The following is a 56,087-nucleotide window of genomic DNA, read 5'->3' on the forward strand; positions in this document are numbered from 1 at the left end:
TGACGCGGGCAACCATCGCCTACACCAACCACACCCTGCTGCCCGAGGCGCTGGAGGCGTGGCCGGTCGGGCTGGTGGAGCGCGTGCTGCCCCGGCACATGCAGATCATCTATGAGATCAACGCCCGCTTCCTGACCGAAGCCCGGAAGAAGCCGATCACCGACAATCCCCGCCTCGCGACGCTGTCGCTGATCGACGAGGATGGCGACCGCCGGGTCCGCATGGGCAATCTGGCGTTCCTGGGCAGCCACAAGGTCAACGGCGTCTCCGCGCTCCATACCGACCTGATGAAGCAGACGGTCTTCAAGGAGATGAACCGGGAGTTCCCCGACCGCATCGTCAACAAGACCAACGGCATCACGCCGCGCCGCTGGCTGCACCAGTGCAACCGGCCGCTGGCGGCGCTGGTGACGGAGGCGATCGGCGATGGCTGGATGGACGATCTGGAGCGGATCTCCGACCTCGCCCCCCATGCGGAGGATAGCGGCTTCCGGGAGGCCTTCTTCCAGGCCAAGCGGCGGAACAAGGAGGCGCTCGCCGGCCTGATCGCCGACCGGCTGGATGTCGCGGTCGATCCCGACGCCCTGTTCGACGTCCAGATCAAGCGCATCCACGAATATAAGCGCCAGTTCCTGAACCTTATCCAGACGGTCGCGCTCTACAACCAGATCCGCGATAACCCGACCGTCGACTGGGTGCCTAGGGTCAAGATCTTCGGCGGCAAGGCGGCGTCCAGCTACGATATCGCGAAGCTCATCATCAAGCTGGGCAACGACATCGCCCATGTCGTCAACCAGGACCCCGCCGTGCGCGGGCTGCTGAAGGTGGTCTTCCTGCCGAACTACAACGTCACCCTGGCTGAGAAGATCATCCCCGCCGCCGATCTGTCGGAGCAGATCTCAACCGCCGGCAAGGAGGCATCGGGCACCGGCAACATGAAGTTCGCGCTGAACGGCGCGCTCACCATCGGCACGCTGGACGGCGCGAATGTGGAGATCATGGAAAGGGTGGGGGCCGACAACATCTTCATCTTCGGACTGAAGGCCGATGAGGTGGAGGCGCTTCGCGCCGGCGGCGAGTTCGATCCCGGCGCCGTGATCGACGGCCACCCCGCGCTCCGCCGCGCGCTCGACATGATCGCCTCGGGCGTCTTCTCGCCGGACGATCCGTACCGCTTCCGCCCGCTGACCGACGGCCTCCGCCACCATGACAGCTATTTCGTCACCGCCGATTTCGCCGCCTATCAGGACGCGCAGAAAGAGGTCGGGCGAAACTATGTCCACCGCGAGGACTGGCTGCGCAAGGCGGTGCTGAACACCGCCAATGTCGGCTGGTTCTCCTCCGACCGCACCATCCGCGACTACGCCCGCGAAATCTGGCAGGCCATGCCGCCGATGGCGGAGGCTGCGGAGTAGGGAAACCAACGCCCCCTCACCCTCCCGCTTCGCGGGTCCCTCCCTCTCCCCGGAGGGGCGAGAGTAAGTTGGTAGCCCTCGCCCCTCCGGGGAGAGGGTTGGGTGAGGGGCGTTGGTTTACTGCCCCGACGCACTCTCCGTCGCCAGCGTGCCCAGATAGAACAGCACGCCGCCGCCGCTGGCGATGACGGCGGGGAGGTCCTTGGCCCTGACGTTCAGGAAGGGGCGGGGCGCGTCGTAGCTGCCGCGCATCGCGTAGCGCCAATCGTAGAAATCCGAAAGCGTCCGGGCGTAGGCGATCTGGGTCGCGTTGGCGTCGGGCGCAGCCTCGGCCTCGTTGGCCCAGATCTTCAGCGCGCGGTTGACCTCCCGCTGCACATAGAACTGGTCGCTGGGATAGAGGTCGATCCGGCCGATCATGAACTCTGCGGCCGCGGCATCTTCCGCCATCCCCTGTTCGCCTGAAAGATCGCGCAAGCCCACCCAGGCGTCGCGGTTGTCCGGCCAGGAAAGCGCCGCCTGGCGGTAGAGGTCGACGGCCGCGTCGGACCGCCCGGCCTCCTGGGCCGCCCGCGCCTCCGCCAGAAGCGCCTCGGACCGCGCCTCGTCGAAATCGCCTTCGACCGCCACTCCGGCGGAGGTCGGGCGCGTCTTATCGGGCGCGGCGCAGGCCGCCAGGGCGATGAGCGGAAGGGCGCAAAGGAAGGCGGCGAGGCGGCGCTTGGAGATCATGGAGGTCAATCTATCAGAGGGATGGCGGATTCGATACGGAAGCCGCGGCCTTACCGTCTGCCGGATCGGCCAGCCCGCAGCCGCGCAGCACCAGCGCCGTCACCTGCCGCGTCGCATGGTCGTGGTCGGCGTCGGTCAGCCGCTCGCGGCCCAGCACCGCCCGGACCTGGACGTCGAAATCGGCGTAGGTCTGGGTCAACGCCCACAGGCCGAAGAACAGATGGGCGGGGTCGATCGGGGCCATCCGGCCGCTGGCGATCCAGCCTTCGATGACCACACTCTTGTCCTTCACCGTCTGCCGCAGCTTGCCCGACAGATAGGGCTCGATCTGCTGCGCGCCATGGACGATCTCGTTGGCGAAGACCTTGGAGGCGAGCGGCCGGGTGCGCGACCAGTGCATCTTGTCGCTTATGTAGGCGCTCAACGCGTCGGCAGGGTCGCGGGCAGGGACGATATGGTCGAAGGCATCCACCCACATGTCCAGGATGCGCGCCAGCAGCGCCCGGTAGAGCCCCTCCTTGGTGCCGAAATAATAGTGCAGGTTGGCCTTGGGGAGCCCCGCCCGCTCCGCGATCGCCTGCATCGACGCGCCGGTGAATCCGGCTTCCGCGAACACCGCCTCCGCCGCCTCCAGGATGCGCGCCTCGTTGGCGCGGCGCGTCCGACCACCGCCCCGGCGGGACGCGCCCTCGTCAAAGGCGGTGGGGCCTCCTCGGGCCTGGATGGCTGAAAATTTCGTCATGGGGCGTCGGTTCGGTTGCGCTGTTTCTTTTGAGAGTCGTTCTTAATAAATAAATTTTGACCAATTGGTCAGGTTTTCGCTAGCCTTCCTTTCAATGGCCTCCTGCGGCAGGGCGAAAAGCCCCTGCCCGTGAAGATACCGGAAAACGGATGTGGGCCAAGGTTTGGGAAGGAAATACGTTCATGACCGCACATTCGGATATCGCGGCCGGGCGTCTCGATCCGGTCGACCTCGCGGCGAATTTCGGCGACGCCCATCCGCCGCTCGACAAGCGTCAGGCGGTGATCGAATCCAGCCGCTGCTATTTCTGCTATGACGCGCCCTGCGTCGAGGCGTGTCCGACGGACATCGACATCCCCTCCTTCATCCGGTCGATCAACACCGGCAATCTGAAGGGCGCGGCGACCACGATCCTCGAATCCAACATCATGGGCGGCATGTGCGCCCGGGTCTGCCCGGTGGAGGAACTGTGCGAGGAAGCCTGCGTGCGCAACCTCCAGGAGGAGAAGCCGGTCAATATCGGCGCCCTCCAGCGTCACGCGACCGACGCGCTGTTTGCTGCGGGCGTCCAACCCTTCACCCGCGCCGCGCCCTCCGGCAAGAGGGTGGCCGTGGTCGGGGCAGGGCCGGCGGGCATGGCCTGCGCCCATCGCGCCGCCATGCTGGGCCACGACGTCACCGTGTTCGAGGCGCGCGGGAAGGGCGGCGGGCTCAACGAATATGGCATCGCCGCCTATAAGGTCCCGAACGACTTCGCGCAGCGGGAGCTCGACTTCATCCTCTCCATCGGCGGGATCGAGATGCGCTACGGCCAGGCGCTGGGCCGCGACGTAACGCTAGCCGGGTTGCGCCGGGACTATGACGCAATCTTCCTCGGCATCGGCCACGCCGCCGTTCGCGCGCTGGGCGCGGAGGGGGAGGAGATGACGGGCGTGATGAACGCCGTCGACTATATCGCCGAACTGCGCCAGGCCGCTGACAAGGCGTCGCTGCCGGTCGGTCGCCGGGTCGTCGTCATCGGCGGCGGCAACACCGCCATCGACATCGCCACCCAGGCGAAGCGCCTGGGCGCGGAGGACGTGACGCTCGTCTACCGCAGGGGGCGGGAGAACATGTCCGCCACCTGGAAGGAACAGGAATGGGCGCAGACCAACGGCGTCCGGATCAAATACTGGGCGCAGCCCCGGCGCATCCTCGGCTGGCCCGCCAACGGCGCCGGCCCGGCCGTCAAGGAGGTGGAGTTCGAATATACCCAGCTCGACGCGAACGGCCGGCTGATGGGCACGGGCGACGGCTTCACGATCCTGGCCGACCAGGTCTTCAAGGCGATCGGCCAGTATTTCGTGCCCTCCGCCCTGGAGGACGGGCTGTCGGCCGAGCCGCTGGAGATCGCGTCGGACCGCATCATCGTCAACGCCGACCGCGAGACCTCGCTGAAAGGCGTCTTCGCTGGCGGCGACTGCGTTCCCGGGACGGATCTGACCGTCGCAGCCGTTGAGGACGGCAAGATCGCCGCCGAAGCGATCGACCGCCTGTTGCGGGGATAACAACCGCCCCTCACCCAACCCTCTCCCCGGAGGGGCGAGGGCTACCAACTTACCCTCGCCCCTCCGGGGAGAGGGAGGGACCCGCGAAGCGGGAGGGTGAGGGGTTCAAGCGTGGGAGCAAATCCATGGCCGACCTGACCAATGATTTCCTGGGCATCCGCTCCACCAATCCGTTCTGGCTGGCCTCCGCTCCGCCGACCGACAAGAAGTACAATGTCGAACGGGCGTTCCGCGCCGGATGGGGCGGTGTGGTGTGGAAGACGCTGGGCGAGGACCCGCCGATCGTCAACGTGTCCTCCCGCTACGGCGCGGTCGCCTATAACGGGACCCGCGTCGCCGGCTTCAACAATATCGAGCTGATCACCGATCGGCCGCTCGAGATCAACCTTCGGGAGATCAAGGAGGTCAAGAAGGCCTGGCCCGACCGCGCGGTCATCGTCAGCCTGATGGTCCCGTGCGAGGAGGAAAGCTGGAAGGCGATCCTGAAGCGCGTGGAGGAGACCGAGGCCGACGGGATCGAACTGAATTTCGGCTGCCCCCACGGCATGTCCGAACGCGGCATGGGCTCGGCCGTCGGCCAGGTGCCGGAATATGTCGAGATGGTCGCCCGCTGGTGCAAGCAGCACAGCCGGATGCCGGTGATCGTGAAGCTGACGCCGAACATCACCAACATCCTCGGGCCCGCCCGCGCGGCGAAGCGCGGCGGGGCGGACGCCGTCAGCCTGATCAACACCATCCAGTCCATCGTCTCGGTCGATCTGGATTTGATGGCCCCCGAACCCACCGTCGACGGCAAGGGCACCCATGGCGGCTATTGCGGCCCCGCGGTGAAGCCGATCGCGTTGCGCATGGTGGCGGAGATCGCGCGCGATCCGGAATGCCGGGGCATGGCGATCTCCGGCATCGGCGGCGTCTCCACCTGGCGGGAGGCGGCGGAGTTCATCTCGATGGGCGCCGGCAACGTCCAGGTTTGCACCGCCGCCATGACCCACGGTTTCAAGATCGTGGAGGATATGGAGAACGGGCTTTCCAACTGGATGGACCAGAAGGATTACCGGACGACGGCCGATTTCCACGGCAGGGCGGTGCCCAACTTCGTCGAATGGCAGCATCTGAACATCAACTTCAAGACCATCGCCGATATCGACCAGGACCTCTGCATTCAGTGCGGCAAGTGCCACATCGCCTGCGAGGATACCTCCCACCAGTCGATCGCGGCCCTTAGGGCCGACGGCAAGCGGCGGTATGAGGTGATCGAGGAGGAGTGCGTGGGCTGCAATCTCTGCATGCATGTCTGCCCGGTCGACAATTGCATCACCATGGTCCCGGTGGAGACGGGACTGCCCTACGCCAACTGGACGACCCACCCCAACAACCCGATGCGGGTGAAGGCGGCGGAGTAGGGGGCCGGACAGGAGACGGAGCAGGGGGCTTGCGCGGCGGCCGGAATCGCGGAACGCTTCGCTGAACGAAGAAATCACGAACGGGCCGGGCGCGACGACCACGGCTCCGGAACAGGACTGGGAGTTCCATGCACAATCTTCGCATCAACGAACAGCGCCTCTGGGACACGCTGATGGAGACGGCGGAGTTCGGGAAGACCGCCAAGGGCGGCATCAAGCGCCTGACCGTGAGCGACCTGGACCGGAAGGTGCGGGACTGGTTCGTCGCAAGGTGCGAGGAGGCGGGCTGCACCGTCACCGTCGACGATATGGGCAACATCTATGCGGTGCGGCCGGGCAAGGACAATTCCCTGCCACCGATCGCTTGCGGATCGCACCTGGACACCCAGCCGACCGGCGGGAAGTACGACGGCGTCCTAGGCGTGCTGTCTGGGCTGGAACTGGTGCGCACGCTGAACGAGGCGGGCGTGGAGACGCAAGCGCCGATCATGGTCGTCAACTGGACCAACGAGGAAGGCTCCCGCTTCGCCCCGGCGATGCTGGCGTCGGGCGTCTATGCCGGCGCGATCGACAAGCAGGAGGCCTATGCGCTGACCGACAAGGACGGGCTGAAGTTCGGGGAGGAGTTGGAGCGCATCGGCTACAAGGGCGACGAACCCTGCGGCGAGCGCCAGTTCGGGGCTTTCTTCGAGGTCCACATCGAACAGGGGCCGATCCTGGAGGCGGAGGACAAGGTGATCGGCGTCGTCGCCCACGCCCAGGGCCAGCGCTGGTACGATTGCACCATCGTCGGGCGGGAGAGCCACGCCGGCTCAACGCCCATGAAGCTGCGGAGGGACGCGCTGGCTGCCGCCGCACGGATCATCCTGGCGGTGCAGGAGATCGCGCTGTCCAAGGCTCCTTACGGCGTCGGCACGGTCGGCGTCCTGACCATCGGGGAGCCGTCGCGCAACGTCATCCCCGGCACGGTCACCTTCACCGCCGAATTCCGCCACCCCGACGATTCGACGCTGGAAGAGATGGACAAGGCGCTGAGGGAGGCGGTCGCCGAAGCGGCGAAGGCGCAGGATGTGGAGGTCGATCTCAAGGACATCTGGCACTATCCTGCCGTCCGGTTCGACAAGAGCTGCATCGATGCCGTGCAATCCGCGACCGACCATCTGGGCTATTCCAATCGGGAGATGGTGTCCGGCGCCGGGCACGACGCCTGCTACGTCAACCGCAAGGCCCCGACCTCCATGATCTTCATCCCGTGCAAGGACGGGATCAGCCATAACGAGATCGAAAGCGCGGAGTTCGACCATTGCGCCGCGGGGGCCAACGTGCTGCTGCACGCTGTGCTGGCGAAGGCGGGCGTCTGAATGGTGGCGATGATGGATCATGCCCCGGCACGGCCCGCCACGCAGGACGCGTCCTCCGCGCCGGTGGTCGAGGCCAGCGGGCTGTCGCTGGTCTTCCAGACGGCCGACACGCCGGTCAACGCCTTGTCGGAGATCGACCTGAACATCGCGCGGGGGGAGTTCGTGTCGCTGATCGGCCCGTCGGGCTGCGGCAAGACCACCCTGATGCGCGTCATCGCGGATCTTGAGCAGCCGACCGGCGGCTCCGTCCGGGTCAATGGCGGCACGCCGGAGGAAGCCCGGCGCGACCGGTCCTACGGCTATGTCTTCCAGGCCCCGGCGCTCTACCCCTGGCGGAACGTCGAGCGCAACGTCCAGCTTCCGCTGGAGATCATGGGCGCGTCGAAGGCCGAACGCGCCGCCCGCGCCGACAAGGCGCTGGAGACGGTGGGGCTGGAAGGCTTCAAGAAGAAGTTCCCCTGGCAGCTTTCCGGCGGCATGCAGCAGCGCGTGTCGATCGCCCGCGCGCTCAGCTTCGAGCCGCACCTGCTCTTGATGGACGAACCGTTCGGTGCGCTGGACGAGATCACGCGCGACAATCTCAACGTCCACCTGCTGGACCTCTGGAACCGGACCAATCTCACGGTCGTCTTCGTCACCCATTCGATCCCGGAGGCGGCGTTCCTGTCCTCCCGCATCGTGGTGATGTCGCCGCGCCCCGGCCGGATCGTGGAGGTGATCGACAGCGATTTGCCGAAGGACCGCGACCTGGATGTGCGGGAGACGCCGGAGTTCCTGTCGATCGCCCACCGCGTCCGCGAGGCGCTGCGCGAAGGCCACAGCTATGAGTAGCCGCCGCCGGAAAGATAAACGGTGACGGCGGAGGCGCTGCACGCCCCGGTCGCGGTCTCCTCCCGCTGGCGGAGGGTCCGCGACGGGCGGACGCTGCCGGTCGCGATCGTCCTGCTGGCCCTGTTCGCGGTCTGGTTCGCCGGCGCGGCCTGGCTGAACGCCCCCCGGACGATCGAGCAGTTCGAGAGGGACGAAATCACCGATTACGGGATGGTGGAGCTTCTGTCCGCCACCTGGTCGATGGAGCGGCCGGTGCTGCCCGCGCCGACCCAGGTCGCGGCCGACCTTTGGGAGAACGTGTTTCGCCAGGCCATCACCTCCAAGCGCAGCCTCGTCTACCATTCCTGGGTGACGATGAGTTCCACGCTCGCCGGTTTCGCGCTCGGTTCGGCGCTGGGCATCCTGATCGCGATCGGCATCGTCCATGTCCGCACGCTCGACCGGTCGCTGATGCCCTGGGTCATCGCCTCCCAGACCATACCGATCCTGGCCATCGCGCCGATGATCGTGGTCGTGCTCGGCAATATGGGCTTCACCGGACTCGTGCCGAAATCAATCATCTCCGCCTATCTCAGCTTCTTTCCGGTGACCATCGGCATGGTCAAGGGGCTGCGCTCGCCCGATCCGCTGCAGCTCGACCTCATGCGGACCTACAGCGCGTCCAAGGCGCAGATCTTCGCCAAGCTGCGCTGGCCGGCCTCGGTCTCCTTCCTCTTCCCCAGCCTCAAGGTCGGCATCGCGCTGGCGCTGGTCGGCGCCATCGTCGGGGAACTGCCCACCGGCGCGCAGGCCGGGATCGGCGCGCGGCTCTTGATCGGCAGCTATTACGGCCAGACGACCGCGATGTGGTCGGCGCTCATCTGCTCCGGGCTGCTGGCGATGCTGTGCATCTTCCTCGTCACGGTCGCCGAACGGGTGACGGAGAATGCGCGCGGAGGCCGGCCATGAAGCGCGCAGCTTTGGCCCTGCCGCTGCTGGGCGTGCTGCTCGGCGTCCTCTTCCTGCCGGCCGGCGAGATCGACGGGGGGACCGCGCCGATACTGATCGGCGGGGCAAGCTATCTGGTTGCCGCGCTGGCCGTGGCGGCGCTGGCCGGCGCCATGGCCTTGCCGGGGAAATCCCGCACAGCCGGCCTGCTCTTCTGCGCCGGATCGGTGCTTCTGGGCGTCGTCCTCCTGATGGCGATCCGCCAGGGCATGACCTTCGACGGTCCGGCCGGCGCGTCGTGGCTGCTGCTGATCGCCGTGGTCGCCTATCTGTGGCGCGGTCTCTCCACCCTCGCGGCTTTCGGGGACAGGCTGAGCGCGATCCTCGTGCCGGTCCTGTTCGGCGGCCTGCTGCTCTATTTCTGGGAGGTGCTGACGCTGGGGTTCGAGGTGCCGAAAATCCTGTTGCCCGCCCCCAGCGCGGTGGCGGAAATATTCTCTGCCAGCCTCTACACCCTCTGGATCGATTTCGAGCAGACCTTCATCCGGTCGGTCATCCCCGGCTATATCGCTGGTTGCTCGATCGGCTTCCTGACCGCAATCGCCATCGATCGGTCGCCCTTCCTCCAGCGCGGGCTGCTGCCGATCGGCAGCATGGTCAGCGCCATGCCCATCGTCGGCATCGCGCCGATCATGGTCATGTGGTTCGGTTTCGGCTGGGAATCCAAGGCGGCGGTGATCGTCGTCATGACCTTCTTCCCGATGATGGTGAACACGCTGGCCGGCCTCCAGGCGACCGGGCGGACGGAACGGGACCTGATGCGCTCCTACGCCGCCTCCTATCCGCAGACGTTGTGGAAGGTGCGGCTGCCGGCCGCCATGCCGTTCGTGTTCAATGCCCTAAAGCTCAACTCCACCCTCGCGCTGATCGGCGCCATCGTCGCCGAATTCTTCGGCACGCCGATCTTCGGCATGGGGTTCCGCATCTCCAGCGAAGTGGCGCGGCTGAATGTCGGCATGGTCTGGGCGACCATCGCGGTCGCGGCCGCCGCCGGCTCGCTCACCTATGGCGCACTGGTGCTGGTGGAGCGGGCGACGACCTTCTGGCATCCCTCCTACCGGAAGCAGGAGGGATAAAAGCGGAGGACGCGAACCGCCCTGAAGGCGGCGCGGAAACAGAACAGGAGAGGCGACGATCATGAAGAACAGCTTGGCGGCGTTCGCGGTTTCGGCCGCGCTGATCGGGACGGGCGGCGCGGCCCAGTCCCAGGACGAATTCACCCTTCAGCTCAAATGGCTGACCCAGGCCCAGTTCGCCGGCTATTTCGTGGCGCAGGAGAAGGGCTTCTATGAGGATGTCGGGCTGGACGTGACGATCCGGCCGGGCGGGCCGGACATCGCGCCGCCGCAGGTGCTGGCGGCCGGCGGGGCCGACGTCATGGTCGACTGGATGCCCTCGGCATTGGCCGCGCGGGAACGCGGCGTGCCGCTGGTCAACGTCGCCCAGGTCTTCGACCGGTCGGGCATGATGCTGACCTGCGACAAGGACAGCGGCATAACCTCGCCTGAGGATTTTCCCGGCCACACGCTGGGTGTCTGGTTCGCCGGCAACGAATATCCCTTCCTCTCCTGGATGGACAAGCTGGGCTATTCGACCTCCGGCCCCGACGCCGACGTGACGGTGCTGCGCCAGGGCTTCAACGTCGATCCGCTGCTTCAGGGTCAGGCGGACTGCATTTCCACCATGATCTACAATGAATATTGGCAGCTCATCGACGCCGGCATGACGGAGGATGAGCTGATCACCTTCTTCTATGAGGATCAGGGGGTGGCGACGCTGGAAGACGGGCTCTACGTGCTGGAGGAGAATCTGGAGGATCCGGAATTCGTCGACAAGCTGTCCCGCTTCATCGCGGCCTCGATGAAGGGCTGGCAGTACGCCATCGACAATGTCGAGGAATCCGCCCAGATCGTGGTCGATAACGATCCCTCCGGCGCGGCGACGCTGGAGGTCCAGGCGCGCCAGCTTGAGAACATCGCGACCCTCATCACCGACCCGACGGGCAAGGGGCTGGGCTATCTCGACCCGGAAGCCTACCGGCGCACCGTTGACGTGTTGATGACCGGCGAGAGCGACCCCGTCATTACCGAGGATCCGGGCGAGGCCGCCTGGACCCACGGGCCCTGGGAAGCGGCGATGGAGATGTGATCTCCCGGTAATCCCGGAGGCATGAAAGAGGCGGGGCCGTCGAGCCCCGCCTTTTTTCCGCCCGGTTGCTGCTGTTGGAAGGAAGCCCGTCCAGCGTCTTCCCCCCCGAACCTCGACAGGAAGCTCTTATGACCCGAGTCCTCGTCGCCGGCGGCGCCGGCTATATCGGCAGCCACGCCTGCAAGGCCCTGGCGCGCGCCGGCTTCATGCCGGTGACGCTCGACTCCCTGATCAACGGCCATGAGCAGGCGGTGCGCTGGGGGCCGCTGGTCAAGGGCGACCTTGGCGACCGCGCGCTACTCGGCCGGCTGCTGACGGAGGAGAAGATCGAGGCGGTAATGCATTTCGCCGCCTACCTCTATGTCGGCGAATCGGTGGAGCAGCCGGCCAAGTACTACGCCAACAACGTGACCAACACGCTGGGGCTGCTGGACGCGATGCGGGACGCGGGGATCTCCTCAATCGTCTTCTCCTCCTCCGCCGCCACCTATGGCACGCCGGAGCGGAACCCGATCCCGGAGGACCATCCGCAGCTTCCGATCAATCCCTACGGGGAAACCAAGCTGGCGGTGGAGCGGGCGCTGAAATGGTATGGCGGGGCCTACGGAATACGCTGGGCGGCGCTGCGCTATTTCAACGCCGCCGGAGCCGATCCGGACGGCGAAACGGGGGAAGCGCACGACCCCGAAACTCATCTCGTCCCGCTGGTGCTGGAAGCCGGCATGGGAAAGCGCCCGCCGGTCAAGCTCTTCGGGACCGATTACCCGACGCCGGATGGCACGGCCGTCCGGGACTATGTCCATGTCTCCGACCTCGCCGACGCCCATGTGCTGGCGCTGAAGCGGCTCATGGCCGGTGGGGAAAGCCTGGCCGCCAACCTGGGCACCGGCGACGGCTACTCCGTCCGCCAGATCCTGGACGAGGCCGGCCGCGCGCTGGGCTCCCCCATCCCCCACGAAAACGCCCCCCGCCGCGCCGGCGACCCGGCGGAACTGGTCGCCGACCCGTCCCTCGCCATGCGCGAACTCGGCTGGAAACCCACCCGCTCCGACCTCCCCACGATCCTGAAAACGGCCCTCGCCTGGCACCGGCGGTAGAGGACGGACGCCACGCCATTGTTTCTGTTGGTCATTCCGGACCTGATCCGGAATCCATTGGCCATAGCCGCTTCGCCATCGGCGAAGAACGGACGCGATCCGTGCCGGCTTCGATGTCCTATGGACCCCGGATCAAGTCCGGGGTGACTTCGAATTTTTCCCTTGCCCCGAGCCCGTAAGGATGTGGCGCACATAGTTTCGCACGCCATTGTTTTTGTTGGTCATTCCCGACCTGATCGGGAATCCGTAGGCCCTCGCCGCTTCACCGTTGGCGAAGAACGAAGCGCCGCTTCCTTCGGAAGGTGAGGCGCCAACATGGTTCGACAGGCTCACCATGAGGAAGAGGCGAAAATCTCCCCTTTCACCTCAATCTTGAGCTTGTCGAAGGATGCATGCCCGGAGACCGCAGCCCTCAGGCCGCCGTCATCTCCTGGAGTTCGTCCGACTGGACGGCCGGGAGGGTGATCGTGACCGCCGTGCCCTTGCCGGCGTTGCTTTCGATCTGCAATCCGCCGCCATGCAGCTCTGCCAGAGACTTGGTGACGGCGAGGCCCAGCCCCGTCCCTTCGAGCTGCTGGACCGTCTTCTGGCTGCCGCGGGCGAAGGGCCGAGTGATGTTCTCAAGGTCGGCCGGAAGGATGCCGATGCCGGAATCCACCACGCTGATCTCCAGCTTGCCGCCGCGCTGATGGGCGGTCACGCGGATGGCGCCGCCTTCCGGCGTGAACTTGACCGCGTTCGACAGGAGGTTCGTCAGCATCTGGCGCACTGCCCGGCGGTCGGCTTGGACGATGACGGCCGCGTTGATTGCGCCGAACTCGATCTTCAGCTTCTTGCTGTTGGCCCTGACCTCGATCATCCGGATGCAGTACCGGATCTCCTCATTGATATCGACCTCGGCCAGGCGAAGCTCGGTATTGCCCGACTCCACCTTGGAGAGTTCCAGAACGTCGGTGATCAGCTCATGCAGATGGGTGGCGCTGGTGTGGATGTCCTGGACGTAGGACTGGTACTTGTCGCTGCCCAGTGGGCCGAACATGTTGCCCGCCATCACTTCGGCGAAGCCGATGATGGCATTGAGCGGCGTGCGCAGCTCATGGCTCACATTGGCCAGGAACTCCGTCTGCGTCCGGTTCGCGGCCTGCGCGGCCTCCAGCGCCAGCAGAAGCTCAACGCTCCGCTCGCTCAGCTTGCGCACCGTCCCGTCTAGCTGGTCGCGTGAGGTGCGCAGCGCCCGTTCCGTCGCATATTGCTCCGTGATGTCGGTGCCGGTGCCCCGGAAGCCGGCAAAGCCGCCATGGTCGTCGAAGACCGGCATGCCGTTCAGCCGCTGCTGCCGCTTGGCGCCGGCGCGCTCCGTGATCTCGAATATCCAGTCCCGAAAAGGGCGTCGGTTCCTGAATTCCTGGGTGGCGGTGAAATCCGCTGCCTCCGGCCGCACGAAATCGCCCAGATCGCCGAAGGCGGTGCCGATGAACAGGCTGGGCGGGCAGCCGGCGATGCGGGTGAACTGGTCGGAGATGAAGGTCAGCGTGCCGTGGGTGTCGATCTCCCACATCCAGTCGGACGAGCATTCGGCGAAGTCGAAGAACCGGTGCTGCTGGCGCAGCGCGCGTTCCGCCTGGTTCACCGTCTCCCCGACATTCTGGAACAGCGCGACCAGGAACGGTTCGCCACGGTCCGCCTTCACGAACTGGTACTGGACGTCGAACTCCTGCTCGGGAAAGCCCAGCCGGTGGCGATCGGCGAAACGCGGCTCCGCCGCCAGGGCCGGGATCACCCTTTCCGTCACATGGCGGTTGAAGGCGTGAAGCTGCGGGCTGTCGTTGAAATCCTCGAACCGCAGGCTGAACAGCCGTTCGAAGCTGTTGTTGGCGAACAGGAATTGGCCCCGGCCGTCGAAGACGGTGATCGGGAATGCGCCGTCGGCCACGATACCTTCGCAGAGCGATCGCAAATTGGTCGGAACCTTCATGGAGACCGTCGCCCAATACCTCTTTCGATGCGGAGTATAGTCGCTGTACGCGAAAACGAAACAAATTTTACCTAAATTTGGATTTCGCTCTATACGTTTATCGGCTTTCTGTCAAATCCTCGATAGCTTTGGAATAGTCGGGATGGCGCGCCCAGAAACGAATGATCCTTTTGGCGCTCTCCTCAGAAATTTCATCATAAAAATCCAGCACCTTCGGCAGCAGGCTCGTCGGCGAGGCGTCCTTCCGGCCGCCGCCATGCAATAGAAGGAAAAAGGTCGCGAACTGGTTCCGGTCGAACTGGCAGGCCTTGCAGACGACGGCGATGCTCTCATGATCGTCGGACAGCAGGGTCCGGCGGGCCAACCCGTCGTTCAGCCCCGTCACGCGGCTGACGGCGGCGACGAGCGCGGGCAACCTTCCCGTCCGCAGGAGTTGCGTCAGAAGCGCCGGCGTCAGCGGGTGGACTTCCGCGATGGCGTCGACCATCCGGCGCGCCGTCTCGGCCATGGGCGTGCCCGGATCCGCCGCCGCGGCCGCCTGCGCCGCTTCCTCCAGTATCTCGTCGACGCGGAATTCGTCCAGCGGGAAGGCGCGGAGGATATGCTGCCTCAGCGCCGCCGACACCCACCAGTAGAGCCGCATGGCGAGATCCGCCGGCAGGTCGCTGCGCTGGAGGAGGGGGCGCTGCAGCCGGTCGATCCGCTGGGCCTCGGCGACCAGATACTCCATCGCCTGGGCCGATAGCCTGGCATCGGGATTGCGCAGCAGGCTTTCGATGGCGTCGATGTCGTCGGTCGCGATGATGGCGTCGGAGACCTGCTCCGAAAGGTTCTTCCGTAGCGATATGGCAAGCCGGTACTCCCGGTCCCGAAGGCGAACGATGCCGATCAGGTCCGGATCGCGAAGGGCCGGGCTTTCGACCAGGATCGGCTTGGCGATCTCGATCTCGTCATTGGCCAGCAGCAGCACCAGCTCCTGCGGCGCCTCCTCGCTGTCCTTGAGCCGGTCCGCCAGAGTCCGCCGGACCTGCCATTCGACCTCTGAGATCAGGTCGTGCAGGATCGCCGTCATCTGCGCCCGTTCACGGTCGGTCAGTCTGCCGTTCTCCCGAAGAAACAGTTCCGCGATATTGCCGAACAGGACGTGACGGCTGTCGAGCGTCTTCTGTTTTGCAAGATCGACGAAACGCGTCAGATCGGCCGTGGGTTGCGTGGACGCCGCCATCGCCATGGATACCGAAAGCCCGAATGCCCGGCGCGACGATCGTTCTCCCGACCCGGCGGGGAGAGCGATCCTCGCTCATCGATCCATGCTGGTCGATCTGTGTTTCGATCCGGTTAACGGATTTCGGCCCCGTAACGGTTGGGTCGCAAGGGAGTGGCCGGCATCAGGGCGTGACGTGGCGGCTGGGTTCCCTTTCCACCGCGCGCGGGCGGTTCGCCTCGTTGCGCTTCTGGACGGCGTCGTAGAGGACGGGGAAGGTCGGCCGGGGGATGTATTTCCCCACCCCCTGCTCGACATCCAGTTGCCCGTTCTCCCACACCACCTTGCCGTCGCTGACCGTGACCGCGCAGGTTCCGGTGACCTCCATCCCCTCGAACACGTTGAAGTCGACATTCTGGTGGTGGGTCTTCGCGCTGATCGTCCGGGTGCCCGCCGGGTCCCACACGACCAGGGCGGCGTCCGACCCTACGGCGACCCGTCCCCGCCGCGGATAGATGTTGAAGATCTGTGCGCAATTGGCCGACGTGACGGCGACGAACTCCTGCGGCGTCAGCCTGCCCTTGCGCACCCCTTCGGACCACAGCACCGCCATCCGGTCCTCGACGCCGGCGGTGCCGTTGGGAATCTTGGTGAAATCGTCGCGGCCGGCCGCCTTCTGTGGTTCGCAGAAGCAGCAATGGTCGGTGGCGGTGGTCTGGGCGGTGCCGTTCATCAGCCCCGCCCACAGCGCGTCCTGATGGTGCTTGGGCCGGAAGGGGGGGCTCATCACATGGCCCGCCGCCTGGGCCCATTCCTTGTTCCGGTAGACGCTGTCGTCCACCGCCAGATGCTGGGCCAGCACCTCGCCATAGACCCGCTGGCCGGAGGAACGGGCCCGCGCGATGGCGTCCAGGGAATCCTTGCAACTCACATGGACGATATAGAGAGGCGCTCCGACCATGCCGGCGATCGCGATGGCGCGGTTGGCGGCCTCGCCCTCGACCTCCGCGGGGCGGGAGAGGGGGTGGCCCTCCGGCCCGGTGATGCCGGCCTCCAGCAGCGCCTTCTGCATCAGGTAGACGACCTCGCCATTCTCCGCATGGACGGTCGGCACCGCGCCCAGCTCCAGGCAGCGGCGGAACGACTTCATCAGCACGTCGTCCTCGACCATGATGGCGTTCTTGTAGGCCATGAAGTGCTTGAAGCTGTTGACCCCGTTCTCCCGGGTCAGGATGCCCATCTCCTTCTCCACCTGGTCGGACCACCAGGTGACGGCGACGTGGAAGCTGTAGTCTCCGGCCGCCTTGCCGGCCTTCTGCATCCATTGCTGATAGGCGTCGATCAGCCCCTGCTCGGGGTTGGGGATGACGAAATCGATGATCATCGTGTTGCCGCCGGCCATGCCGGCCGCGGTCCCGGTGAAGAAATCTTCCGACGCGACGGTGCCCATGAAGGGCAGTTCCATATGGGTGTGCGGGTCGATGCCGCCCGGCATGACATAGCCGCCGCCGGCGTCGACGACCCTGGCGTCAATCGGCGCGTCCAGGTTCTCCCCGATCGCCTTGATGTTTCCGCCTTCGCAATAGACGTCGGCTCGAAAGGTGCTGTCGGCGTTGACGACGGTACCGCCGCGGATCAGCGTGGACATGCGTGAAACCCCCTGTTGGATTCTTGCCTGCTCGTTGCGTCCGGCGCGGCCTTTCGTTGATGCTTGTTGCGCCGAAACCTGACCGATTGGTCAAATCGTAACCCGATGCCGGGGGCGACGGCAACGCCCCGCCACCTCTGGACGGGACGGCTCTCCTTTGGCTACACCCTCCCAGACCCATCTTTCACCTACAGGCCGGGAGGCAATTGCCCCGTGAAGACCACCAACAAGGCGCTGACCGGCTTGGGAACCACCGTGTTCGAGGTGATGAGCGGCCTCGCCCGGCAGCATGACGCGATCAATCTCGGCCAGGGGTTCCCCGACGACAGGGGCCCGGCCGATGTCCTCGCCAAAGCCGCCGACGCCACGCTCAACGGCTGGAACCAGTACCCGTCGATGATGGGGGTACCTGAGCTGCGCCAGGCGGTGGCGGACCATGAGAAGCGGTTCTACGGGCTGGATGTCGACTGGCAGACGGAAACCATGGTGACGTCCGGCGCGACGGAGGCGCTGGCCGCCTGCCTCTTCGCCCTGATCGAGCCGGGGGACGAGGTGGTGCTGTTCCAGCCGCTCTACGACGCCTATGTGCCGCTGGTCCGGCGCGCCGGCGGCGTTCCGCGCTTCGTCACCCTGACCGCGCCCGACTGGGCGGTGACGCGCGAGGCTCTGGCCGCCGCCTTCTCGCCGAAGACCAAGGCGGTGCTGCTCAACAACCCGCTCAACCCCGCCGCCAAGGTGTTTGATGAGGTGGAGCTTTCGCTGATCGCGGAATTCGTCGACGGCGCCGACGCCTACGCCATCTGCGATGAGGTCTACGAGCATCTGGTCTTCGACGGCCGCGCCCATCGGCCGCTGATCGCGCTGCCGGGCATGCGGGACCGCTGCATGAAGATCGGCTCGGCCGGCAAGACCTTCTCGCTGACCGGCTGGAAGGTCGGCTACATCACCGCTGCGCCGGCGCTGCTGGCCGCTGTCAGCAAGGCCCACCAGTTCCTGACCTTCACCACGCCGCCAAACCTCCAGGCCGCGATCGCCTACGGGCTCGGCAAGGATGACAGCTATTTCGACGGCCTCGCCGCGGAGATGCAGAAGAAGCGCGACCGGCTGGGCGCGGGCCTCGCTGCGTTGGGCTTCGACGTGCTGGCCAGCCAGGGCACCTATTTCCTGAACGTTGATCTGGGCGACCGGGCCGATGAGGCGTTCTGCCGCCACATCACCGAAACCGCCCGGGTCACCGCCATCCCGGTCAGCGCCTTCTATGTCGAGGATCCCGTGACCAGCGTCGTTCGCTTCTGCTTCTCAAAGCAGGATTCCACCCTCGACGCCGCCCTGGACCGCCTGCGCGCTCACCTCTGATCCTCATCTTCCCCCGGCGGCGCCAGCAGGGCGGTAGGGGGCTTCGGCCTGGGCGGCGTCTTCACGAGGCCGAGGCGGTAGAGCAGGCCGTGCAGCCGGCCGGCGGTCGCCCTGCCGCCGCGCTCCGTGGCGTCGGCGGCCCGGACGACGGCGTGGATTTCCTCGCCATAGACCAGGCGGAGCGCCGTTCGCAGGCTCGGGATGCGGGTCGCGGCGACGGCGTGGAAGCGCCGCGCCGTCACCAGCCAGAGCGGGCTGACCAGCAGGCTGAGCGCGATGACCGCGATGGCCAGCCTCGACCCCGCCGGATCGATCGCGGCGGCCGAGACGCCGGCCGCCGCGATGACGAAGGAGAATTCGCCGAGCTGCCCCATGATGACGCCCGCCGGGAACGCCCGCTCCCAGGGCTCCCCCATCAGGCGGAGGCTGCCGATATTGATCGCGGTCTTGATCAGCACGGCGAAGAGCAGGAAAGCCAGCACCGTGCCCAGATTGTCCCAGATGTAATCGAGGTCGATCAACAGCCCGATCGACAGGAAGAAGACGACCAGCAGCACGCTCTGGATCGGCTGGGTGGCCCGGATCGTCGCCTTCCGGTCGGTCGAAGCGGCGATCACCAGCCCGGCCAGGAAGGCGCCGTAGGCGGCTGAAAGGCCCAGAAGGCCGGTCAGCGTGGCGGCGGAGAAGCAGAAGGCCAGCGCCCCCAGCGGGATCAGGTCGGGCTTGCCCTTGATCCAGTCATGGGTCGGCAGCACGATCTTCTGCCGGCGGCTGAGGAACCAGATCAGCGCCGCCAGCATCCCGATGGCGAGCGTCAACTTGCCCAGGACGGCGATGCCGACCCCGCCTTCGCCGCCCATCGCGTCGACCAGCACCAGCATCGGGACGACGCAGAGATCCTGGGCGATCAGCACCGCCACCGTGACCCGCCCGACCGGGCTGTGCAACTCGCCCACATCCTCCAGCATCTTGATCGCGACGGCTGTGCTGGACAGCGCCACCATGAAGCCCATCAGCACGGCCTGGCTGGTGCTCCAGCCCAGGATCGCCTTAAGGCCGAAGGTGACGGCGAGCGACAGCGCGATCTGCAGCAGGGCCGCGCCCAGCGCCAGCTTCAGGACGGCGGTGAAGGCCCGGAGGCTGAGTTCCATGCCGATCAGGAACAGCAGCATCAGCACCCCCAGCTCCGCCAGGACCGATACGTTCTCCGAATTCGCGACCAGCCCCAGCCCGGTCGGCCCCAGCACGACGCCCGCCAATATGTAGCCGACGATCGCCGGCTGCCTCAGCCGGGTGAGGAAAAGGCCGCACAGGACTGCGACGGTCGTCGTGAGGGCGAGGGAGGTGAGGTCGTTGGCGTGGGCTTCCATCGCGGTCTAGGCGGCGTCGATCTGTCGGGCGATCCAGCTATTGAGGCTCAGCCCTTCCGATTGGGCGCAGAGGGTGGCTTTGCGATGAAGGCTGGAATCGACGCGGACCAGGAAGTTTCCGCTATATGGCCGGTCGGGCTCCTTGCCCCTTTCCGCGCAGAAGGCGAGATAGTCCTCGATACTTTCGCGGAAGGCGGTCTTCAACTCTTCGGCGTCACGGCCGGCGAAGCTGACCACGTCACGAAGTCCGATCACGATCCCACTGAACAGGCCCTGTTCTTCATCGAATTCGATCGGGCCGGCCGAATACCCCTTATAGTCCAGGCTCATGGCTTGACTCCGGCATTCTCCAGAAAGATGCGAACCGACTTCACCGCGCCCTTGTCCGTATTAGGTTGAGGGTGGGGGCGGTGGAATACCGCCAGCACGCCATTGAGTTCGACCCGGATGCGGCTTCCATTGCCCTCGCTCAAGCTTGCATCAAGCGCCCTCAGCAACGCCTCCACGTCTCGCCACGCCAGATCTGCGGGGACGCGGTTGGCGAAAATGCGTTCCAGCGTGACGCGATGCCTGTTGTTCACCGGCAAGATGATATCGCTATGCGATATCGTTTGCAAGTAGCTCCTTCGATCGCCCGCCTTACCCCCGGCCCCCGCCCGTGACACGCAAGGCTTCCTCGTCGATGAAGTCGCTTTCCGCCTCGGGGTGGCGCGTCTGGAGGCTCCACAGCTTGGCGTAGAGGCCGCCGCGCGTCAGCAGTTCGGCGTGGGAGCCGCTCTCTACGACGCGGCCGTCCTCCATGCCGTAGATGATATCGGCGTCGCGGACGGTCGACAGGCGGTGGGCGATAACCAGGGTCGTCCGCCCCTTCATCAGCCTTTGCAGCGCCTCCTGGACCAGCCGTTCGGATTCCGTGTCGAGGGCGGAGGTCGCCTCGTCCAGAAGCAGGATCGGAGCGTCCTTCAGCATCGCCCGCGCGATCGACAGGCGCTGGCGCTGGCCGCCCGACAGCTTCACCCCCTGCTCCCCGACCATGGTGTCGTAGCCGTGGGGCAGGGACAGGATGAAATCATGTGCGGCGGCGTTGCGGGCGGCTTCCTCGACCTCCTCCTGGGTCGCGTCGGGCCGGCCATAGGCGATGTTGGCCAGCACCGTGTCGTCGAACAGCGTGACCTCCTGGCTGACCAGTGCGATCTCGTCCCTCAGCGACTTCATGGTGACGTCGCGTATGTCGCGCCCGTCGATCATGACCGCCCCCGCCGTCACGTCGTAGAAGCGGGGGATCAGGTTCAGGATCGTCGATTTGCCGGCGCCCGACGGGCCGACCAGCGCCACCGTCTTCCCTGCCGGGACATTTAGGCTCACATCGTGCAGCGCCGGGGCGTCGCCATAGGCGAATTCGACGCTCTTCAGCTCGATCCGGCCCTCGACGCGCGGCAGCGTCTCCGCGCCGTCCCGGTCGCGAATGCGCGGCTCCTCGTCGATCGTGGCGAACACCCGCTGGGCCGCCGCCATGCCTTGCTGGAGCGTGCTGTTCAGCTGCGCCAGCTTCTTCATCGGCTCATAGGCCAGGAGAAGCGCCGTGATGAAGGAGAAGAAGGACCCGGCCGTCCGCTCGCCCTCGATCACCTGGCTGCCGCCATAGAGGATGATGATGACGATGGCGATACCGCCCAGCGCCTCCATGATCGGGTGGGAGGCCGACCGGATGCGCGCCGCCTTCTGGTTCAGCCGCGCGACCTGCCAGATCAGCCCGCGCGCCCGCGCCGCCTCCCGCTCCTCGGCATTGTAGGCCTTGACGTGCCGGATGCCCTGGAACGTCTGGCCAAGCTGCGCGGTCAGTTGCCCGAATTCCGTCTGGGTCGACCGCGACACCTTCCGCATCCGCTTGCCCAGGCGGATGATCGGCAGCATCGCGGCGGGGAAGATGAAGAAGGCGGCCAGCGCCAGCCGCCAGTCAAGGCTGAACATCAGGATGACCAGCGCCGCCACCGTCAGCGCGTCCTTGCCCATGCCGGTGATGGCGTTGGCGACGGCTCCATAAAGCTGCTGCACATCGAAGGTGAAGCGGGAGACCAGCTTGCCCGACGCCGTCTCGTGGAAGGACGCGAGGTCGGCGCGCATCAGCGTGGCGAACATCCGGTCCTGCAACTCCGCGATGATCTTGCGGCCGACATTGTTCATCAGCACCGACTGGGCGTAGGTGCCGAAGCCCTTGACCAGGAAGATCGCCAGCACGGCGGCGGCAACGGGAACCAGCATGTCGCCCCGCCGCTCGGTGAAGATGGTGTCGATGATGGGCTCCATCATCTTCGCCATCGCGGCGGTGGAGGCGGCGACCAGCGCCATGCACAGGATGGCGAGCGCGATCGTGCCCAGGTGATGGCGCAGATGCTCCCGATAGAGCCGCCGGACCAGGCGGCCGCTATTCTCTTCGCCGTCGCTGGAAAAGGGTGTGGGGGACAAGTCTGGACATACCTCGCGCCGTGCCGGGCATCGCGGAAGCCGGGGACCGCGAAACGCCCCACACCTTCGCTCAACCACGACGGAAATGACAGGCACTTGGGGGCTGGGTGGCGGTGGGACAAGGCATCCGGCCGTCACACCTCCCGTTCCGCCGGCCTGGCGAACGCCATCAACGGGCCCATGTCGCCCCTGTCGGCGGCGCGCAGGGCAGCGATATACGCGATCCGTCGCTCGTTCATCTTCTGGAGATCGTGTCCGCCGGCCCAACCTATGGCCGCCGCGCCATAGATCTGCTTCAGGACAGTGTCGGCCAGGATGCGGGCGTGCCGTCCGTTGCCGTTCGGAAAGGGATGGATGGACACCATGCGGTGATGAAGGCGCAAGGCCGCCTCGACGGGTTGGTAGGTGCCGTTGTCCGCCCAGTAGCGGGCATCATCCATCAGCGTTCTCAACTCCACCGCTATGTGGATCGGGTCCACGCCGATGTTCTTGCCAGTGCGGCGGAACGCGCCGGCCCACTTCCACACCTCTCCGAACAGGCGCTTGTGCAGCGTGATGGCGAACTCATCGGTCAGTATATCCTTGCGGCGCAGGCGTGCGAGCCAGAGCAGTCCGGATTCGATGTTCGCCTGCTCCAGCTCGTCCAGTTCGCCGCGCGTGGCGACATGCCTGAACCGGAGCCCCTCCATCTCGTCGGGATCCAGCGGCGTGGCGCCGTCGGGATACTCCATGACCGGAATCACCCGTCATCCCAGAAGTCGGATGGCATCTCGTGGAGGAGGTCGCCGGCGATGCGGGATATCTCCTGCTCCATCTTTTCCTCGGGCAGGGCCTGGTCCTCCAGCGCCATGTGTCCGCTGGCCGAAGCGACAATCGCCGCGGCCTTCTTCCGGGCCTGGCCCTGGATGACATCCTCCACGGCCCGTGGCGGGACGATGGCGTAGACGAACCGGCAGCCCATCGCCTCCGCGGTCGCCTGCATCGACCTCAGCGTCACGCCGCCATCGAGTTCGGCCTGTTCGATCTTGGCGATGCGCGCGCGCGTCACCCCCATCCGGCGCGCAAGCTGGGCGCCGGACATGCCCAGAGCCTTCCTGACGGTCCGCAGCCAGCCTTCGGGCGGCATCCGTAACGAGGCGGAGCGCAGGGCGACGCGGTTCACCATCGCCTGATATTGGTGCAGAGCCGTTTGTTTCACGCTCATGATGTAAGCTTATATATTGACGTTATATAGCATATAGTAAACATATTTATATACGATTTTTGATCTTATGTCAATATATATGTATACCTAATGAAGGCCCGACTTTCGTCCATCCTTGTCGCTCCCCGCGTTCGACCCTATACCGGATTCCAACTCATCCGGACGTAAGATCCGGACATCGGACTTGAACGGGAGGCATCCATGGGCGACGACATCGCCGGTACGACGGAACATCCCTGGCTGAAATCCTATCCCGAGGGGGTGGAATGGGGCCGGATCATTGAACCCAAACCGCTCCACACCATCCTCGACGACGCCGCCGCGAAATTCGGCGACCGCGTCTGCGCGGATTTCATGGACAAGACCTTCACCTACCGGCAGATCGCCGATCTGGTGAACCGCACCGTGAAGGGGCTCCAGGCCCACGGCGTGAAGAAGGGCAGCCGCGTCGGCCTCTTCCTGCCCAATTCGCCCTATTTCGTGATCTTCTATTATGCGGTGCTGAAGGCCGGCGGCACGGTCGTCAACTTCAACCCGCTCTATGCGGAGAAGGAGATCGCCCACCAGATCACCGACAGCGGCGTCGAGATCATGGTGACGCTGGACCTGAAGGCGCTCTACGACAAGATCGGCCACATGCTGGCGAAGACCGATCTCCGCCGCATCATCGTCTGCCGCATGACCGGCATCCTGCCCTTCCCGAAGAACCTGCTGTTCCCGATCGCCAAGAGGAAGGAAGTCGCGAGGATCCCGTCCGACGACCGGCATGTCTGGTTCCATGACCTGGCGCGCAATGACGGCGCCTTCTCTCCCGTCGCGGTCACGGCCGATGATCTGGGCGTGCTGCAATATACCGGCGGCACGACGGGCGTGCCCAAGGGCGCGATGCTCAGCCACGCCAACCTCTACGCCAACACGGTCCAGGCGGTGCGCTGGTTCAAGGAGGCGCAGCCGGGGCAGGAGACGATGCTGGGTGTGCTGCCCTTCTTCCACGTCTTCGCCATGACGGCGGTGATGAACCTGTCGATCTATCTGGGCGCGACCATCCTGATGCTGCCTAGGTTCGAGATCGGCACGGTGATGAAGACGATCGACCGGAAGAAGCCGACCCTGTTCCCCGCGGTGCCGACGATCTACACCGCCATCAACAACCACAAGGAACGGGACAAGTATGATCTCGCCTCGATCAAGTTCTGCATCTCCGGCGGCGCGCCGCTGCCGATCGAGGTCAAGCAGGATTTCGAGAAGCTGACCGGCTGCCGGCTCGTGGAAGGGTACGGGCTGTCGGAATGCTCCCCGGTCGCCACCTGCAATCCGGTGGCCGGCAAGAACAAGACCGGCTCCATCGGCCTGCCGCTGCCCGGCACGACGATCGAGATCGTGTCGCTTGACGAGCCGCGCCGCGTTCTGGGTCTCAATGAGCGGGGGGAGGTCTGCGTCCGCGGCCCGCAGGTCATGCTGGGCTACTGGAACAAGCCGGAGGAGACGGCCAGGACGCTGGTCGACGGCCGGCTGCACACCGGCGATGTCGGCTATCTCGACGATGAGGGTTATACCTTCATCGTCGACCGCATCAAGGACCTGATCCTGGCCGGCGGCTACAACATCTATCCTCGCAATGTGGAGGAGGCGATCTACCAGCACCCGGCGGTGGCGGAATGCGTCGTGGCCGGCGTGCCGGACCAGTATCGCGGCCAGACGGTGAAAGCCTACATCAAGCTGAAGGAAGGCCAGCCCCTCGACGCCGACGGGCTGAAGGCCTTCCTCAAGGACCATCTCTCCGCGATCGAGATGCCCAAGCAGGTGGAGTTTCGGGACGAACTGCCGAAGACCATGATCGGCAAGCTGTCGCGCAAGGCGCTTCTGGAGGAGGAAGCCGCCAAGGCCGCCGGCCGGTGAGGCGGCCAAGGTCTATGGATGCTGGATCAAGTCCAGCATGACGTTGTTTTTGTTGGTCATTCCGGACTTGATCCGGAATCCATACGATGTCGATGGCGGCCGGGACGGTGACAGTCTTACGCCATCGGCGACGCGGCGATAGCCTATGGATTCCTGATCAAGTCGGGAATGACCGACCAAACCCCCGGCGGCCGGTCAGTGATCGGCCGCCGGGGCCGCGGGCCTTCCCGGCGGGCTCGCGGCGTGTTTCGGGGACCGCAGCAGCAGCAGCAGCGGCGCCGCCGCCAGCGTCACCACCATCATCAGCTTGAAGTCGTTCAGGAAGGCGATCTGCGTCGCCTGCCGCGTGATTTCCGCGTTCAGCGCCGCCAGCCCGGCCGGCGCGTCCAGCGACCAGGCGTCGGGCAGCCAGGGCCGCTGGAGCATCTCGTTGAACGGGGTGACATGCTCGGTCAGCGTCGCATGGTTGATAGTCCCGTTCCGGCTCAGGAGGCTCATCACGATCGAGATGCCGACGCTCGACCCGATGTTCCGGATCAGGCTGAACAGCCCCGCCGCCTCCGTCCGCGCCCGCGTCGGCAGGGTGGCGAAGGTCATGGTGCTCAAGGGCACGAAGATCAGCCCCAGCCCCGCCCCCTGGATCAGGCCGCTCACCACGATGTCGCGGATGCCCACCTCCATGGTGAAGCCCGCCATCTGGTGGAGCGACAGGGCGGTCAGCATCAGGCCCGCCAGGATGGGGAACCGGGCGTCGACCTTGCCCAATATGCGGCCGACCACGATCATCGAGATCATGGTGCCGACGCCACGCGGGGCCAGCACCAGCCCCGTCGTCATCACCGGATAGCCCATCAGTTGCTGGAGGAAGGGCGGCAGCAGCGCCAGCGTCGCCAGCAGCACGATCCCGACGATGAAGATGAAGACCGATCCGCTGGCGAAGTTGCGGTCCTTGAACAGGCCAAGATCGACGAAGGGCGTTTTCGCGGTCCTGGCGTGGACAAGGAACATCCAGAAGCAGGCGAAGGCCAGCCCCGCCTCCACCTTGATCTCGGTCGAGGCGAACCAGTCCAGCGACTCGCCCCGGTCCAGCATCATCTGGAACGCGCCGACCGCAAGGCTGAGGAACGCGAAGCCGGCGAAATCGAACGGCCGGTCGTTCGGCGTGCTGTCGGGAATCGAAGCGGCGACGCCCAGGAAGGCCAGGATGCCGACCGGCACATTGATGAAGAACACCCAGTGCCAGCTGTAATATTCGGTCAGGTAGCCGCCCACCGTCGGCCCCAGGATCGGTCCCACCATGATGCCCACGCCCCACAGCGCCATGGCCTGGCCATGCTTCTCCGGCGGATAGGCGTTCAAGAGCGTGGATTGCGACAGCGGCACCAGCGCCGCGCCGAAGAGTCCCTGCAGGATGCGGAAGGCCACCATGGACCCGATCGACCCGGCGAACCCGCACAGCACCGACGCCGTGGTGAAGCCGGTGATGCAGATCAGGAACAGCCGGCGGCGGCCCAGCCGCTCGGCCAGCCAGCCGGTCGGCGGCGTCATGATGGCCGCCGCGACGATATAGGAGGTCAGGACCCAGGATATCTGGTCGCGCGTCGCCGACAGGCTGCCCTGCATCTCCGGCAGGGCGACGTTGGCGATGGTGGTGTCGATCACCTGCATGATCGTCGCCAGCATCACCGAGACGACGAGCAGTCCCCGGCCTGCCGTCTCCTTGCCGGCCGCGCCCGCGGAAGCGCTCACGGCTAGGACCCGACGCCCGCGAAGGCGAGGGCGGAGGAAACGATCTCCGGCGTCTGCCGGTGGGTGGAGCCGGTGTCGATCGTGACTTCGACGCTCATGCCGGACCGCAGGACGACCGCCGCTTGCGCGTCGTCGAACGCCAGCCGCACCGGCACGCGCTGCACGACCTTGACCCAGTTGCCGCTGGCGTTCTGGGCGGGAAGGATGGAGAACTCCGCCCCCGTCGCCGGGCTGATGCTCGCGACATGGGCGTGGAACGTCCGGTCCGGATAGGCGTCGACCACGATCTCCGCCTCCTGCCCGACCGCCAGATGGGTCAGGTCGGTTTCCTTCAGGTTCGCTTCCACCCACGGCGTTTCCGCCGCCAGCAGCGCGAAGGCCGGCTCGCTCGCCTGGATGTATTCGCCGACCTGAAGGTCGACATTGCTCGCGATCCCGTCCGTCGGGGCGGTGATCGTGGCATGGCGGAGGTCCAGCGCCGCCTGGTCCCTGGCCGCTTCGGCGGCGAGGACGGCGGGCAGTTCCTCGATCGGCGTCTCCGGATCGCCGCCCAGCCGCGCGACGATGCTGGCAAGCTCCGCGCGTGCGACGGCAAGCCGGCTCTCGGCCTGCCGCAGGACGTGCCGCGCATCGTCCAGCGCGCTCTGGCTGTTGACGCCCTCCGCGCGCAGCCGCTGTTGCCGCTCGAACTCGCTGCTGGCGTAGGCTACCGTCTCTTCGGCATTGACCAGCGTCGCCTCGACCTGGGTGTGCTCCGCCTTCAGGGCGGCCATCTCGGCCCGCGCGGACGCCACCTTGGCCGCGGCTTCGCGCAGCGCGATCTCGAACGGCAGGGGATCGATGCGGAACAGCGTGTCTCCGGCCTCGACGGGCTGGTTCTCCGACACCGCGATCTCGACCGTCCGTCCGGACACGTCGGCGCTGACCATGATCATGTCGGCCTGGAGATAGGCGTTCTCCGTGGCGATGTAGCGTCCGCTCGTCAGCCACAAATAGCCGCCGACCGCCAGCGCCAGCAGCGGTCCGGCCAGCAGCAGGGCCAGCCTTTTCCGCCGGCGCGGGCGCGGCGGCGGGATCGGCGAGGTCGTTCCGGCTTCGGGAAGCGTTTCGGGCGTGCTGGTGTCAGGCATTTTTGGAATCGCGCGATGGGTGGGTGGGCAATGGATTGGTGGAATGAGAAGGGCGGTCCTCGTTCAGGAGGTTCGTCTTGATGTGGCTCAGCATGTCGAGCAGCCGTTCCCTGTCCTCTTCCGGCAGGCCTTCCGTCGCCACGCCCCGGACCTCCGCGGCCAGCGCCTTCATCCGGGCGATCATCGGCCGCGCCTTCTCCGTCAAATAGAGGCAGCGGGCGCGGCGGTCGGTCGGGTCCGGACGCCGTTCCACCCAGCCGCCTTCCTCCAGCCGGTCCAGCAGGCGGACCAGCGTGATCGGCTCGATCTCCAGGATATCCGCCAGCTTGGTCTGCCGGATGCCTTCCTTCCGGTAGAGGTTGGCCAGCACCGAATACTGGGCGCGGGACAGGCCCAGCTCCTGGCTCCGCCGCTCGAAGGATCGGCGGAGCAGCCGGGCCACGTCGTTCAGCAGGAAGCCGAGATAACGGTTGGGATCGTCGGGCATTTATATGCGAAGTGAAATTATGAGCTTGCTTATTATAAGCAGCCTATCTGTTTCGCCTATAGTCGGAAATGTGGTGGCAGGCACGCATTGGATGCATACTTCATCCGGCGAACTTGACACTCCAGTCCCCCGCGTCTTACTTTACGTTTACGTAAACGTCATGCCTGTGGCCTCGCCATCGGCCATGACCAGAAAGGAAGCCCGCCAGTGAGCATCGGCCCCACGATCGACCTTCGTACCGCTGAAGGCGGCTCCGCGGACGACACGTTCACGATCAGCGAGTTGGCCGCGGAATTCGGCATCACCCCCCGGACCATCCGTTTCTATGAGGATGAGGGGCTGATGGCGCCCGGCAGGGCCGGGACCGCGCGGGTCTACAGCCGTCCCGACCGGGCGCGGCTGATGCTGATCTGCCGGGGCAAGCGGCTGGGCTTCTCGCTGGCGGAGATCAAGGAGTTCCTCGATCTCTACGATACCGACCCGGATCAGATCGGGCAGATGTCCTACGCGCTGAAGCGCGCCCGCCAGCGCATCGCGTCGCTGGAACGCCAGCTTCTGGATGTGCAGGAGACGCTGGCCGATTTGCGGGAGATCGAAACGGCGATGGCCGATCATCTGAAGGCGCATGGTGCGGACACGACCGACGCCTGACTTCGGATCGTCGGCCGCCCCTTTTCGCGGCGAAAGCCGACAAAAGCCTACAAAAGCCGACGCCAGAGCGGCCGACCATCGAATATCAAGGAGCGTTTGGACCATGAACAAGGACGTCGTCATCGCGGGCTACGCCCGTTCGCCGTTCCACATCGCCAACAAGGGCAGCCTCACGAAGGTCCGGCCGGACGAACTCGCCGCCCAGGTGGTGAAGGCCCTCGTCGACCGCACCGGAATCGAGGTGAAGGATATCGAGGATCTGATCGTCGGCTGCGCCTTCCCGGAGGGGGAGCAGGGCTTCAACGTCGCGAAACTGATCGGGATGCTGGCGGACCTGCCGCAGGCGGTCGGCGGGACCACCGTCAACCGCTTCTGCGGTTCCTCCATGCAGGCGATCCACATGGCCGCCGGCGCGATTCAAATGGATGCCGGCGACGTCTTCATCTGCGCCGGGGTGGAAAGCATGACCCGCGTGCCGATGATGGGCTTCAACCCCGCGCCCAACCCGGCGCTGGCGGAGGAAAGCCCCGGCGCCTACATGCCCATGGGCACGACGGCGGAGAATCTGGCGCGCAAGTACCAGTTCACCCGTAAGGCGCAGGAGGAATTCGCGGTCGAAAGCCACCGCAAGGCCGCCGCCGCGCAGGCCGAAGGCAGGCTGGATGACGAGATCGTGCCGATCCGCGCCAATGGCGGCATGGTGGAGAAGGATGGCGGCATCCGGCCCGACGCGAACCTTGAGACGCTGGCGACCCTGAAGCCCGCCTTCGACGCCGAAGGTACGGTGACGGCCGGCACCTCCTCCCCGCTGACCGACGGCGCGTCGGCCGTCCTCGTCACCACGGCGGAATACGCCAAGGCCCACGGGCTGACGGTGCTGGCGAAGATCCGCGCCATCGCCATCAATGGCTGCGACCCGACCATCATGGGCATCGGCCCGGTCGGCGCCACCCGCAAGGCGCTGAAGCGCGCCGGGCTGAATGTCGAGGATCTGGACATCATCGAATCCAACGAGGCGTTCGCCGTCCAGTCCATGTCGGTCGCGCAGGAGCTGGGGTTCGACCCGTCGAAGACGAACCTTGACGGCGGCGCGCTCGCCATCGGCCATCCGCTGGGGGCGACCGGTGCGCGTATCACCGGCAAGGCGGCCAGCCTGCTGAAGCGCGAAGGGAAGGAACTGGCGCTGTCCACCCAATGCATCGGCGGCGGGCAGGGCATCGCGACCATCCTCGAAGCGGTTTGACCGGGAGCAACCCCATGGAAATCAGGAAAGCCGCAGTGATTGGCGCGGGCGTCATGGGAAGCGGCATCGCGGCCCATCTCGCCAATGCCGGCATCCCGGTGATGCTCCTGGACATCGTCCCGAAGGGAGCGGAGAACCGCAACGTCATCGCCGAAGGCGCGCTGGAGCGCATGAGGAAGGCCGATCCCGCGCCCTTCATGTCCAGGCGCGCGGCGAAGCTGGTCACGCCCGGCAATACCGAGGACGACCTGGACAAGCTGGCTGACTGCGACTGGATCGTGGAGGCGGTGCTGGAGGACCCGAAGGTCAAACAGGACCTCTACGCCCGGCTGGAGAAGGTGCGGAAGCCGGACGCGATCGTCTCCTCCAACACCTCGACCATCCCGCTCCATATCCTGACCGAAGGCCGGTCGGACGCCTTCAGGGCGCATTTCCTCATCACCCATTTCTTCAACCCGCCCCGCTACATGCGGCTGCTGGAGCTGGTGACGGGGCCGGAGACGGATGAAGGGGCGGCGGAAGCCATCCGCCGCTTCGCCGATATCGGCCTCGGCAAGGGCGTGGTCGCCTGCAAGGACACGCCGGGCTTCATCGCCAACCGCATCGGCACCTACTGGATCCAGTCCGCGGTCAACGGCGCGTTCGATCTCGGCCTGACGGTGGAGGAAGCCGACGCCGTGGTCGGCCGCCCGATGGGCATCCCCAAGACCGGCGTGTTCGGCCTGATCGACCTGGTCGGGCTCGACCTGATGCCGCATATCGCCAAGAGCCTGCTGGCGACCCTGCCGGAGAAGGATGCCTATCGCGACCTCTACCGGGTGGAGCCGCTGATCGAGAAGCTGATCGCCGACGGCTATACCGGCCGCAAGGGCAAGGGCGGCTTCTACCGGCTGAACCGCGAAGGCGGCGGCAAGGTCAAGGAAAGCATCGATCTTGCGACCGGCGCCTTCGCGAAATCCGAGAAACCCAGGGTCGAGGCCGCCGACGCCGCGCGCAAGGGCGGGCTCGCCGCGCTGGTCGCCCATGACAGCCCCGCCGGCCGCTATGGCCGCCGGGTGCTGGCGCAGACGCTGGCCTATGCCGCCAGCCTCGTGCCGGAGATTTCCGATACGATCCTCGGCGTCGATGAGGCGATGAAGCTCGGCTACAACTGGAAATTCGGCCCGTTCGAACTGATCGACCAGCTCGGCATCGACGCCTTCGCCGACATGCTGAAGGAGGAAGGCGTGCCGGTCCCGCCGCTGGTCGAGGCGGCGCGGGGCCGCAGCTTCTACCGCGTCGAAGAGGGCAGGCTGCAATATCTGACGCTCGACGGCGATTATGCGGATGTCGAGCGGCCGGACGGCGTGCTGCTGCTGGCCGATATCAAACGTGTCTCCGAACCGCTGCTGAAGAACGGCTCGGCCGCCCTCTGGGATATCGGCGACGGCGTCACCTGCCTGGAATTCACCGGGAAGATGAACGCGCTGGACGACCAGGTGATGGATTTGCTGGGCAAGGCGCTGGCGCTCACCGGCCGCTCCCACAAGGCTATGGTCGTCTACAATGAAGGCTCCAACTTCTCCGTCGGCGCCAATCTGGGCCTCGCCCTCTTCGCCGTGAACGTCGCGCTCTGGCCGCAGATCGAGGCGCTGGTCCAGGGCGGGCAGGACGCCTACAAGGCCGTCAAATACGCGCCCTTCCCGGTGGTCGCCGCGCCGTCCGGCATGGCGCTGGGCGGGGGCTGCGAGATCCTGCTCCATTCCGCGGCCGTCCAGGCCCATGCGGAAACCTATTGCGGGCTGGTGGAGGTCGGCGTCGGCCTCGTCCCCGGCTGGGGCGGCTGCAAGGAGATGCTGCTGCGCGCCATCGCCGACAAGCGCCGGCCCGGCGGCCCGATGCCGCCCGTCGCCCGGACGTTCGAGACGATCGGCACCGCCAAGGTCGCCAAATCGGCGATGGAGGCTCAGGAGCTTCAGTATTTCCGGCCGACCGACGGCATCACCATGAACCGCGACCGGCTGCTGGCCGACGCCAAGGCCCGCGCGCTCGCCATGGCCGCGGAAGGCTACCAGCCGCCCAAGCCGCCGGAGGAAATCCGCCTGCCGGGCCCGACCGCTCGCGTAGCGCTGCAGATGGCGGTCGCCAGCCTCGCCGCGTCGGGCAAGGCGACGCCCCATGACGTCACCGTCTCCAACGGCCTCGCCCGCGTCCTGTCTGGCGGCGACACCGACATCACCGAAACGCTGACCGAAGACGACCTCCTGGCGCTGGAGCGGGAAGCATTCATGGAACTCGCCCGCACCCCCGGATCGATCGCCCGGATCGAACACATGCTGGAAACCGGCAAGCCGCTCAGGAACTAGGAAACCAACGGCCCCCTAACTGACCCTCTCCCCTCGTGGGAGAGGGAGGGACCCGACCCGAAGGGGCGGGAGGGTGAGGGGGCTAAGGAGAGATCAAGCCATGCCCACCTATACCGCGCCCCTGGAGGATGTCCGCTTCGTCCTGCATGAGCTGCTGGAGGCCGAAAGCCATCTCGCCGCCCTGCCGGGCTATGAGGAATCCTCGGCCGACCTGATCGACGCGGTGCTGGAGGAAGGCGCGAAGCTGGCGGAGAACGAGCTGTTCCCGCTCAACCAGCCGGGCGACGCCGAAGGCTGCCATTTCGAGAATGGCGTTGTCCGCACGCCGGCCGGCTTCAAGGAAGCCTACGCCAGATTCATCGAGGGCGGCTGGACTGGCATCGCAGCCGATCCGAACTATGGCGGGCAGGGCCTGCCGAAGGTCGTGAACTTCGTGATGGAGGAGATCCTGTCCTCCGCCAACATGTCCTTCGCCATGTATCCCGGCCTCTCCCAGGGCGCCTACAACGCGCTTGAAACCTACGGCACGGACGAGCAGAAATCCCTCTACCTGCCAAAGCTCGCCAGCGGAATCTGGTCGGGCACCATGTGCCTGACGGAGCCCCAGTGCGGAACGGATCTCGGCCTCATCCGCACGAAGGCGGAGCCGGCGGAGGACGGGCGCTACCGCATCACCGGCACGAAGATCTTCATCTCCGCCGGCGAGCATGACCTGACGGAGAACATCGTCCATCTGGTGCTGGCGAAGCTGCCGGACGCGCCGCCGGGCATCAAGGGTATCAGTCTCTTCGTCGTGCCCAAGTTCCTGCCGAAAGAGGAAGGCGGCGACCACCGCCTCGGCCCGCGCAACGGCGTCGCCTGCGGGTCGATCGAACACAAGATGGGCATCAAGGCCTCCTCCACCTGCGTCATGAATTTCGACGAGGCGGAGGGCTGGCTGGTCGGCGAGCCGCACAAGGGCATGCGGGCGATGTTCGTGATGATGAACGCCGCACGCCTCGGCGTCGGCCTCCAGGGGCTGGGCATCGCGGAGGTCAGCTATCAGAACGCGCTCGCCTACGCCAAGGACCGCATCCAGGGCCGCGCCCTCGGCGGGGCGAAGATGCCGGAGCAGGCGGCGGACTCGATCATCGTCCATCCCGACGTGCGCAGGAACCTGCTGACCATGAAGGCGTTCGGCGAGGGCGCACGGGCGCTGGCCTATTGGGTCGGCCTCAACATCGACGTCTATACGAAGCACCCCGATCCCGCCGTCCGGCAGGAGGCGGAGGATCTGGTCTCCCTGATGACCCCGATCGTGAAGGCCTACTTCACCGACATGGGATACGAGGCGACCAATATCGGCATGCAGGTGCTGGGCGGCCACGGCTACATCCACGAATGGGGGATGGAGCAGTACGCCCGCGACGCCCGCATCGCGCAGATCTATGAAGGCGCGAACGGCATCCAGGCGCTCGACCTCGTCGGGCGCAAGCTGCCTTCCCATATGGGCCGCAGCCTCCGCCGCTTCTTCCATCCGGTCGACCGGTTCGTGCAGGAGAACCTTGAAAATCCGGAACTGATTGAATTCGTCGGACCGCTCGCCAAAGCCTTCGGCAAGCTCCAGCAGGCGACGGTGACGGTCGCCCAGAAGGGCATGAAGGACCCGGAGGAGGCGGGCGCGGCGTCGACCGACTATCTGCGCCTCTTCGCGCTGGTCGCCGTCGGCTACATGTGGGCCCGGATGGCGAAGCTCGCGCTGGAGAAGAAGGGCCAGGCGAACGGCCGGGACTCCTTCTACGACGCCAAGCTGAAGACCGCGCGCTTCTTCTTCGCCCGCATGATGCCTGAGGCGAACGGCCGCTTCATCGCGCTGATGGGCGGGGCGAAGCCGCTGATGGACATGGATGTCGATCAGTTCTGATGAACCTGATCGTCCGGCTGATAAAGACGCTGGTCCTGGCTTTCCTGGCGCGGCGGATCGATCTCCTCGACCGGTCCTCCGTGAGCTTCCGCGTCTGGCCGAACGATCTCGACTTCAACCTCCACATGAACAACGGGCGCTATCTGACGCTGATGGATCTCGGCCGCACCGATCTCATGATCCGCAGCGGCTTCGCCCGCGTCGCGTTCGCCCGGCGCTGGATGCCGGTGCTGGCCGGCGCCACCATCCGCTACCGCCGCTCGCTGGCCCCGTTCCAGAGGTTCCAGCTGGAAAGCCGTCTCGTCGGCTGGGACGACAAATGGCTCTACCTGGAGCAGCGGTTCGAGACGATGGACGGAAAGTCCGCCGCCTCCGCGATGGTCCGCGCGGTCTTCCTCGGCGGCGGCCACACCATCCCCACGGCGGAAATCATCGCCGCCGCCGACATCTCCCCCACATCCCCCGCCCTCCCACCCGACTTCGCCGCCTGGATCGCCGCGGAGGATGGTGGGCGGGAGGTTATGCCATAAAAATTGGCAAGGTTTGCCAGAACGCGCTATGCTGATGGCTGAAAGGAGTCTCCATCCATGGCGACGATGAACATCTCTCTACCTGATCCGATGAAGGTCTGGGTTGAAAGCCAGACCGACGGCGTCCGGTACGGCAATGCAAGCGACTATATGCGCGACCTGATCCGGAAGGATCAGGAACGTCAGGCCGCGATTGCGTCATTGCAGGCGGCTATTACGGAAGGCGTCGAAAGCGGCGAGGCCGAACCGTTCGACGCGACGGCCTTCAAGCTGCGCATGCGCGAGCGGCATGTCGTCCGATAGGCTCACTCATTACCGGCTTCTCCCGAAAACGCTCGACGATCTTGATGAGATATGGCGCTACAGCGCCGAAACCTGGTCGCTCGACCAAGCCGACCGTTACATCGACGATCTCACCCGGACATTCGAATCCCTGACGTCCATGCCGACCATCGCGAGGGAACGGAGCGAATTCAATCCGCCCGTCCGCATTCACGTCCATGGGGCGCATCTCGTCATCTACACGATCGCCGAGGATCATATCGCGATCCTGCGTATTCTTGGCGGCCGGCAGGATTGGCGAAAACTTCTCCAGGCGCTGGATTGATCCTGGAGCAGTCGTCTTTCCCAGTTGCGCAACCGCGATCAAACGGGGCGCGTCTCCATCTTCCTTAATCGGCCTCGAAGCGCGATCATCGGGAGAGGGAGCCATGACACCGTCCGACGACATCCTCGACTTCTACGCCCGCCAGTCGGCCATGACTGATCCCGGCCGCCACGGGGAAAGGTTCAGAGACCTTCCTGGCGATCCGGCCGGGACCATGCAGGCGGTCCAGGGGCTGATGATCTATGAGCGCGTGGCGCAGGAATATTACGGCGTCCGCCTGACCGACCAGCGGCGTGAGGAGAGCCATATCCGCGGCGTCGCGGAGATGCTGGACGTGCTGCTTGCGCTCGACGACCGCCTCTTGTCGGAAGCGCGCCCGCCGGAGCGGCGGCTGGCCGGCATCTGCCGGAACTTCGCGACACTGATGGTCTCGATGCTGAGGGCGAAGGGCGTTCCGGCGCGGCTGCGCGGTGGGTTCGGGACCTACTTCAATCCCGGCTGGTTCGAGGATCACTGGGTCTGCGAATATTGGGACGCCGGGGCGGGGTGCTGGCGTCTCGCCGATCCGCAGTTCGACGCCGTGTGGATGGAACGGTTCGGCATCGACCACGACGTTCTGGATGTTCCCCGCGACCGCTTCATCGCCGCCCCGGACGCCTGGCGCATGTGCCGCGCCGGAGAGGCCGATCCCGACAGGTTCGGCATCGCCTTCAACGGCCTGCGCGGGCTGTGGTTCGTCGCCGGTGACCTGCTGCGCGACCTCGCCGCCCTCAACGGCCGGGAGATGCTGCCCTGGGACGTCTGGGGCGATCTGCCGATGCCGGACTGGCGGCCGGACGATGCCGAACTTGCCTTCCTCGACCGGCTGGCGGGGCTGACGGCGACGCCGGATCGCCATTTCCATGAGTGGCGCACGCTCTATCTGGAGGATGATCGCCTCCCCGTGCCGGCCAAGGTCTTTAACGCGCTCCGGCAGCGGGAGGAGGCGGTGGCCGCATGACGGCGCGGGCGACTGCGACGAGGCGGGGCCGTATCGAACGGGCGCTCTGGTTCATCGAGAGCCACCACGCCGAGCCGATCACGCTCAACCAGATCGCGGAGATCTGCGCCCTGTCCCGGTGGGAGATGTCGCGAGCCTTCCATGGCGAGATGGGCATGTCTTTCTCCGCCTATCTCCGCGGTCGCCGGCTGACGGAGGCGGCGCGCAACCTCGCCGCCGGGACGTCGGACATCTTCGACGTAGCGCTGGAGGCGGGCTACGGCTCCCGCGAGGCCTTCGCCCGCGCCTTCCGTTCCCGCTTCGGCCTGACGCCCGGCGAGGTCCGAGCCCGACAATCGGTTGAAGGGCTGGACCTTGTCCGGCCGGTAAGGCGGCAATGCCCGTCGCCGGTGCTGAAGGAACCGGCGATCAGGGCCGTGCGCCCCCTGTCGATCGCCGGGATTTCCGGCCGGCTGCCCGCTGGCGGCCATGCCGGCATTCCGGCGCTGTGGCAGCGCCTCCACCAGAAGATGGGCTTCATCGCCGATCAGGTGGGGGAGCAGGGCTACGGCATATGCTCCGGCGGGGCGGATGGCGGCTACGATTATCTGGCCGGCGTGGAAGTCGCCGATCTCTCGGAGCTCCCGGCGGGGATGACGGCCATCCGCCTTCCCGCCGGACGCTATGCGGTCTTCGGGCATCGGGGACATGTCACTGACCTGGCGATTCTGGCGGAGACGATATTCACTCGCTGGCTGCCCGGCTCCGGCCACAGCGTCGCCGGCTTCCCCGATCTAGTGGAACGGTACGACCGGGCGTTCGATCCCTGGACCGGCTGGGGGCGGGTGGAAATCTGGGTTCCGCTCGCTTCCCCTCCATAATGGTCATGCCGGACCATGATCCGGCATTCATGCGGCGTCGACAGTGGGCGAAGCCGCACCCGGTTCTTCGCCCTTCGGCGAAACGGCGAGGGCCAATGGATTCCGGCTCGGGGGCCGGAATGACCAACAAAAACAAGGTCATGCTGGACTTGATCCAGCATCCATGCGGTGTTGAAGGAAGCCAGAATCTCGCCAGATCCTCGCCTGACCGGCCTTCAGAACAGCTTCGGATAGATCCTCCGCGGCGTGCCGAAGGAATCGCCGGCGGCGTAATCCTCCATCGCCAGGCACAGATCGATGGTCGAGCCGTCGCGGGCCAGCGGCAGCATGCAGAATTCCGAATGCAGCGGCGCCCCGTCCGGCATGATGACGAAATCCCGGCCGAAGATCGGTTCGCCCGTCTCCAGCATCTCCTCATAGAGCCGCCGCCAGGCTGAATTGTCGTCGGCGAAGGGCGTGTCGTCCAGATAGCGGCGCGTGAAGTCCAGCCCGGTCCGCGCCACCACGCCGGTGCCCACCACGCGGTACCAGACACGCAAGGGCTCGCGTTCGATCTCCGTCAGCATCAGATTGGGCAGGAGGCGGACGATGTCGGCCGGATCGATGTCGGCGCGGCGGGGGAATTGCCGGTCGCCGCGCGCGGCGCGCCAATAATCGTGAAGCTCGATCACCTTTTCCGACGACAATTGATCGACGGACAGACGTTCGAATGCGTCGGTCTGCGACATGCCGGCAGCTTAGTGCAAAATCGAAAGGATTTGACTAAAGAACCGGTTCGCCTGCGGAAGGAATCTCCCGCCGCTCGACGGCATAGTTCCGTCGAGGCTCCGGGAAACGGTCCTCCCCGACGCTGTCGAAATCCTCGATGCTCAGGCATTGGGCGATGTCCGGCCCGCCGGCCGACAGGGGGAACATCGCGAATTCGTAGCGGGCGGGCTTGCCCCTGGCGGTGATGACGTAGTCCGCGCCGAAGATCGGCGCCGCGGTCTCGATCATCTCCGCATAGAGATCCAGCCACATGTCCGCCTCCGCGGCGAACCCCGTCTCCCGTATGCTCAGGTCGGTGTAGTCGTAGCCCGCGCCGGCGACGCAGGCCGTCCCGACCAGCCGGAAGCGGACGTCCAGCGGGTCTTGCCGGATCTCGCTCAGGATCAGATAGGGCAGGACCGGCTTCATCTCGATGGGGTCCAAATCCCGCCGGTCGGGATAGGGCCGGTCCAGGCTCTTCTCCCGCCAATGGGCGAGAAGCCATTTCACGCGCGGAGAGGCGACCTCGTCCACCGTCAGGCGCTCGACTGTACCGGTCTGGCTCGAAACCTCGGTCATGGGGACCCGATCGGCTGATGCAACTTGACCAGCCTATCGGGGGAGCATGAACAACCTATGAATGATCGGCCTTCAGGCCGACTCCAGGCGGCGCACCTCGATCCATTGCCGGCCCTTCAAATGGGGACATGTGCGGGAGAGGGCGACCGCCTCGTCGTAATCGTCGGCCTCGATGACGAAGACGCCGGTGATCGCGTCCGCCGTTTCCGCGAATGGACCTTCGCCTTCCGTCACCTCGTCATCCTCCACCCTGAGATGGCGTCCGCCGTCATTGGTCAGCTTCTCGCCGCCGCGCATCTTGCCTTTGGCGGCGACGCTTTCGGCCCATCTCTTGTAGTCCTCGATAGCGGCGGTCGCCTCGTCCGGGGTCGACGCCAAGGCGTCGGCCGGCCGTTCGTGGAAGAAGAGCATGAAATGCGGCATCCCGGTTCCTGTTCCTTATCAGCGGTTCGGGGTCTGCGGCCCGAGCCTAAGCATCCACGGCGCGCTGACAAGGGGCTAGGAGAAGGAGCCTCAGCGGCGGCCTGCGACGATGGCGTTGATGTCGGCGTAGGAAAGCGCCTCCCGCAGGTCATCCTTGCCGATGAAATCGGCGGCCAGCGCCGCGGTATGGCGCCAGATCTCCTCCGCGATCGACGATCCGGCGCTCAACCGTCGCACGCCCAGATCCTTGAGGTCGGCCGGAGAGGGCAGGGTCGGGCGCGCCATGATATTGACCGGCAGGTCGGTCCCTTGGACCACCTCGCCGATGCCGGCCGGGTCGGTCAGCCCCGGAACGAACAGCCCGTCCGCGCCGGCCTCGCGATAGCGCCGCGCCCGGTCCAGCGTCTCTGCCACGGCCTTCCCCTCGCCGGCCAGCCCGCGCAGAAAGACATCCGTCCGCGCATTGACGAAGACGTCGACCCCCGTCCGCGCGCAATCCCGCTTCACCCGCTCGATCTTCGCGCAGAGAAGGTCGGGCGATTCCGTTCCGTCCTCGATATTGATCCCCACCGCGCCGGCATCGGCCAGCCGCGCCACATTCTCGCCGACCAGCGCGGGATCGTCCGAATAACCACCCTCGACATCGACAGTCAGCGGCGCGCGGACGATCCGCGCGATGCCGGCGACGGTCGCGGCCAGAAGCTCGACCGGCAGCGCGTCGCCGTCCGGATAGCCATGCGCCCAGGCGACCCCGGCGCTGGTCGTCGCAATCGCCGGCGCGCCCAGACTCTCGATCAATCGCGCGCTGCCCGGATCCCAGGCATTGGCGAGCAACAGCAGGTCGGGTCCTTCATGGAGCCGGCGGAAGAGAGCGGCGGTATCGGTCATCGGTGTCTCCTTCGTGAAAAAAGCCCCTCACCCTCCCGCTTCGCGGGTCCCTCCCTCTCCCACAAGTGGGAGAGGGTCAAGTTGGTAGCCCTCGCCCCTCCGTGGGAGAGGGTTGGGTGAGGGGGAGGTTGGTTTACCCCAGCGGCAGTTCCGGGTCGGCGCGGAGGCAGCCTTCATGGGCCAGCAGCCAGCGCTTGCGCTCCATGCCGCCGCCATAGCCGGTCAGCGATCCGTCCGATCCGATGACGCGATGGCAGGGCACGACGATCCCGACGGGGTTGGCCCCGTTGGCGAGGCCGACCGCCCGCACCGCCGCCGGGCGGCCGATCCGCCGGGCCAGCGTGCCGTAGGAGATCGTCTCCCCGCACGGGATGTCCCGCAGCGCCCGCCAGACGGAATTCTGGAAGTCCGTCCCGCCGGTCTTCACCGGCAGGCCGTCTATGGCCTCCAGCTCGCCCTCGAAATAGCGCGCCATCGCGTCGGTCAGGCCGCCGGGATTGCGCGCCTCCGTCAGCGTTCCGCTCTCCGGCCCGTACTGCCGGCGCATCAGCAGCGACATCCGGTCCTCATAGTCGGTCCAGTCCGTCGCCCGCAGGCGCCCTTCCTCGTCGGCGACGATGACCAGGGCGCCGATCGGCGTCTTCAGCCGGTCGACCAGAAGGCGAAGGGGTTCAGGCATGTATCGTCTCTCCCGTAAAGGGTCTCGCCGCCGCATCGGCGGCCCATAGATGCTGGGCGGCGTAGGCGCGCCAGGGCCGCCAGGGCTCCGCCAGGCCGGAAAGCTCCGCCGGGCTCGGCCGCGCTCCGTCCGGCCGCGCCGCCCCGCGCAGCAGGCCGATATCGCTGGCCGGGAAGGCGTCGGTCTCCCGCACGGCGCGCAGCGCGATGTAATGGGCGGTCCAGTCGCCGATGCCCCTGATGGCGCGAAGCCGGGCGACCGTCTCCTCCACCGTGCCCTGCGGCTGGAACAGCAGCGGGTTCGCCAGCGCCGCCTCCGCCACCGCGATCAGCGCCGTCTTGCGCGCGCCGGGCATTCCCATCGGCGAAAGGTCCGCCGCCGCGACCTGGGCGGCGGTCGGGAAGGCCAGGGCCAGCGTCGGGTCGTGCCGTTCGGCCTCTGGTACGGCCGCGCCGCATAGCACCGCCAGCCTGCCGGCCAGCCGCCGCCCGGCCTCCACCGTCACCTGTTGGCCCAGCACGGCGCGCACCGCCAGTTCGAACCCGTCCCAGCCGCCGGGCGCGCGCAACCCCGGCCGTTCGGCGACCAGCGGGGCCAGGAGCGGGTCGCGCGCCAGATGGGCGCCGATGGTGGCGACATCCGCGCCCATGTCGAACACCCGGCGGATGCGCGCGACGATCGCCGGCAGCGCCTTGACGCAGGGGAAGCGGATGGTCGCCGACAGGCAGTCCCGCTCCGGCAGATGCGCGATCTCCACCGTTCCCAGCCTGCCGTCATGCAGCACGGTCCGGCGGTAGGTCTGGCCCTCCACCCGCTCCACCCCGTCGACGGCGCGGGCGCGCAGATAGTCCAGCATCGCTGGCCAGTCATAGGGCGGACGGTAGCGGAGGCGGAGGACGACTCCCGACACAGCGGCCGTTCCCGCCACCTGGTCGGAAACGCCCTTGCGGCGCAGCGCGCCCGGCGGCCGGCGGAAAAGCTGCTGGAATGTCTCGTTGAACCGCCGGACACTGCCGAAGCCCGACGCCAGCGCGATTTCGGCCATCGGCATGGCGGTGTCGTGGATAAGCTGCTTGGCGAACAGGACGCGCCGCGTCTGCGCCACCGCGACGGGGGATGCGCCCAGATGCTGCTTGAACAGGCGGCGGAGCTGCCGGCCGCCGACGCCCAGCCTTTCGGCCAGCGCCTCGACATTCGTCTCTTCGCCGTCCAGCGCCCCGTCGGCGATCAGCGCCAGCCCCCGGCTGACGGTGTTCGACGTGCCGCGCCATGAACCAAGGTCCGGCGCGGTCTCCGGCCGGCAGCGCAGGCAGGGCCGGAAGCCCGCCTCCTGCGCCGACGCGGCCGAAGGGTAGAACCGGCAATTCTCGAATTTCGGCGTCCGCGCCGGGCAGATCGGCCGGCAGTAGATGCCGGTCGAGGTGACGCCCACGAACAGGCGGCCGTCAAACCGCGCATCGCGGCTTTGCAGCGTCCTGTAGCAGGCTAGGGGATCGAGTGGATCGAGCTGTTCCATGGCCGGAGGATGCCACGGCCCGGCCGGGCGCGCTCGCGGTTTTCGGACTCCAACGATCCACCTTGGCGATCCGCCCGGCCGGCATTCACGATTGCGGGATCAGCGTTTCGCGTATTGCTCCTTGCCGAACAGGACCGCCTTGTCCTCGTCGGTCATCGGCTTTCGCCGATCGGCCATCACCTGGACGCCGCGCTGCACGGCCGGCCGCGCGTCGATCGCCTCATACCACCGCTTGACGTTCGGGAAATCGTCCAGCTTGTGGCCCTGGTTCTCGATCGATCGCGCCCAGGGGAAGATCGCCATGTCGGCGATGGTGTAGTCCGCCCCGGCGACGTACGCCGCCTCGCCCAGCCGCTTGTCCAGCACGCCATAGAGCCGACCCGCCTCGTTGGTGTAGCGGTCGATCGCGTAGGGCACCTGCTCCGGCGCGTACTGGCGGAAATGGTGGGCCTGGCCCAGCATCGGGCCGAACCCGCCCATCTGCCACATCAGCCACTGGACCGTGTCGTACCGGGCCGGCATCTCCTGCGGCCAGAATTTGCCTGTCTTCTCCGCCAGGTACATCAGGATGGCACCGCTCTCGAACAGCGATACCTGCCGGCCGTCCGGACCGTCATGGTCGACCATCGCCGGCATCTTGTTGTTCGGGCTGATCTTCAGGAAATCGGGCTTGAACTGGTCCCCCGCCCCGATATCGACGGCATGCGTCGCGTAAGGCAGCCCCGTCTCCTCCAGCAGGATCGTCACCTTGAAGGCGTTGGGCGTCGGCCAGATGTAGAGATCGATCATTCGGCATGTCTCCAGCGTGTCGGAAGAAAGCCGCCCGGACGGGCGTTCACATCTCCATATGGCATCGCCCCGCCGCCGGGAAAGCAGTGATGGTGTTCACAATGCCCGGCCCCTATATCTCCGGCGGCCATCGTCGAGCGCCGTGCAGCACGCGGAGGATTGTGACGCAGTCCGCCATCACACGGTAGGCGGCGATGTACGGCGTGCGGTAGACGACCAGTTCTCTCACGCCCGGCAGCCGGCCCTCCCGGCCGCTCAGCGGATAGCGCTCCAGCCGTCTCGCCTGACCGATGATCTCCTCGTGGATGTCATAGGCGGCGGCCGGATTGTCCTCAGCGATACGGGTGACGATGTTGATTAGGTCGGCGCTGGCCGACGGATGCCATTCGATCCTCAAGGTCCGCGGCTACGCTTCGGAGCTTCCGGCGGCCTTCCGCGCCGCGATGCGGTCTATGACAGCACGCGCTTCCTCCGCGACGGTCTCATGCGGTATGCCGGGGCGGGGATCGTCCAGAGCCTTGCGGACCTCCCGCCGGAACCAGGAATCATGCTCGCGTGCCTCCCGCCGGCGGCGAACGAAGTCCCTCATGAACTCCCGCATGATCTGGGAGGCAGGGCGATCGGCACTGGCCGCCTCGGCCATGAAGGCGTCGCGCAGGTCCGCTTCCAGCTTCATGGTAAAAATGGCGTCCTTTGCCATGACGGCCTCCAGCGGTAGTGAGGAAGACCATACTTCGTCATTACCTCGCCGCGATCAAGCCTCTTCCCTCCACGCCCACACCGCCACCGGGCGCTCGCGGCCGCGCAGCGGTTGGGGCGGGAGGGGGCGGAAGCGGGCGGCGGCCTGGCTGCCGCCGGCGGCGCGGGCGGCGTCGATCAGCGCGTCCGACGCCACGATGGTTGCGCCCAGGTCGCGGGTCAGCCCCTGAAGGCGGCTGGCGACGTTCATCGCGTCGCCGATGGCGGAGAAGCTGAACTGCCGATCCCCGCCGACATCGCCGACCAGCACCGGGCCGTAATGGAGTCCGATGCCGACCGCGACCGGCGGGCCGCCCTCCTGCCGCAGGGCTTCGTCCCAGCCGGCGACGCGGCGGGCCAGGTCCTCCGCCGCCTCCAGGGCGGAGAGCGGGGCCGAGGGCGAGGGTTCGGGAACGCCGAACAGCGCCAGCGCGCCGTCGCCCATCAGCTTGTCCAGCGTGCCCTCATGGGCAAAGACCGAAGCTTCGACCAGCCGGTAATAGTGGCGCAGAACGGTCATCGCCTCCGCCGGAGCGAGGCGTTCGCTGAGCGCGGTGAAGCCGACTAGGTCGACGAACAGGATGGCGGCGTGCTGGACCCGGTCGTCCAGCCCCGGCGCGCCGCTGTCCATCAGCCGTTCGGCCACGCCTGGCGAGAAATAGCGCATCAGGTTGGCCCGCTGGCGTTCCGTCCGGCGGCGCGCCCGGCGGTCTTGGAGAAGCCGCCAGCCGGCGAAGACCGCAAAGTTCAGCAGCGCGGACAGGATGGGCGCGGCGACCGAAAGCCAGACATGGCCGGAACCGAAGGCCCAGGCCGTCAGCGCGAACCAGCCTGCGGCCAGCAATCCCGCGCCCGCGACCGCCAGCATCGGCGGCAGCAGGAGCACTGCCGCCCCCGCCGCCGCGCCGAGAATGAAGACCGCGCCGATATCGATGGCCAGCGTCGCGCCGCCGGCGACCGGGGAACGGGCGGTCAGGATGTTGTCGATGACCGTGGCGTGATGCTCCGCCGCCGGCAGCGTGCCGGAGAAGGGCGTGGCGAAGCTGTCGCCGACGCCGCTCGCCGAGGCGCCGACGATCACGATCCTGCCCTCCGCCGCGCCCGGCGGCAGCGCGCCCGACAGCAGGTCGGCGAATGAAACCGTGGGGAAGGAGCCGTCGGGGCCATAATGGTTCACCGGCAGGCTGAGCGCCGGGTTTGTGGCGACGAATCGGCCGCCGATATCGACGCCTTGCCCCAGATGCAGGGCCATGTCCTGCCGCGCCACGCCGTCATGCAGTCGGATCGCCTCCACCGACAGGCTGGGGAACCAGCGGTCGGCCAGGCCGATGGCGAGCTGTTCGCGGCGAAGCGTCCCGTCCTGCTGGAGCAGCACCGTCACATGGCCGAGCCCCGAAGCGGCCTCCGCCAGCGCCGGGGCGGGCGGCGCGATGCCGGAGGGCCGGACGGCCCGGTGGACCGGAATGCCCGGCCGGCCGACGATCGCGAAGGCGGCTTCTTCCATGAAGGCCGCGTCATCCTCTGTCACGGCGGGAACCGGCTGGAAGGTGAAGGCGAAGGGCAGCGCCGCCATGCCCGCCGCCTCCAGTGCGGCGGCGAAGGCGGGGTCGGCGGGATCGGACGGGAACAGCAGGTCGAAGACGACGACCCGCGCCCCATCCTCCGCCAGTGCGTCCAGCGCCTCGGCGAAGAGCTGGCGATCGAGCGGCCAGCCGCCCAGCGCCGCCAGCGTCGGATCGTCGATCATCGCCAGCAGCACCTCCTCCCCCGGCGGGATGGGGCCGCGCAGGCGATAGCGCCAGTCGAGCGTCTGGGTCTCCAGGTCGCGGAGGATGGCGGGTTCGGGCCCGGCGGCGTGGAGGAGGGCGAGAAACGCCGGCAGCAGAAGCACGAGCGCCAGCCGGCGCGGAGAGGTCATGCGGAACCGTCGACGATCAGAGGCCGATCAGGGAAAGCGTCCGGGCGCGGCGTTCCTCGCCCCATCGGACCGGCGGCGTCGGCGGCTGGCCGGCTGCGACGTCCGTGCCTTCGCCCGGTTCCAGAACGACCTCGCCCCCGGCCCGGCCGGCCACGGCGACCGTGCCGTCCAGCACCAGCACCGCCGTGGTGCCCGGCGCGACCTCGACCGTCCAGTCGGTGGAGCGGGCGGACGCGATGGCGGTTTCGGTCCTGACCTCGAACCCGCCGGCCTGGGCGGGATTGACGATCGCCCGCACGATGCCCTGGAGCAGGGTCAGCGCGGCGGAGAGACGGCCGCCCTTGGGATCGGTCGTGAACTCGTCGATGGAGAGCGCGCATCCCGGCCCAAGCACGACGCTGCTGCCGTCGGCGAATTCGATGGTCAGGCGGGTGTCGGCCTCGGTCGTCACATGGTCGGCCCGGAAGATCGGCGCGCCGACGATCAGCGGGGCGGGAACGCGGTTCCGCAGCACGGTGGCCGCGCCCGTCTGGCCGGCGATCCAGCCGATGGGCGCAAGCTCTTGCGCCATGGCGGCCGGCGACTGTGCCAGAACGCACAAGAGAGCCATCAGCGCCCATAGGACGCCGGCTGGATGCGCACGCTCTGCCCTCACGACCCTTCGCCCCTCCTGTCAAAGACCGTTAACCATGATCGCCCCATCCCTTGCTCGACGCAACCGCGAGTCGGGCTGGCGCGGGCTGCGCAAATGGGTTAGCCACGCGCCATCATGATCGCGATCTTCCAGGCGCTTGCGCCGATCTTCCTCCTCATCCTGCTGGGCGCGGCGCTCAGGGCGCGCGGCTTCGTGCCGGACCTGTTCTGGCCGTCGGTCGAAAAGCTGGTCTATTTCGTCTTCTTCCCCTGCCTGCTGGTGGGAACGCTGGTCCGGGCCGATCTGGCGCTGGGCGCGGTGGCCCCGATGGCGCTCGCCATGGCGGGCGGCATGGTGCTGACCGCCGCCTTCGTGCTGGCGATCCGGCCCTGGACCGCGACCGACGATCCGGGCTTCTCCTCCGTCTTCCAGGGGGCTATCCGGCCGAACAACTATGTCAGCCTGGCCGCCGCCGCGACCCTGTTCGGGGCGGAGGGGCTTGGGCTGATGGCGGTCGGGATCGCGGCCATCGTGCCGCTGGCCAACGTGCTGTCGGTGTCGGTGCTGCAACGCTACGGCGCCAACGGCCAGCGCGGATTGAAGGCGACCGCGATGGCGCTGGCCCGCAACCCGCTGATCCTGGCGGTGGCGGCGGGGCTGGCGCTCAACCTGCTGGGCGTGCGCCTGCCGGGCGTGGTCGAGGACACGATGGAGGCGCTGGGCGGCGTCTCCCTGCCGCTGGGCCTGCTGGCGGTGGGGGCGGGGGTCAACCTCCGCGCCATCGGCACCGCCCCGCGCCCCACCGCGATCAGCGCGGCGGCGAAGCTGGTCGGCGTGCCGTCGGCCACCGCGCTCTGCTGCTGGGCGCTGGGGGTGGACGGTACCGAGGCCATGGTGGCGATCCTCTACCACGCCGTGCCGACGGCCGCCGCCTCCTACGTGCTGGCCCGCCAGATGGGCGGCGACGGCCCTCTGATGGCGGGCATCATCACCGTCGCCACCATCGCCGCCGCCGTGACCATGCCGATCTTCCTGACGATCGCCGGATCGGTCCCTATGTGACGTTGTTTTTATTGGTCATTCCCGACTTGATCGGGAATCCATAGGCCCGTCGTCGCTCCACCGGTGGCGAAGGATAAAGCGTCGCCGTCCTGCGATCCCTACTGTCCAATGGCTTTCTCCAGGCGAAGGCGGAAAATCTCCCCGTAAGGCTGATCGGTAAGCAGATAGACCGCGCCGTCGGGTCCTTCGGTCAGGTCGCGGATGCGGGCGCCGAACTCGATCCGCTCCTCGCCTATCACCGTCTCGCCGCGCAGCGTCAGGCGGAAGAGGGATTGGGAGGAAAGTCCGCCGATCAGCAGATTGCCTTTCCAGGCCGGTATCTCGGATCCGCCGTAGAAGATCATGCCGGAGGGTGAGATCACCGGCGTCCAGTGGAAGATCGAAGAAGCGAATTCCGGCCGCATCGGCGGGTCGGGGATGGTCTCGCCGGAATAGTGGCGGCCCCAACTCACCACAGGCCAGCCGTGATTCTCTCCGGCCTCGGGAATGTTCAACTCGTCGCCGCCCCACGGCCCGAACTCATGAATCCAGAGCTGCCCCGTCTCCGGATGCATGGCGCCACCTCCGATATTGCGGTGGCCCCAGGACCATATCGACGGATCGTAGCCCTCCGTATCGACGAAAGGATTGTCGGGCGGAATGTCGCCATTCCTCTCGATCCGGGCGATGACGCCGATTGTGTTGGAAGGGTCCTGCACCAGATCGTGCGCGAAGCGATCGCCGGTCATCACGAAGAGCCGACCGTCCGGAGCAAAGGTCAGCCGCCCGCCGAAATTCCTCACATCCTCTACCTTCGGGCTTTGCCGCCAGATCGTTTCCACCTCTTCAAGACGGCCTTCGGCGAGGCGGCCGCGGCCGACGGACAGGCCTGAGGTGCCGTTCTCTCCCGGTTCGGAGTAGGCGAAGTAGATGAGGCTGTTCGCTTCGAAGTCGGGATCGAGCGCCAGGCCCAGGAGTCCGCCATTCCCTTCGGAGAATATCTCGGGCAATCCGTCGATGGGATCGCCGACGCTCCCGTCGGGGGAGACGCGCCTGAGCCGCCCGGGATGCTTCTCCGAAACCAGCATGTCGCCGTCCGGAAGAAAGATAAGGCTCCACGGATAGCTCAGCCCCGCCGCGACCGTCTCGACATGGAGGGTGCCGGCCGCGACCTCGAGCGTCCGCTTCGGCGGCTCCTGCGTCGGGGCGACGGGCGACCAGAAAGCGACGATGGCACTGAGGAACGCCGCGCCAAGCAGCCGCCAATGGATGCCGGAAACCTTCGGGTGCCTGGCCTTTGCCATCACGACTGCCTCCCCGGTGCTGCTGGACCGGTAATCGTCTTGGCGTCGGGAAGTTCCGGACGGAATCGGCGGCAGACAGGCCCAAACCGCCTCAGTCGACCAGCTTCTCCGGCGTGATCGGCAGGTCGCGGATGCGCTTGCCGGTGGCGGCGAAGACGGCGTTGGCGACCGCCGCGGCGACGCCGGTCGCGCCCAACTCGCCGATGCCCTTGCCGCCGATCGGGCTCGCTATCTCGTCCACCTCGTCCACGAAATGGATAGTGATGTCCGAGGGGATATCGGCATTGACCGGGATGGCGACGCCGGCCAGGTTCTTCGACAGGAAGCGGCCCAGCGCCGGGTCGAACGGGCTCTGCTCCATCGCGGCCATGCCCCAGCCCCAGATGATCCCGCCGGTCATCTGCGACCTCGCGGTGCGCGGGTTGATGATGCGGCCGGCGCTGTAGCTGCCGACGGCGCGGCGCAGCCTCAGCAGCCCCAGCTCCGGGTCCACCCCGACCTCCACGAACACCGCGCCGAAGGTGCGCATGGCGTAGCCTGCGCCATGGCTGCCCGGATCGAAGGAGCCTATGCCCGTAACCTCCGCCACGCCGGCGGCGCGCATCGCGTCCCCGATCGCCTGTCCTTCCGCCGCGCCCCTCCGGCGGATGCGGCCGCCTTCCATCTCCACATCGTCCGGCGGCAGGTTGGCAAGGCGCGCCAGCTTCGCCCGGGCGTCCCTTGCCGCCTGAAGGACCGCCGCGCCCACCCCCATGGTGGAGGAGGAGCCGTAGGTCGGCCCCGCCTCGGGAAGCTCCGTGTCGCCCAGCGCCAGCGTCACTTTCTCCAGCGGCAGGCCCAGAATGTCGGCGGCGATCTGCGGGAAGATGGTGGCGGTGCCTGTGCCGATATCCTGCGTTCCGGTGCGGACGACAGCACCGCCATCGGCCTTCAGCACGATCTCCGCCCCCGGCGTCGGCATCCGGAAGCAGCCCATGGTGCAGGTCGCCATGCCGTGGCCGACCAGCCAGTCGCCGTCGCGGGAAGGCCGCCGGGACCGGTCGCGCCAGCCGAAAAGCCGCGCGCCCTCCTCGTACGCTTCCTTCAGCTTCTTCGACGACCAGGGCTCCCCCGTCGCCGGATCCTCGTCGGCATGGTTGGCGAGGCGAAGATCGAGCGGATCCATCCCCAGATCGTGGGCCAGCTCGTCCATCGCGCTTTCCAGCGCCCAGAGACCCGGCCCCTCGACCGGCGAACGCATCGCCGTCGGCATGGCCACGTTGGCGCGCTCCATGCGCTGGGAGGTCACGATCGCCGGGCTGGCATAGACCCCCTTCGACGCCTCGGTCGCGTATTCGGTGAAATCGTCGGTGACCGTGGTGAGGTTGACCACGTCATGGCGGAGCGCCGTCAGTCGTCCGCCCGAACCGGCGCCGAGCGTCATCTTCTGCGCGATGCGCGGCTGGTAACCCAGGAAGGCGTACATGTCGGCGCGGCTCAGCGCCAGCTTCACCGGCCGGCCCGCGACCTTCGCGGCCGCCGCCGAAAGGAACTGCTGCGGCCATATCCAGCCCTTGACGCCGAACCCGCCGCCGGTGTGCGGGCAGATGACGCGCACCTTCTCCGGCGGCATTCCGAACAGGCTGGCGACGACCAGCCGGACGCCATAGACATGCTGGGTGGAATCATGGAGCGTCAGCCGGTCGCCCTCCCAGACTGCGAGCGTGGCCGAAGGCTCCATCGGGTTGTGATGGCGCGGCGGCTGCAGGTAGGCCGCTTCCAGTCGGCGGTCGCCGCCGGTCAGCCCCGCCTCCAGGTCGCCCTTGGCGAAATCCGGCTCGAAATAGAGGAAGCCGCTCTGCCTCGGCTTGCCGGCGGCGCGGTCGATCGTCGCCCAGTCGGCCTCGGCCGGCGACCGCGCATTGGAGGCTTCGTAGCGCATCTCCACCAGCCGCGCGCCCTCCTGCGCTTCCTCCAGCGTCTCCGCCAGCACGATGGCGATCGGCTGGCCCTGGTAGCGGATATCGTCGTCCTGCATCGGGATGTGGGTCTGCGCCATCATCGGCGCGTCCGCCTTTCCGAAGCGCGGCATGTCGCGCTGGGTCAGGACGTGGACTGCGCCGGCTTCCCCGAGCGCCCGCGCGGCGTCGATCGCGACGATCCTTCCCGCCGCGATGGAGGCGGAGACGATGGCGGCGTGGAGCATCCCCGGCGCGTCCTGGTCGGCGGCGTAGCGGGCCGCTCCCGTCACCTTGGCGAATCCGTCGGGACGGGGGAGGGGCTGTCCGATGGTCATGGTGTCGTCCTCCCCGCAATCTCGATAACCCTGAGGGCTGCGTTTTTCGCCAGCGGGATCTTGTAGGCGTTGTGGGAAAGCGGACGGGCGTCGGTGAAGGACATCTCGATCGCCCGCCGCAGCGCCTCGCGGTCGCCGATGTCGACCCCGGCGAGGCGCGCCTCCGCCGCGTCCAGCCGCCAGGGCCGATAGGCGACGGAGCCGAGCGCGATCCGCGCCCGGCGGATGGTCGCGCCCTCCATCTCCAGCGCCGCAGCGGCGGAGACGGTGGCGTATCCGTAGGATTCGCGCTCCCTCACCTTCAGATAGGCGGAGCGCGGGGCCGGGGCCGGCAGTTCGATGGCGGTGATCAGCTCGCCTTGCCGTAGGATCGTGTGATCTTGCGGCCGTTCCCGCGACAGGATGTGGAACTCCGTCGCCGGAATACGGCGTCCGCCGTCCCGGTGCGCGGTCACGAAGTTTGCATCCAGCGCTGCCAGCGCGACCGCCGGGTCGGAGGGCTGGGTCGCCACGCATTCCTCAATCCAGCCGAAGATGGCGTGCCGGTCGTTGAGGCCGTGGAGCGCGGAGCAGCCGGAACCCGGCTCCCGCCTGTTGCAGGGCAGCTTCTCTTCCGCTCGGAAATAGGCGCAGCGCGTCTTCTGGAGCGGATTGCCGCCGACGGTGGCGAGGTTGCGGAGCTGCGCGGAAGCGGCTTTCAGGATCGCCTGGCTCAGCACCGGATAGTCGCGCGCCACATCCTCGTGCTGCGCGGCGTCGTTGAGCCGGGCCAGCGCACCGATGCGCAGCCCGCCATCGGGCAGGCGCTCGATCCGGTCCAGCCCCTCCAGCCGGGTGATGTCGATGACCCTGGCCGGCCCGGCGATGCCGAGGCGCAGCCAGTTCAGCAGTTCCGTGCCGCCCGCCAGGAACGCGGTGTCCCACTCAGCGCCGGCGGCGATCGTCTCGTCCAGATGGCTCGCGCGGGCATAGGCGAAGGGGGTCATCGGCCGTTCCTCCCGGCGCCGGCGGCGGCGCGCACGGCGTCGACGATCTGCGGATAGGCCGAACAGCGGCAGAGATTGCCGCTCATCCATTCGCGGATCTCGGTGTCGGAGCCGGCATGGCCTTCGTCGATCAGCGCGACGGCCGACATCACCTGCCCCGGCGTGCAGAAGCCGCACTGGAAGCCGTCATGGTCGATGAAGGCCTGCTGCACCGGATGCAGCGCGCCCTCCTTCGCCAGCCCCTCGATCGTCGTCACCTCCCGACCGTCGGTCGAGGCGGCCAGCACCATGCAGGAATTGACCCGCCTGCCGTCGAGATGCACCGTGCAGGCCCCGCACTCGCCGAAATTGCAGCCCTTCTTCGTGCCGGTGAGCGCCAGCTTCTCCCGCAACAGGTCCAGGAGCGTGGTCCGGGGGTCGAGGCCGGGCAGCCTGTGATCCTCGCCATTTATCCGCACCGTCAGATCGTGCCGATCGTGGAAGTCCATGGGGCTCGCCTTTCAGGAAGGAAATGTCGGGATGAATCCGCAACGCCGGCGCGCCGCGGCCGAAAGGAACGAAACCGTACCGGCGGGGCCGTATCGGTTAAACACCCCTATTCAACAAGCGGTCTTGAGAGAAGTTTCATAATGCGTCGCGATCAACTCACCGGCATCGGCGCCTTCGCGGCGGTTGCCGAACGGCGGAGCTTCACTGCCGCCGCGGCGGCGCTCGGCGTCTCCCCCTCCGCCCTCAGCCATGCTGTCCGGGCGCTGGAGGAACGGCTGGGCATCCGGCTACTGGACCGGTCGACCCGAAGCGTCGGGCTGACGGAGGCCGGGGAACGCTATCTGGCGCGCGTTCGCCCGGCGCTGGATGAGCTGGCGACGGCGGCCGAGGAACTGGACGAACTGCGTGACACGCCCTCGGGCGTGCTGAGGCTCGACGTCTCCCGGCCGGCTTATTTCTCCGTCCTCTCGCCCAGGCTCGCCGCCTTCCGGGCGGCCTATCCGGACATCAGGCTGGAACTGACGCTGGCGGATTCGCTGTCGGACATCGTCGCCAATGGCTGCGACGCCGGCATCCGATTGGGCGAGACGCTGCAGCAGGACATGGTGGCCGTGCGGATCGGGGAAGGGCTGGAGACGGTGATCGCCGCCGCGCCGGCCTATTTCGCCGGCAGGCCGAAGCCGCTGCGGCCGGAGGATCTGGCCGGCCACGAATGCCTCAATTTCCGCTTCCCCTCCAGCGGCGCGATCTATCGCTGGGAGTTCGAACGGGAGGGCCACGAAGTCGACATCGCCGTCCCCGGCGCGATCGTCGCCAACGACGCCCTCGTCCTGCGCGACATGGCTCTCGCCGGCCTCGGGCTCGGCTACTTCCTCAGCGACATGGTCGCGGACGACCTCGCCTCCGGCCGCCTCGTCCGCGTCCTGGAGGACTGGTCCCCGCGCTTCCCCGGTCACTGCCTCTACTACTCCAGCCGCCGCCTCCCGCCCGCCAAGCTGCGGGCGCTTATCGACACGTTGAGGGGGTGAGGCTTCGTTATTGATCATTCTCCAGCGAACGCCGGAACCCATAGGCCCTGACCGCCGATTTCACCTCATCCTGAGCCCGTCGAAGGATGCGTGCCCACATGGTTCGACAAGCTCACCATGAGGGAGAGGGGCGGCGATGAAATGGCCGCGCCGCCTCACTTAAAGCTGTTGTCGACTTTCGCGGCGCGGGCGATATCGGCTATCGAGCGGAACGAGAACTCCCCGGCGTCCGCCTGCTTCAGCCCTGCCGCGATCTCGCGCCGAAGCACGGCCAGCTTTTCCAATTCGTCTGTCCGGCTGACACTGGTAGCGGGCATCCCAATCTCCCTCGGAATCTGCCGCCGGAAGCGCCAGTTGCGCTTCCGGCGGCGGTCGCCCTCAGTGCAGTTCGATCCAGACCGTCTTCAGGTCGGTGAACTTGTCCATGGCGTGCATGCTCTTGTCGCGGCCGAAGCCGGATTGCTTGAAGCCGCCGAAGGGGGTGGTGATGTCGCCGCCGTCGAAGCAGTTGATCCAGACCGATCCGGCGCGTAGCGCGCGGGCCGCCTTCATCGCCTTGTTGACGTCGGAGGTCCAGACCGCGGCGGCCAGGCCGTAGATCGTGTCGTTGGCGATCTTCATCGCCTCCTCCTCGTCCTTGAAGGTCAGGGTCGCCAGGACAGGGCCGAAGATCTCCTCCCGCGCGATCGTCATGTCGTTGGCGACATTGTCGAAGATCGTGGGCTCGACATAGAAGCCACCGCTGTCGGAACGGGCGCGGACGCCGCCCATGCGCAGATTGGCGCCGCCTTCCTTGCCCTTCTCGATATAGCCCAGCACCCGCTCCATCTGCTGCTCGTCGACGATGGCGCCCATCGTCGTCTTCGGGTCCAGCGGGTTGCCGGGAGCCATCTTGCGGCCCCAGTCCATCACCTTCTCAAGGAACGCGTCCTTGATCGTCTCATGGACCAGCAGGCGGGAGCCGGCATTGCAGACCTCCCCCTGGTTGAAGAAGATGCCGAAGGCCGCGTTCTTTGCCGCGATGTCCAGGTCGTGGGCGTCGGGCAGCACGATATGCGGGGTCTTGCCGCCGCATTCCAGCGCCACCCGCTTCATGTTGCTTTCGCCGGAATATTTCAGGAAGAACTTGCCGACCTCCGTCGATCCGGTGAAGGTCAGTGCGTCCACGTCCATATGGCGGCCGATCGCCTGGCCGGCTTCCTCGCCCAGCCCCGGAACGACGTTCAGAACGCCCTCGGGCAGCCCCGCCTCGACCGCCAGTTCGGCCAGCCGGAGGGCGGTCAGGGAGGATTGCTCCGCCGGCTTCAACACCACCGAATTGCCGGTCGCCAGCGCCGGCCCCAGCTTCCAGGCGGCCATGATCATCGGGAAGTTCCACGGCACCACCGCGCCGACGACGCCCAGCGGCTCCCGCAGGATCATCGCCACCACGTTGGACGCGGTCGGGGCGACCTCGTCATAAACCTTGTCGATGGCCTCCGCGTAATACTGGATGCAGCCGGCCGTTGCGGGCACGTCGATCGAGCTGGAATCGGCGATCGGCTTGCCCATGTCCAGCGTCTCCAGCAGCGCCAACTCCGTCCCGTGGGCGCGGATGGCGTCGGCGAAGGCGAGCATCACCTTCTTCCGATCGCGGGGCGCCATCTTCGCCCAGACGCCGCTTTCGAACGCCTTGCGGCCCGACGCCACCGCGCGGTCGACATCCTCGACATCGCCGCTCGCCACCTGGGTCAGCACCTTGCCGTCGACAGGGCTGATGCAGTCGAAGGTTCGGCCGGACGCGGCCGGCGCGAACTTTCCGTCGATGAAGCACTGGTTGCGGTAATTGAGCGTTGCCGCCTGGCCGCGCCAATCGTCCAGCGAGAGGGCTGCGGACATGGGATTCCTCCATAGGATTAAGGTTTCGCGTTATCGCGGTGAAGCCAGTCTAGGGGGCGGCCTCTCCGTCCCGCAAGGGGGGCTTAGGGGCAGGCACCTAAGGTAGTCCGTATCGTTCCCGATATTTGTCATGGGCGCTTGGCACCACCCGCTGAAGACCGCAGACCATGGTGATGCCCTCGACATCGTCGGCCGCCTGCACGGCCAGGTCCTCGACATCGACCATGAAGCATTCGCTGTGGTCGGACTGGACGCCGGCGGCACAGGCCGACAGCAGGGCGCCCG

Annotated in this window: 54 protein-coding genes (2 of these 54 only partly in view); 22 read left to right on the forward strand and 32 right to left on the reverse strand. The window is 66.9% G+C overall.

What is annotated here, in order from left to right; genetic code table 11:
* Positions 1-1,415: the 3' portion of a glycogen/starch/alpha-glucan phosphorylase gene (locus AAFN89_RS07070; RefSeq protein WP_347537386.1), read on the forward strand. Its footprint begins 1,069 nt before the window's first position; only the last 1,415 of its 2,484 coding nucleotides appear in the window; its start codon lies off the left edge, out of view; the stop codon is at positions 1,413-1,415.
* A gap of 117 nt (positions 1,416-1,532) precedes the next feature.
* Here AAFN89_RS07070 and AAFN89_RS07075 read toward each other — a convergent pair whose 3' ends face one another.
* Positions 1,533-2,147 (reverse strand): hypothetical protein, encoded by a 615-nt coding sequence (locus AAFN89_RS07075; protein WP_347537388.1) that lies wholly within the window; start codon positions 2,145-2,147, stop codon positions 1,533-1,535.
* A 13-nt stretch (positions 2,148-2,160) separates the two neighbouring features.
* Positions 2,161-2,889: a TetR/AcrR family transcriptional regulator gene (locus AAFN89_RS07080; protein WP_347537390.1), complete on the reverse strand. Its 729-nt coding sequence runs from the start codon at positions 2,887-2,889 to the stop codon at positions 2,161-2,163.
* Between the two features lie 182 nt (positions 2,890-3,071).
* Here AAFN89_RS07080 and AAFN89_RS07085 point away from each other — a divergent pair, with 182 nt between their 5' ends.
* The 8 genes from AAFN89_RS07085 (at position 3,072) to galE (ending at position 12,263) form a co-directional block, all read left to right on the forward strand.
* A complete protein-coding gene (locus tag AAFN89_RS07085; RefSeq protein WP_347537392.1) occupies positions 3,072-4,436 on the forward strand; it encodes an NAD(P)-dependent oxidoreductase in 1,365 nt (454 codons plus the stop codon).
* Between the two features lie 125 nt (positions 4,437-4,561).
* On the forward strand, positions 4,562-5,839 hold the full coding sequence (preA, locus tag AAFN89_RS07090) for an NAD-dependent dihydropyrimidine dehydrogenase subunit PreA (protein ID WP_347537394.1): 1,278 nt from the start codon (positions 4,562-4,564) through the stop codon (positions 5,837-5,839).
* A 128-nt stretch (positions 5,840-5,967) separates the two neighbouring features.
* Complete coding sequence (locus AAFN89_RS07095) at positions 5,968-7,200, forward strand: Zn-dependent hydrolase (RefSeq protein ID WP_347537396.1); 1,233 nt, start codon at positions 5,968-5,970, stop codon at positions 7,198-7,200.
* 9 nt (positions 7,201-7,209) lie between these two features.
* Entirely contained in the window at positions 7,210-8,031 is an 822-nt protein-coding gene (locus AAFN89_RS07100) for an ABC transporter ATP-binding protein (protein WP_347537398.1), read from the forward strand.
* Between the two features lie 21 nt (positions 8,032-8,052).
* Positions 8,053-8,979 (forward strand): ABC transporter permease, encoded by a 927-nt coding sequence (locus AAFN89_RS07105; RefSeq protein WP_347537400.1) that lies wholly within the window; start codon positions 8,053-8,055, stop codon positions 8,977-8,979.
* Complete coding sequence (locus AAFN89_RS07110; protein WP_347537403.1) at positions 8,976-10,094, forward strand: ABC transporter permease; 1,119 nt, start codon at positions 8,976-8,978, stop codon at positions 10,092-10,094. Before AAFN89_RS07105 ends, AAFN89_RS07110 begins: the two co-directional genes overlap by 4 nt.
* A 61-nt stretch (positions 10,095-10,155) precedes the next feature.
* Positions 10,156-11,166, forward strand: coding sequence for an ABC transporter substrate-binding protein (locus tag AAFN89_RS07115; protein ID WP_347537405.1), 1,011 nt, complete (start codon positions 10,156-10,158; stop codon positions 11,164-11,166).
* 128 nt (positions 11,167-11,294) lie between these two features.
* Positions 11,295-12,263: a UDP-glucose 4-epimerase GalE gene (gene galE, locus AAFN89_RS07120; protein ID WP_347537407.1), complete on the forward strand. Its 969-nt coding sequence runs from the start codon at positions 11,295-11,297 to the stop codon at positions 12,261-12,263.
* Between the two features lie 412 nt (positions 12,264-12,675).
* Here the strand turns inward: galE and AAFN89_RS07125 are convergent, their stop codons facing one another.
* The 3 genes from AAFN89_RS07125 to hydA form a co-directional block, all read right to left on the reverse strand.
* Positions 12,676-14,238 (reverse strand): PAS domain-containing sensor histidine kinase, encoded by a 1,563-nt coding sequence (locus tag AAFN89_RS07125; protein WP_347537409.1) that lies wholly within the window; start codon positions 14,236-14,238, stop codon positions 12,676-12,678.
* A gap of 97 nt (positions 14,239-14,335) precedes the next feature.
* Positions 14,336-15,463, reverse strand: a complete 1,128-nt coding sequence (locus tag AAFN89_RS07130) for a DUF2336 domain-containing protein (RefSeq protein ID WP_347537411.1) — start codon at positions 15,461-15,463, stop codon at positions 14,336-14,338.
* 163 nt (positions 15,464-15,626) lie between these two features.
* Entirely contained in the window at positions 15,627-17,090 is a 1,464-nt protein-coding gene (gene hydA / locus AAFN89_RS07135) for a dihydropyrimidinase (RefSeq protein ID WP_347537413.1), read from the reverse strand.
* Between the two features lie 213 nt (positions 17,091-17,303).
* Between hydA and AAFN89_RS07140 the strand changes: the two genes are divergently transcribed.
* Positions 17,304-18,446: an aminotransferase gene (locus tag AAFN89_RS07140; RefSeq protein ID WP_347537415.1), complete on the forward strand. Its 1,143-nt coding sequence runs from the start codon at positions 17,304-17,306 to the stop codon at positions 18,444-18,446.
* Here AAFN89_RS07140 and AAFN89_RS07145 read toward each other — a convergent pair.
* From AAFN89_RS07145 to AAFN89_RS07170, 6 genes are all read right to left on the reverse strand, one after another.
* Positions 18,437-19,816 (reverse strand): cation:proton antiporter, encoded by a 1,380-nt coding sequence (locus tag AAFN89_RS07145; RefSeq protein ID WP_347537417.1) that lies wholly within the window; start codon positions 19,814-19,816, stop codon positions 18,437-18,439. The genes AAFN89_RS07140 and AAFN89_RS07145 overlap by 10 nt on opposite strands.
* 6 nt (positions 19,817-19,822) lie before the next feature.
* Positions 19,823-20,146, reverse strand: coding sequence for a type II toxin-antitoxin system HicB family antitoxin (locus AAFN89_RS07150; protein WP_347537419.1), 324 nt, complete (start codon positions 20,144-20,146; stop codon positions 19,823-19,825).
* Positions 20,143-20,433: a type II toxin-antitoxin system HicA family toxin gene (locus AAFN89_RS07155; protein WP_347537421.1), complete on the reverse strand. Its 291-nt coding sequence runs from the start codon at positions 20,431-20,433 to the stop codon at positions 20,143-20,145. The genes AAFN89_RS07150 and AAFN89_RS07155 overlap by 4 nt, the downstream gene beginning before the upstream one ends.
* A 22-nt stretch (positions 20,434-20,455) precedes the next feature.
* Positions 20,456-22,282: a lipid A export permease/ATP-binding protein MsbA gene (gene msbA / locus AAFN89_RS07160; protein ID WP_347537423.1), complete on the reverse strand. Its 1,827-nt coding sequence runs from the start codon at positions 22,280-22,282 to the stop codon at positions 20,456-20,458.
* 134 nt (positions 22,283-22,416) lie between these two features.
* Positions 22,417-23,013: a mobile mystery protein B gene (locus AAFN89_RS07165; protein ID WP_347537426.1), complete on the reverse strand. Its 597-nt coding sequence runs from the start codon at positions 23,011-23,013 to the stop codon at positions 22,417-22,419.
* Positions 23,014-23,021: 8 nt separating this feature from the next.
* On the reverse strand, positions 23,022-23,486 hold the full coding sequence (locus AAFN89_RS07170) for a mobile mystery protein A (protein ID WP_347537428.1): 465 nt from the start codon (positions 23,484-23,486) through the stop codon (positions 23,022-23,024).
* Between the two features lie 201 nt (positions 23,487-23,687).
* Between AAFN89_RS07170 and AAFN89_RS07175 the strand changes: the two genes are divergently transcribed.
* Positions 23,688-25,385, forward strand: a complete 1,698-nt coding sequence (locus AAFN89_RS07175) for a long-chain fatty acid--CoA ligase (protein ID WP_347537430.1) — start codon at positions 23,688-23,690, stop codon at positions 25,383-25,385.
* A 195-nt stretch (positions 25,386-25,580) separates the two neighbouring features.
* On the opposite strand, the gene AAFN89_RS07180 is transcribed toward AAFN89_RS07175, so the two are convergent.
* The 3 genes from AAFN89_RS07180 to AAFN89_RS07190 are packed head-to-tail and all read right to left on the reverse strand — an operon-like array spanning position 25,581 to position 28,751.
* A complete protein-coding gene (locus tag AAFN89_RS07180) occupies positions 25,581-27,134 on the reverse strand; it encodes a DHA2 family efflux MFS transporter permease subunit (RefSeq protein ID WP_347537432.1) in 1,554 nt (517 codons plus the stop codon).
* 2 nt (positions 27,135-27,136) lie between these two features.
* On the reverse strand, positions 27,137-28,264 hold the full coding sequence (locus AAFN89_RS07185; RefSeq protein WP_347537434.1) for an HlyD family secretion protein: 1,128 nt from the start codon (positions 28,262-28,264) through the stop codon (positions 27,137-27,139).
* Positions 28,257-28,751 (reverse strand): MarR family transcriptional regulator, encoded by a 495-nt coding sequence (locus AAFN89_RS07190; RefSeq protein WP_347537436.1) that lies wholly within the window; start codon positions 28,749-28,751, stop codon positions 28,257-28,259. Before AAFN89_RS07190 ends, AAFN89_RS07185 begins: the two co-directional genes overlap by 8 nt.
* Positions 28,752-28,958: 207 nt before the next feature.
* On the opposite strand from AAFN89_RS07190, the gene AAFN89_RS07195 reads away from it, so the two are divergent.
* From AAFN89_RS07195 to AAFN89_RS07235, 9 genes are all read left to right on the forward strand, one after another.
* Positions 28,959-29,402 (forward strand): MerR family DNA-binding transcriptional regulator, encoded by a 444-nt coding sequence (locus AAFN89_RS07195; protein ID WP_347537439.1) that lies wholly within the window; start codon positions 28,959-28,961, stop codon positions 29,400-29,402.
* A 103-nt stretch (positions 29,403-29,505) separates the two neighbouring features.
* Positions 29,506-30,645, forward strand: coding sequence for a thiolase family protein (locus tag AAFN89_RS07200; protein WP_347537441.1), 1,140 nt, complete (start codon positions 29,506-29,508; stop codon positions 30,643-30,645).
* A gap of 14 nt (positions 30,646-30,659) precedes the next feature.
* On the forward strand, positions 30,660-32,990 hold the full coding sequence (locus AAFN89_RS07205; RefSeq protein WP_347537443.1) for a 3-hydroxyacyl-CoA dehydrogenase NAD-binding domain-containing protein: 2,331 nt from the start codon (positions 30,660-30,662) through the stop codon (positions 32,988-32,990).
* 100 nt (positions 32,991-33,090) lie between these two features.
* Complete coding sequence (locus AAFN89_RS07210) at positions 33,091-34,893, forward strand: acyl-CoA dehydrogenase C-terminal domain-containing protein (RefSeq protein WP_347537445.1); 1,803 nt, start codon at positions 33,091-33,093, stop codon at positions 34,891-34,893.
* A complete protein-coding gene (locus AAFN89_RS07215; RefSeq protein WP_347537448.1) occupies positions 34,893-35,423 on the forward strand; it encodes a thioesterase family protein in 531 nt (176 codons plus the stop codon). The genes AAFN89_RS07210 and AAFN89_RS07215 overlap by 1 nt, the downstream gene beginning before the upstream one ends.
* A gap of 57 nt (positions 35,424-35,480) precedes the next feature.
* A complete protein-coding gene (locus tag AAFN89_RS07220; protein WP_347537450.1) occupies positions 35,481-35,726 on the forward strand; it encodes a type II toxin-antitoxin system ParD family antitoxin in 246 nt (81 codons plus the stop codon).
* Positions 35,713-36,030 (forward strand): type II toxin-antitoxin system RelE/ParE family toxin, encoded by a 318-nt coding sequence (locus AAFN89_RS07225; protein ID WP_347537452.1) that lies wholly within the window; start codon positions 35,713-35,715, stop codon positions 36,028-36,030. Before AAFN89_RS07220 ends, AAFN89_RS07225 begins: the two co-directional genes overlap by 14 nt.
* 103 nt (positions 36,031-36,133) lie before the next feature.
* Positions 36,134-37,030 carry a transglutaminase-like domain-containing protein gene (locus tag AAFN89_RS07230; RefSeq protein ID WP_347537454.1) on the forward strand — a complete coding sequence of 299 codons (897 nt, stop codon included), beginning with the start codon at positions 36,134-36,136 and terminating at the stop codon, positions 37,028-37,030.
* A complete protein-coding gene (locus tag AAFN89_RS07235; RefSeq protein WP_347537456.1) occupies positions 37,027-37,890 on the forward strand; it encodes an AraC family transcriptional regulator in 864 nt (287 codons plus the stop codon). Before AAFN89_RS07230 ends, AAFN89_RS07235 begins: the two co-directional genes overlap by 4 nt.
* Positions 37,891-38,105: 215 nt before the next feature.
* On the opposite strand, the gene AAFN89_RS07240 is transcribed toward AAFN89_RS07235, so the two are convergent.
* The 11 genes from AAFN89_RS07240 to AAFN89_RS07290 all read right to left on the reverse strand — a co-directional run bounded on the left by AAFN89_RS07240 (position 38,106) and on the right by AAFN89_RS07290 (position 46,822).
* Entirely contained in the window at positions 38,106-38,618 is a 513-nt protein-coding gene (locus AAFN89_RS07240) for a PAS domain-containing protein (protein WP_347537458.1), read from the reverse strand.
* 34 nt (positions 38,619-38,652) lie between these two features.
* Entirely contained in the window at positions 38,653-39,216 is a 564-nt protein-coding gene (locus AAFN89_RS07245) for a PAS domain-containing protein (protein WP_347537460.1), read from the reverse strand.
* A gap of 72 nt (positions 39,217-39,288) precedes the next feature.
* The gene (locus AAFN89_RS07250; protein ID WP_347537462.1) at positions 39,289-39,639 is read right to left on the reverse strand and encodes a YciI family protein; all 351 of its coding nucleotides are present in this window, start codon (positions 39,637-39,639) and stop codon (positions 39,289-39,291) included.
* A 90-nt stretch (positions 39,640-39,729) separates the two neighbouring features.
* Positions 39,730-40,527 (reverse strand): isocitrate lyase/phosphoenolpyruvate mutase family protein, encoded by a 798-nt coding sequence (locus AAFN89_RS07255; protein ID WP_347537464.1) that lies wholly within the window; start codon positions 40,525-40,527, stop codon positions 39,730-39,732.
* 133 nt (positions 40,528-40,660) lie between these two features.
* Positions 40,661-41,206, reverse strand: a complete 546-nt coding sequence (gene ogt, locus AAFN89_RS07260) for a methylated-DNA--[protein]-cysteine S-methyltransferase (protein ID WP_347537466.1) — start codon at positions 41,204-41,206, stop codon at positions 40,661-40,663.
* The gene (locus tag AAFN89_RS07265; RefSeq protein ID WP_347537468.1) at positions 41,199-42,722 is read right to left on the reverse strand and encodes an AlkA N-terminal domain-containing protein; all 1,524 of its coding nucleotides are present in this window, start codon (positions 42,720-42,722) and stop codon (positions 41,199-41,201) included. The genes ogt and AAFN89_RS07265 overlap by 8 nt, the downstream gene beginning before the upstream one ends.
* A 99-nt stretch (positions 42,723-42,821) precedes the next feature.
* Positions 42,822-43,511, reverse strand: coding sequence for a glutathione S-transferase N-terminal domain-containing protein (locus tag AAFN89_RS07270; protein WP_347537471.1), 690 nt, complete (start codon positions 43,509-43,511; stop codon positions 42,822-42,824).
* Positions 43,512-43,623: 112 nt separating this feature from the next.
* Positions 43,624-43,908, reverse strand: coding sequence for a type II toxin-antitoxin system RelE/ParE family toxin (locus AAFN89_RS07275; RefSeq protein WP_347537473.1), 285 nt, complete (start codon positions 43,906-43,908; stop codon positions 43,624-43,626).
* A gap of 9 nt (positions 43,909-43,917) precedes the next feature.
* A complete protein-coding gene (locus tag AAFN89_RS07280) occupies positions 43,918-44,211 on the reverse strand; it encodes an antitoxin of toxin-antitoxin stability system (protein ID WP_347537475.1) in 294 nt (97 codons plus the stop codon).
* Positions 44,212-44,265: 54 nt separating this feature from the next.
* Positions 44,266-46,167, reverse strand: a complete 1,902-nt coding sequence (locus AAFN89_RS07285; RefSeq protein ID WP_347537477.1) for an adenylate/guanylate cyclase domain-containing protein — start codon at positions 46,165-46,167, stop codon at positions 44,266-44,268.
* Positions 46,168-46,183: 16 nt separating this feature from the next.
* The gene (locus tag AAFN89_RS07290) at positions 46,184-46,822 is read right to left on the reverse strand and encodes a FecR family protein (RefSeq protein WP_347537479.1); all 639 of its coding nucleotides are present in this window, start codon (positions 46,820-46,822) and stop codon (positions 46,184-46,186) included.
* A 114-nt stretch (positions 46,823-46,936) separates the two neighbouring features.
* On the opposite strand from AAFN89_RS07290, the gene AAFN89_RS07295 reads away from it, so the two are divergent.
* Positions 46,937-47,863: an AEC family transporter gene (locus tag AAFN89_RS07295; RefSeq protein ID WP_347537481.1), complete on the forward strand. Its 927-nt coding sequence runs from the start codon at positions 46,937-46,939 to the stop codon at positions 47,861-47,863.
* 98 nt (positions 47,864-47,961) lie between these two features.
* On the opposite strand, the gene AAFN89_RS07300 is transcribed toward AAFN89_RS07295, so the two are convergent.
* The 4 genes from AAFN89_RS07300 to AAFN89_RS07315 form a co-directional block, all read right to left on the reverse strand.
* Positions 47,962-49,146, reverse strand: a complete 1,185-nt coding sequence (locus AAFN89_RS07300) for a PQQ-dependent sugar dehydrogenase (protein WP_347537483.1) — start codon at positions 49,144-49,146, stop codon at positions 47,962-47,964.
* Positions 49,147-49,237: 91 nt separating this feature from the next.
* On the reverse strand, positions 49,238-51,421 hold the full coding sequence (locus AAFN89_RS07305; RefSeq protein ID WP_347537485.1) for a xanthine dehydrogenase family protein molybdopterin-binding subunit: 2,184 nt from the start codon (positions 51,419-51,421) through the stop codon (positions 49,238-49,240).
* On the reverse strand, positions 51,418-52,407 hold the full coding sequence (locus AAFN89_RS07310) for a xanthine dehydrogenase family protein subunit M (protein ID WP_347537488.1): 990 nt from the start codon (positions 52,405-52,407) through the stop codon (positions 51,418-51,420). The genes AAFN89_RS07305 and AAFN89_RS07310 overlap by 4 nt, the downstream gene beginning before the upstream one ends.
* A complete protein-coding gene (locus AAFN89_RS07315) occupies positions 52,404-52,895 on the reverse strand; it encodes a (2Fe-2S)-binding protein (protein ID WP_347537490.1) in 492 nt (163 codons plus the stop codon). The genes AAFN89_RS07310 and AAFN89_RS07315 overlap by 4 nt, the downstream gene beginning before the upstream one ends.
* A gap of 141 nt (positions 52,896-53,036) precedes the next feature.
* Here AAFN89_RS07315 and AAFN89_RS07320 point away from each other — a divergent pair, with 141 nt between their 5' ends.
* The gene (locus AAFN89_RS07320; RefSeq protein ID WP_347537492.1) at positions 53,037-53,924 is read left to right on the forward strand and encodes a LysR substrate-binding domain-containing protein; all 888 of its coding nucleotides are present in this window, start codon (positions 53,037-53,039) and stop codon (positions 53,922-53,924) included.
* Positions 53,925-54,079: 155 nt separating this feature from the next.
* Here AAFN89_RS07320 and AAFN89_RS07325 read toward each other — a convergent pair whose 3' ends face one another.
* The 3 genes from AAFN89_RS07325 to AAFN89_RS07335 all read right to left on the reverse strand — a co-directional run.
* Positions 54,080-54,241: a hypothetical protein gene (locus tag AAFN89_RS07325; protein ID WP_347537494.1), complete on the reverse strand. Its 162-nt coding sequence runs from the start codon at positions 54,239-54,241 to the stop codon at positions 54,080-54,082.
* Positions 54,242-54,302: 61 nt separating this feature from the next.
* Entirely contained in the window at positions 54,303-55,802 is a 1,500-nt protein-coding gene (locus AAFN89_RS07330) for an aldehyde dehydrogenase (RefSeq protein WP_347537496.1), read from the reverse strand.
* Between the two features lie 97 nt (positions 55,803-55,899).
* Positions 55,900-56,087 carry the 3' portion of a hypothetical protein gene (locus tag AAFN89_RS07335; protein ID WP_347537498.1) on the reverse strand. Its footprint extends 31 nt past the window's final position, so 188 of the gene's 219 nt are visible here — the last part of the coding sequence; its start codon lies beyond the right edge, outside the window; its stop codon occupies positions 55,900-55,902.

Origin of the sequence: Inquilinus sp. CAU 1745, assembly GCF_039839375.1 — a bacterium.
GTDB lineage: Bacteria > Pseudomonadota > Alphaproteobacteria > DSM-16000 > Inquilinaceae > JBDOQU01.

Bases quoted from the DNA above. Each gene is read 5' to 3' on its own strand.
- galE (WP_347537407.1), top strand. From the start codon at position 11,295: ATGACCCGAGTCCTCGTCGCCGGCGGCGCCGGCTATATCGGCAGCCAC.
- AAFN89_RS07310 (WP_347537488.1), bottom strand. From the start codon at position 52,407: ATGACCCCCTTCGCCTATGCCCGCGCGAGCCATCTGGACGAGACGATC.
- AAFN89_RS07145 (WP_347537417.1), bottom strand. From the start codon at position 19,816: ATGGAAGCCCACGCCAACGACCTCACCTCCCTCGCCCTCACGACGACC.
- AAFN89_RS07215 (WP_347537448.1), top strand. From the start codon at position 34,893: ATGAACCTGATCGTCCGGCTGATAAAGACGCTGGTCCTGGCTTTCCTG.
- AAFN89_RS07115 (WP_347537405.1), top strand. From the start codon at position 10,156: ATGAAGAACAGCTTGGCGGCGTTCGCGGTTTCGGCCGCGCTGATCGGG.
- AAFN89_RS07245 (WP_347537460.1), bottom strand. From the start codon at position 39,216: ATGACCGAGGTTTCGAGCCAGACCGGTACAGTCGAGCGCCTGACGGTG.
- AAFN89_RS07305 (WP_347537485.1), bottom strand. From the start codon at position 51,421: ATGACCATCGGACAGCCCCTCCCCCGTCCCGACGGATTCGCCAAGGTG.
- AAFN89_RS07285 (WP_347537477.1), bottom strand. From the start codon at position 46,167: ATGACCTCTCCGCGCCGGCTGGCGCTCGTGCTTCTGCTGCCGGCGTTT.
- AAFN89_RS07230 (WP_347537454.1), top strand. From the start codon at position 36,134: ATGACACCGTCCGACGACATCCTCGACTTCTACGCCCGCCAGTCGGCC.
- AAFN89_RS07265 (WP_347537468.1), bottom strand. From the start codon at position 42,722: ATGGAACAGCTCGATCCACTCGATCCCCTAGCCTGCTACAGGACGCTG.
- AAFN89_RS07300 (WP_347537483.1), bottom strand. From the start codon at position 49,146: ATGGCAAAGGCCAGGCACCCGAAGGTTTCCGGCATCCATTGGCGGCTG.
- AAFN89_RS07330 (WP_347537496.1), bottom strand. From the start codon at position 55,802: ATGTCCGCAGCCCTCTCGCTGGACGATTGGCGCGGCCAGGCGGCAACG.
- AAFN89_RS07170 (WP_347537428.1), bottom strand. From the start codon at position 23,486: ATGAGCGTGAAACAAACGGCTCTGCACCAATATCAGGCGATGGTGAAC.
- AAFN89_RS07235 (WP_347537456.1), top strand. From the start codon at position 37,027: ATGACGGCGCGGGCGACTGCGACGAGGCGGGGCCGTATCGAACGGGCG.
- preA (WP_347537394.1), top strand. From the start codon at position 4,562: ATGGCCGACCTGACCAATGATTTCCTGGGCATCCGCTCCACCAATCCG.
- ogt (WP_347537466.1), bottom strand. From the start codon at position 41,206: ATGCCTGAACCCCTTCGCCTTCTGGTCGACCGGCTGAAGACGCCGATC.
- AAFN89_RS07075 (WP_347537388.1), bottom strand. From the start codon at position 2,147: ATGATCTCCAAGCGCCGCCTCGCCGCCTTCCTTTGCGCCCTTCCGCTC.
- AAFN89_RS07125 (WP_347537409.1), bottom strand. From the start codon at position 14,238: ATGAAGGTTCCGACCAATTTGCGATCGCTCTGCGAAGGTATCGTGGCC.
- AAFN89_RS07095 (WP_347537396.1), top strand. From the start codon at position 5,968: ATGCACAATCTTCGCATCAACGAACAGCGCCTCTGGGACACGCTGATG.
- AAFN89_RS07320 (WP_347537492.1), top strand. From the start codon at position 53,037: ATGCGTCGCGATCAACTCACCGGCATCGGCGCCTTCGCGGCGGTTGCC.
- AAFN89_RS07080 (WP_347537390.1), bottom strand. From the start codon at position 2,889: ATGACGAAATTTTCAGCCATCCAGGCCCGAGGAGGCCCCACCGCCTTT.
- AAFN89_RS07270 (WP_347537471.1), bottom strand. From the start codon at position 43,511: ATGATCGATCTCTACATCTGGCCGACGCCCAACGCCTTCAAGGTGACG.
- AAFN89_RS07220 (WP_347537450.1), top strand. From the start codon at position 35,481: ATGGCGACGATGAACATCTCTCTACCTGATCCGATGAAGGTCTGGGTT.
- AAFN89_RS07315 (WP_347537490.1), bottom strand. From the start codon at position 52,895: ATGGACTTCCACGATCGGCACGATCTGACGGTGCGGATAAATGGCGAG.
- hydA (WP_347537413.1), bottom strand. From the start codon at position 17,090: ATGTCCACGCTGATCCGCGGCGGTACCGTCGTCAACGCCGACAGCACC.
- AAFN89_RS07255 (WP_347537464.1), bottom strand. From the start codon at position 40,527: ATGACCGATACCGCCGCTCTCTTCCGCCGGCTCCATGAAGGACCCGAC.
- AAFN89_RS07250 (WP_347537462.1), bottom strand. From the start codon at position 39,639: ATGCCGCATTTCATGCTCTTCTTCCACGAACGGCCGGCCGACGCCTTG.
- AAFN89_RS07110 (WP_347537403.1), top strand. From the start codon at position 8,976: ATGAAGCGCGCAGCTTTGGCCCTGCCGCTGCTGGGCGTGCTGCTCGGC.
- AAFN89_RS07165 (WP_347537426.1), bottom strand. From the start codon at position 23,013: ATGGAGTATCCCGACGGCGCCACGCCGCTGGATCCCGACGAGATGGAG.
- AAFN89_RS07325 (WP_347537494.1), bottom strand. From the start codon at position 54,241: ATGCCCGCTACCAGTGTCAGCCGGACAGACGAATTGGAAAAGCTGGCC.
- AAFN89_RS07185 (WP_347537434.1), bottom strand. From the start codon at position 28,264: ATGCCTGACACCAGCACGCCCGAAACGCTTCCCGAAGCCGGAACGACC.
- AAFN89_RS07240 (WP_347537458.1), bottom strand. From the start codon at position 38,618: ATGTCGCAGACCGACGCATTCGAACGTCTGTCCGTCGATCAATTGTCG.
- AAFN89_RS07210 (WP_347537445.1), top strand. From the start codon at position 33,091: ATGCCCACCTATACCGCGCCCCTGGAGGATGTCCGCTTCGTCCTGCAT.
- AAFN89_RS07205 (WP_347537443.1), top strand. From the start codon at position 30,660: ATGGAAATCAGGAAAGCCGCAGTGATTGGCGCGGGCGTCATGGGAAGC.
- AAFN89_RS07130 (WP_347537411.1), bottom strand. From the start codon at position 15,463: ATGGCGGCGTCCACGCAACCCACGGCCGATCTGACGCGTTTCGTCGAT.
- AAFN89_RS07175 (WP_347537430.1), top strand. From the start codon at position 23,688: ATGGGCGACGACATCGCCGGTACGACGGAACATCCCTGGCTGAAATCC.
- AAFN89_RS07100 (WP_347537398.1), top strand. From the start codon at position 7,210: ATGATGGATCATGCCCCGGCACGGCCCGCCACGCAGGACGCGTCCTCC.
- AAFN89_RS07280 (WP_347537475.1), bottom strand. From the start codon at position 44,211: ATGGCAAAGGACGCCATTTTTACCATGAAGCTGGAAGCGGACCTGCGC.
- AAFN89_RS07150 (WP_347537419.1), bottom strand. From the start codon at position 20,146: ATGAGCCTGGACTATAAGGGGTATTCGGCCGGCCCGATCGAATTCGAT.
- AAFN89_RS07225 (WP_347537452.1), top strand. From the start codon at position 35,713: ATGTCGTCCGATAGGCTCACTCATTACCGGCTTCTCCCGAAAACGCTC.
- AAFN89_RS07200 (WP_347537441.1), top strand. From the start codon at position 29,506: ATGAACAAGGACGTCGTCATCGCGGGCTACGCCCGTTCGCCGTTCCAC.
- AAFN89_RS07085 (WP_347537392.1), top strand. From the start codon at position 3,072: ATGACCGCACATTCGGATATCGCGGCCGGGCGTCTCGATCCGGTCGAC.
- AAFN89_RS07190 (WP_347537436.1), bottom strand. From the start codon at position 28,751: ATGCCCGACGATCCCAACCGTTATCTCGGCTTCCTGCTGAACGACGTG.
- AAFN89_RS07295 (WP_347537481.1), top strand. From the start codon at position 46,937: ATGATCGCGATCTTCCAGGCGCTTGCGCCGATCTTCCTCCTCATCCTG.